Source organism: Bacteroides muris (ex Afrizal et al. 2022), assembly GCF_004793475.1.
Taxonomy (GTDB): domain Bacteria; phylum Bacteroidota; class Bacteroidia; order Bacteroidales; family Bacteroidaceae; genus Bacteroides; species Bacteroides muris.
The window spans coordinates 1-49,748 of sequence record NZ_SRYZ01000028.1 but is presented as its reverse complement, the minus strand read 5'-3'; the positions used below and the strand labels follow the sequence as shown (position 1 = coordinate 49,748).

Here is a 49,748-nt window from a genome sequence, read left to right as displayed (position 1 = left end):
CATAACGACCAATGCCGTGAACTTGTCGGAAAGGACTATGCCCTGATTACCGTCCCCAAAAATGTGCCAAAGTTCAGTTTAGGGCATAAAAAAAGGAGTACCGCTGTACTCCAACCTTTGTTAACCTTAAATCTAATACTATGAAAAACACATTGCAAATGTACGTTTTTTGGGGATATTGACAAACTTTCCAAGAAAAAAAGCATGTTTCATAACACATTTTAATAAGATAAATACTCGTTTTCACGTCCTTTTTCACTTTTTTTGCTTCAAAGTAGAAAAGAAGGTATAACATCACGTAAAAAAATAAGCAAGTTCTTTCCATTATACTCCCAGTTTGCATTATCTTTGCACTAACACGAAGATAAGCCACACCTTAGCATAAAAAATAAATGAGTTCATTTTATTCTGCATTCGGTTTGCACTATCTTTGTAGTGAGATTAACAAGAACTTATATATGCCAGACTATGATTTAATCGCCATATTAGGGCCTACCGCTTCAGGAAAGACTCCATTTGCAGCCGCTTTGGCCGCCAAACTCCATACGGAAATCATCAGTGCCGATTCACGGCAAATCTACCGGGGAATGGACTTGGGCACCGGCAAAGACCTTGCCGACTATACCGTCGATGGAAAACAGATTCCCTATCACCTCATCGACATAGTCGACCCGGGATATAAGTACAATGTTTTCGAGTATCAACGTGATTTCTTGAATGCTTACGAGAGTATTAAACACAAAGGCCGCCTGCCCGTTGTATGTGGAGGAACCGGAATGTATCTCGAATCAGTGCTGAAAGGCTACCGTTTGCTACCTGTACCCGAGAATTCCGAGTTGCGCACCCGTCTAGCAGACAAATCGCTGGAAGAACTGACCGACATACTGAAAGCTTACAAAAGCCTGCACAATAGCACAGACCTGGACACAGCCAAACGTGCCATACGAGCCATCGAAATCGAAGAATATTATGCCCATACCCCAGTAGACGAACGTTCCTTTCCCCAGCTAAACAGCCTCATCATAGGTGTTGACATCGACCGAGAACTACGTCGGAAGAAAATCACCCGCCGCCTACGCCAGCGCCTAGAAGAAGGAATGATAGACGAAGTACGCCGTCTGATAGAGCAAGGCATCCAACCGGATGACCTTATCTATTACGGACTGGAATACAAGTATCTGACACTTTATGTCATCGGCAAGCTAACCTATGAAGAAATGTTCACACAACTGGAAACAGCCATCCACCAATTTGCCAAACGCCAGATGACTTGGTTTCGCGGCATGGAGCGGCGCGGTTTTACCATCCACTGGATGAATGTCCGATGCCCAATGGAAGAAAAGATAGCTTTTGTAAAGAAGAAATTGGAAGAATGATAAAATGAGAAAGTGACCAAGTGATTTAAATCGTAAATAGTCAAATTGTAAATAGAATCATGAGTGCAGAACCCAAAAAGTTGGGAGTGATATACAACCCCAAAGCCGGAACGCGGAAAGTGCAGAAACGGTGGAAAGAAATCAAAGAATACATGGACAGCAAAGGTGTTCCTTACGACTATGTGCAATCCGAAGGGTTCGGTTCGGTAGAACGTCTGGCAGGTATCCTTGCCAACAACGGCTACCGCACCATTGTTGTTGTAGGCGGTGACGGCGCACTGAATGATGTCATTAACGGCATCATGCTTTCCAATGCACCAGACAAGGAAAATATAGCCATTGGCATCATCCCCAATGGCATAGGAAATGACTTTGCCGACTATTGGGAAATGAGTTCGGACTACAAGAAAGCGGTGGATTGCATCATCAACAACCGCCGTCGGAAAATAGACGTGGGTACCTGCTATTATTACGATGGTGAAAAGCATCTGACACGCTACTTTCTCAATGCCATCAACATAGGTTTAGGAGCCCGTATCGTGAAAATCACTGACCAGTGCAGGCGTTTCTGGGGAGTGAAGTTCCTCTCCTACTTCATGGCACTGCTATCCATTATCTTCGAACGGAAGCTGTACCGCATGCATCTCAAGATAAACGGCGAGCACATACGCGGACGCATCATGACTGTCTGCATAGGCAGTGCGTGGGGATACGGACAAGCGCCTAGTGCAGTGCCCTATAATGGCTGGCTGGATGTTTCTGTCATTTACCGTCCCGAATTGCTGCAACTATGGTCGGGATTGTGGATGCTTATCCAAGGGCGGATTCTGAACCACAAGGTAGTGATGCCCTACCGTACGCAAAAAGTAAAAGTGCTGCGTGCGCAAAATGCCTCTGTCGATTTGGACGGACGTATTCTCGATCGTCATTTTCCGCTGGATATCAGCATACTACACGAAGCGATAACATTGATTATACCCAATTAAAAATACTTAATCAGCAACAACTTATGATTGAATTAAAGAATAATCCTGCCGGAAACTTCTTCCTATTAGCAGGCCCTTGCGTCATTGAAGGGGAAGAAATGGCAATGCGTATTGCCGAACGTATCGTGACCATCACAGAAAAACTGCAAATCCCATACGTATTCAAAGGATCGTACCGCAAAGCCAACCGTTCTCGCCTAGATTCCTTTATGGGCATCGGCGACGAAAAGGCCCTGAAAATACTGCAAAAAGTACACACCACCTTCGGAGTACCTACCGTGACCGACATTCATGCAGCCGAAGAAGCCACTACGGCTGCCGAATATGTGGACATTCTGCAAATTCCCGCCTTCCTCTGCCGGCAGACAGACCTACTTGTAGCCGCTGCCAAAACCGGAAAAACCATCAACATCAAGAAAGGGCAGTTCCTCTCTCCGCTTGCCATGCGCTTTGCAGCTGATAAAGTTGTGGAAGCAGGCAATAAAAACGTCATGCTGACGGAACGCGGAACTACTTTCGGTTATCAGGACTTAGTCATTGACTATCGTGGCATCCCCGAAATGCAGACCTTCGGTTTCCCCGTCATTCTGGATGTAACACACTCCCTGCAACAGCCCAACCAAACCAGTGGTGTCACGGGAGGTATGCCGCAACTTATCGAAACCGTAGCCAAAGCCGGTGTCGCCGTAGGAGTAGACGGACTGTTCATCGAAACTCACGAAAATCCCACCGTAGCCAAAAGTGACGGTGCCAACATGCTGAAACTCGACCTGCTGGAAGACCTGCTAACCAAATTAGTCCGCATCCGGGAGGCAGTCAGATAAATTCCATTTATCCGGAATGGAATCCGAAAAAAACAACAAAAGTTGTGATTTATCTAAGGACTGTCCGACAGATAGTTCAAGAACAATTTAAATTTATAATAAGATGAAACATCTATTACGTGGTTTATGGATTGTAGCATTAATTCTTTGCTGCAATTTTCAGCAGGTATTTGCACAGCAAATGCCGCTTATCCCAATCGACAAAAATGTCCGTATCGGAAAGTTGGACAACGGATTGACCTATTATATCCGCAAGAACGGACAACCCGCAAACCGGGCCGACTTTTACATTGCCCAGAAGGTAGGCTCCATTCAGGAAGAAGCCGACCAACGCGGCCTTGCCCACTTTCTGGAACACATGTGTTTCAATGGAACGACCCACTTCCCCGGTGATGCACTGAAACAATATTTGGAACGTATCGGAGTGAAATTCGGTGAGAACTTGAACGCCTATACTTCCGTAGACGAAACCGTATACAACATTTCCAATGTGCCGGTCACTACTCCGGGAGCCATCGACTCCTGCCTGCTGATTCTGCACGACTGGAGTAACGATCTAACTCTGGACTCGAAGGAAATAGACAAGGAACGCGGAGTCATCAACGAAGAATGGCGTACCCGTATGAGCGCCATACAACGTTTCCAGGAAAAGATGCTTCCAGTCATGTTCGAAGGAACGAAGTATGCCACTTGTTTCCCTATCGGAACAATGGAGGTCGTAATGAACTTCAAACCGCAAACTTTGAGAGACTACTATGAAAAGTGGTACCGTCCGGACCTGCAGGGTATTGTGGTAGTTGGCGATATAGATGTGGATGCCATCGAAGCCCAAATCAAGAAAATGTTTTCTGATATTCCCGCCCAACCCAATGCCGCCAAACGTGAGTACTATCCGGTAAACGACAACAAGGAGCCTATCGTATTGGTTTATCAGGACAAAGAACAGTCCAATGTACAAGCTCTCATCTTCAACAAGCACGAAGCCACTCCTGACGAGCAGAAAGGCGACATGGGCTATCTGGTACAGAATTATGCAACCACGCTCATCAACAATATGCTGAATGCGCGTCTGAACGAATTGGTACAGACCGCCAATCCTCCTTATATATATGCCGCCACTTATGACGATGATTTCTTTGTTACCAAAACCAAAGATGCCTTCACCGGTGTCGTTGTCTGCAAGGAAGATGCCATAGAAAACGGAATAGCCACTCTCCTGCGCGAAACAGAACGTGCCCGCCAATTCGGCTTTACGGAAACGGAATACAACCGTGCCCGTGCCGAATATCTGCGCCAACTGGAATCTGCCTATAACGAACGTGACAAACGCAAGAATGAAGAGTACGTGAATGAATACGTCCGCCATTTCCTCGACAACGAACCTATTCCGGGCATTGAGAACGAATACACCATCATCAATCAGATAGCCCCCGCCATTCCGGTTGCCGCACTGAACCAAATGATACAAGCCCTTGTGACAGACAGTAACCAAGTGGTTGCCATCCTCGGACCGGACAAAGAAGGCCTGAAAATGCCGACAAAAGATGCAATCAAGAAAATCCTGAAGGATATTAAAGCTGAAAAGCTGACTGCCTACGTAGACAAGGTATCAGACGAACCTTTGATGGCCGAAGCCCCGAAAGGCGGAAAGATTGTATCCGAACAGACGGACGATACATTCGGCACTACAACGCTGACACTCTCCAACGGAGTCAAAATCATTATCAAGAAAACAGACTTCAAGGCAGACGAAATCCGCATGAAGGGAGTCAGCCTGGGCGGTAGTTCCCTGTTCCCCGACTCGGAAATCATCAACATCAACGGATTGGATGCAGTGAGTGTAGGTGGTCTGGGTAATTTCAGTGCCGTAGACCTGGAAAAAGTCCTGGCCGGCAAAAAAGCCTCTGTCGGCTATGGTATCGGTGACAAGACAGAAACCGTCAATGGCAGCTGTTCACCGAAAGACTTCGAAACAATGATGCAGCTCACTTACTTGACATTCACCGCTCCACGCCGTGACGACGATGCCTTTGCATCCTACAAGAACCGCAACAAAGCTGCCTTGCAGAATATGGAAATGAATCCCCAGGTAGCATTCAGTGATTCTATCTCGGCCAGTATTTACATGCACCATCCCAGAAGAGCCAGAATAAAGGCGGACATGATTGACAAGATGGATTATGACAAGATTCTGTCCATGTATCAAGACCGCTACAAAGACGCCAGCGATTTTACCTTTATCTTTGTAGGAAATGTGAATGTAGAGGAAATGAAACCACTCATCGCCGAGTACCTGGGTGCACTGCCTGCCACCAATCGCAAGTTTACCGAAACATTCAAGGACAATAAAGTCGACATGCGCCAGGGAGTTTACAAGAACGAGTTCATAAGGAAACAGGAAACTGCTAAAGCGTCGAATTTTGTCCTGCTAAACGGTGACTGCAAATACGACCTAAAAAATGACATCCTGCTGGATATGACCAGCCAGATTCTCGACTTGGTTTATACAGCCAAGGTACGTGAAGACGAAGGTGGCACATACGGTGTATATGTAGGCGGCCAGTTAAGCAAGTATCCGAAAGAAAAGGCCCTTCTACAGATTATATTCGAAACCGCCCCGGCAAAAAGAGAAAAGCTGATGCAGATTATCTTTGCAGAACTCGGCAACATCGCCAAAGCAGGTCCGTCGGAAGGAGACCTGAATAAAGTGAAGGAGTTCATGCTGAAGAAACATGCCGAAGACTTGAAGGAGAACAGCTACTGGCTGGGAAGCATTGACGAATACCTGTTCACCGGCATGAATCCGATAAAGGATTACGAACAGATTGTCAACAGCATCACCGTGAAGGACATTCAGAAATTCACCGATGACTTGTTCAAGCAGAAGAATGAGATTGAGGTATCAATGATCAGTCCTGAAACTCCCGACAAAGAATAAGAGAGCCATACACACAGAAGGCTGCGTTGTTCGATGAAAGGCAGCGCAGCCTTTTTCATACCAACTATATATATACAAATACCATGAGTCTTTTCTTAGATTTGCGCAAACACGGAAAACTGGCGGAGAAACGAAATCCGATGTACGAAAAAAGTAAATTCGGAAAATTCTGGATGTACTTCATGTTCGTCTTCTGGGCCGGTTACCTGATATTCTTCGGTACGACCTTTGCATTCGCCTTTGACGGCGGTGCCACAGAAGCCTATCACGTAATGAACTCCGGATTGATATTTGTCCTCGTACTGGATTTCCTTATACGCTTGCCTTTCCAAAAAACGCCCACCCAGGAAGTAAAACCCTACCTGCTGCTTCCCATCAAACGGAACCGTCTTATAGATTTCCTGCTAATCCGTTCCGCACTGGACGGTTTCAACCTGTTCTGGCTGTTTCTGTTTGTTCCGTTTTCCATCATCACCGTCACCAAATTCTATGGAATCAGTGGTGTGCTGACCTATTGCATCGGCATCTGGTTGCTGATGGTATTCAATAACTACTGGTTCCTGCTGTGCCGCACACTGATGGGCGAGCGCATCTGGTGGCTGGCATTACCGGCAGTAGTATACGGTGGCATTGCCGCTGCACTATTCATTCCGGACAACAGTCCACTTTTCGACTGTTTTGTCAATCTGGGAGAAGGGTTCATCACCGGCAATATTCTGTCATTCATCGGTGTGCTGGTCGCCATCGCCCTCATGTGGTTCATCAACCGCACTCTGATGCAGAAACTCATCTACAATGAACTGAACAAAGTGGAAGATACACGGATAAAGCACGTATCCGAATACAAATTCCTCGACCGGTATGGCGAAATAGGCGAATACATGAGGCTGGAGCTCAAGTTATTGCTTCGCAACAAAATTTGCAAGCGTTCGCTCTATTCCATCACCGGCGTAGTAATAATGTTCAGTTGCATCATCAGTTTTTCCGACATCTATGACGGAGGCATGAGAGATTTCTTCGTTCTCTATAACTATATCATCTTCGGTATCATGTTTTTGAGCGGACTGATGAGCTACGAAGGCAACTACATTGACGGACTGATGAGCCGCAAAGAATCCATCTATTCGCTGTTGCGTGCCAAATACATACTGTACAGCATTGCATTGCTCATCCCTACGATTCTGATGATTCCAGGTATGGTTACCGGCAAGGTATCCGTACTCGGTTGCATTGCATGGCTGATATTCATTCCGGGCGCTGTATACTGTTGTCTGTTCCAGTTGGCGGTCTACAACAACAAGACCACCGACCTGAATTCCAAAATGACCAGCCGGCAGAATATAGGTACCGGTCTGCAGAACCTGATTGCAGGAGGCGCCTTCGGCATACCTTTACTTCTGCTTTTTGCACTGAATACCATTCTCGGCAAGGAAGTTACCCCCTGGATACTTATCGGCATCGGCGTGGCATTTATCGCCACTTCCAAATTCTGGCTGATGAATGTATATCACCGACTCATGAAACGCCGCTACAAGAATATGGAAGGCTTCAGGGACAGTAGACAGAAATAGAAATCATTAAACATCAATCGCTAACATGATACACATCAACAATTTGCAAAAGAATTTCGGTACAAAAAAGGCCGTAGATATAGAGAACTACACCATCGGGCAAGGCGATATGCTGGGACTGGTGGGCAACAACGGTGCAGGCAAGACCACCCTCTTCCGCCTTATTCTTGATTTGCTGCGGGCAGACCGTGGCAATGTAACCATCAATGACATTGACGTCAGCAAAAGCGAGGACTGGAAGAGCTTCACGGGAGCCTTCATAGACGACGGCTTCCTGATAGACTACCTCACCCCCGAAGAATACTTCTACTTCATCGGCAAGATGTATGGTCTGAAGAAAGAGGAAGTAGACGAACGCCTGCTTCCCTTCGAACGCTTCATGAACGGCGAAGTGATGGGACAGAAGAAATTCATCCGCAACTATTCTGCCGGAAACAAGCAGAAAATAGGCATCATCTCCGCTATGCTACATCATCCGCAACTGTTGATTCTGGATGAACCGTTCAACTTCCTTGACCCCAGTTCGCAAGCCGTAATCAAACACTTGCTGAAAAGATACAATGAAGAACACGGAGCCACTGTCATCATTTCCAGCCATAACCTGAATCACACTGTGGACGTTTGTCCGCGTATTGCATTGCTGGAAAACGGTGTTATTATCCGCGATATACGGAATGAGGGCAACTCTGCCGAGCAGGAACTGGAAGCTTACTTCAACGTCGGCGTGGAGGAAGAGGCCGTAGTAGAAGAAACGGTAGTAAAAGCAGAAGCTGCCGTAGAAGAAATAACGGAAAAAGAAGAAAAAACAGTAGAAGAAAAAAACGTGGAAGCATGAAAAAATATCTTTCTTATATAGTAACCTTTACCGCAATATTGATAGGTCTAAGTTCCTGCCATACCTCCGCGCCACGGCTGGACTACAAAGCCCTGGCACAGGCATCCGTCCGTTTGGGAGTGGATATTGAACTGCGGGACAACCACAAGCTGTACATCCATGCCTCCGAATGGATAGGCACGCCCTATCGTGCAGGTGGCGACAGCAAACGTGGAACGGACTGCTCCGGACTGGTATCGCAACTGTATAAGAAAGTTTACCACACCCGTCTGTCGAGAAGCACAGACGGGCAACTGAAAGAGAGCAGCAAAATCTCCCGCCGCAACCTGCGTGAGGGAGATTTGGTGTTCTTCACCAGCCGTGCTTCCCGCAAGAAAGTGGCACATGTGGGCATCTACCTCAAAGACGGCAAGTTTATACATGCCAGTACCAGCCGGGGAGTCATAGTCAGCAACCTCCGGGAAAAATATTACACCCAACACTGGCTCTGCGGAGGCAGAATAAAGTAATACAGATTTTTCCCTTCTTGTGATTTTCCTTACTCTATCCCGACTGATAGTCCAGAAACAATTAAAAGAAGAAAACAATGAAGAAACTTTTAGGTATCCTCTTATTCATCAGCATTGCGCTGAGCGCCAATGCACAACTTTTATGGAAAGTATCCGGTAAAGGATTGGAGAAACCATCCTATATTTTCGGTACTTACCATCTCTCTCCACTCAGCATCAAGGACAGCATTGCCGCCATGCCGCAGGCCATGAACGAAACCACCCAAGTCTACGGGGAGGTCGTGATGAGCGAAATGGCGACACCCGCCTTCATGCAAAGCATGCAACAGCAGATGATGATGCCCAAAGACACCACGCTGCAAAGCCTCTTTACTCCCGAACAATACGAAGAAGTGGGCAAAGCCGTCAAAGAAAACATGATGGTGGACATTGCCATGCTGGCACAACTGAAACCGGCTGCCATCAACCAGCAGCTTGTCGTCCTGCTATACATGAAACATACTCCGGGCTTCAACCCGCAAGAACAGCTTGACACTTACTTCCAGCAGCAGGCCGGACAGCAAGGCAAGAAAGTTGGCGGTCTGGAAACAGCCCAGTCACAAATAGACATTCTGTTCAACAGCCAGACGCTGCAACGCCAGGCAAACCTCCTCTACTGCGCCATCAGTGACATTGAGAAAGGCATCGACCAAAGCAAACGCCTGATTGCCGCTTATGAAAAGCAAGATCTGGATGCCATGCTGCAACTGATGGAAGAGCGCGACGGCAATTCATGCGACCCGCTGCCCGGAGAGACGGAAGCATTGCTGGACAACCGCAACAAGGCATGGGTTGAAAAGATGCCTGCCATCATGACAGAAACCCCTACCCTTTTCGTAGTCGGCGCCGGACACCTGCCCGGAGACAACGGAGTGTTGAACCTTCTGAAGCAACAAGGATACACCGTAGAAGCCATGAAATAAATCCGCTAACAATTCTCTCTAACAACTTTTAATGGCAAGCCATACAAAGCGTGACGGTCAAATACCATCACGCTTTGTTTACATACATACTTTACTGCCCTCACCATATCGTACTTCCCGAAGAATATACAACTTTTGCACCAAGGTCTTGGCAGTTATAGCGATAATGGTCATTTTTGACTTAATAAGAACGCAAGAAGCGAAAGTTATTATCCCTGCTACTCGGAATCTGGAGTTAGTGAGCATGCTGCCCATGCCGGTGTCATTGCATGCACTCTGCAAAGTTACTGCAAACGGTCTGCAGTGACACTGCAAACTACTTTGCAGTAGCGCTGCAACAGCTTTGCAGTGGCGCTGCATCAGCTTTGCAGTGACGCTGCAACGGCTTTGCAGTAGCACTGCAAAAAGCATGCAGCAGCTTTGCAGTGATATTACACTAAGTATAAAACAGTTACGCGAGACGCTTTTCAGCAATACCAAGCGCCTGCCCACTGCTTGGTACTTATAAAATACTTGTGCGCTTCGTGAACTCCAGAATCTCGCGGATATAGCCAAAGGCAAGCCCCACTACCGTATCGGCTGCACCGTAGCATACAGCTACACGTTCTCCATCCTGCAATGCCGCACAAGGGAGCACCATGTTGGGAACATCACCTTGCAACTCATAAGGAGCAGCAGGCGCAAGCAGATACTCACGGGTGCGGTAGAGCAACCTGGCAGGATTGCCCTTATCCAGAATAGCCGATTCCATGGAGTAACGAAAACCGCTGCACTTACTAAAAAAGTATCTTTTTTATCATTAATCCTTTTAAAAAAAAGTTCCCCCGAAAACAAGTCAATATATCATTTTGCTCAATATTACTAACGAAGTAAATATCTATTCTCACCCGATTCAAGAAAGCCATCCCTAACACAGATAGCAAATAACAAAATGATATCTCAACTTATTTCCGAAGCAACCCTTTTCTTACAATATTATTACTACTCTTTACTTCTTCAGCTCATTCGAGAAAGAATAAGGATAGTCTTCCGGCTGCGTACCTCTCTTCATATTAGGCCGGCTGCCCATATCAAACCTCAAGGTACCGCCATTCAGCAAATCGCCATGCTTCAGGTAGTTCCTGGAATAATCCACACCGTTCACCGTGAGAGACTCGATATACATGTTCTCCTGTGAATTATCCGGAGCGTCAATAGTAAGGGACCTGCCGTTCTCGAAACGGAGTGTGGCCTTCCGGAACAGAGGAGCACCCAGCACATATTCGTCCGTACCCGAATAGACCGGATAAAAACCGAGTGCGGAAAAGACATACCACGCGGAAGTCTGGCCGTTGTCCTCGTCACCGCAATAACCGTCGGGACTGGCAGTGTACATGCGGTTCATAACCTGACGAAGCCAATATTGAGCCTTCCAAGGTTCCCCGGTGTAGTTATAAAGGTAAATCATGTGCTGAATGGGGTGGTTGCCATGGGCATAGTTACCCATATTCATCACTGTCATCTCACGGATTTCATGGCTTACTTTCCCGATGAAAAACAGGGCCGACAACAAGTCCAGATACCCCAGTTTGTCGCGCAGCAACTTCAAAGCCTTGTACATGTGGGTCTCCACCGTACGCAATGATACCCCCATCGTATCAGCTATCTCCTTATTCTTCATATCATGCAGATAGCTGAGTTTGAATACCATCCGGCACTTGTCCGGCAATTCATTGATGGCATCTGACAGCTTCCTCCTGAGCTCGGCATCCTCTATCCGTTTCACCACATCATTGCTGTCGGGCTGATAGAACCCAACCCTCTTTTTATGGATTTCGAGCATGACAGCCTCATAGCCACTTACAATGTCCCGGTGCTTCAGAACGTTCAAGGCACGGGCATACGCCGCCCTATACAGAAAAGCTTGGATTTGCCCCCACCTTTATAGTATCTTTCCGCTTCCACAATTCCACAAAAACATCCCGTACCACATCTTCCGCATCCTCTTCTCCCACAATGCGTGTGGCGTAGAACAGCAGGTTAGAGTAATACCTGCGGAAAAGGGATTTATATGTCAAGTCGAAATGTTCATCCATATTTTAGCCGGTTATCGGGAGCGGTACCATGCCTGACCTGGCTTATCCCCCATTTCAAATTCGAAAACACTTCCATCCATAATCTGTTCATGCGTAATATAACTTTTACTATAGCTCTTACCGTTGAGTTTTACAGATTGGATGTAGCAGTTTTCCTTGCTCACCGCCGGTGCCAGTACCGTAAAAGTCTTTCCACCGGGCAGGTGCATCTTCATTTCCGGATATAGGGGAGTACCGATTTCATATTTTCCGCCAACCGGGTCTACCGGATAAAATCCCATCGCGCTGAACACATACCATGCAGACATCTGTCCGCAATCCTCGTTGCCACACAAACCGGCAGGAGTGTTCAAATAGAGTTCATGCATCACCCGGGCTGCATATTTTTGGGTTTTCCAAGGTTGGTCCACAGCATTGAACAGATAGACGACGTGATGGCTGGGCTCATTTCCATGCGCATACTGGCCAATCATCCCAGTGCTAAAAATAGGCAGCTCATCATCTGAAGAAGGATTGTAAGTAAACATGCTGTCCAATTTCTGGGCAAACCGTTCCTTGCCTCCGGTCAAAGCTATCAGACCGTCAATATCCTGCTGCACAGACCAGAAGTACTGCCAGCCGTTGCTCTCGCATATGTGCGGAGTATAGTCGTCCGGCGAGAAGTTCTGAATAAACTCTCCCTTGTCATCACGGGGCTGCATGAAAGAACTTACCGGATTATAGACATTCCGGTAATTACGGGAACGCTTATAAAACTCGTCCGCAACCTCCTTATCGCCCAGCTTCTCTGCCATACGGGCTATGCAATAGTCATCGTATGCATATTCCAAAGTCTTGGAAAGTGACCAGTTTTCCGAATTATACCAATCCGTCACATTATAAGGAACATAGCCATATTTCTTATACAGCCCGATGCCACGATAGGAATCGATATTGGCAGTAGCCACACAAGCCTCCAGGGCCTTTTTCGCATCAAAATCCCCAATACCCTTCAGATAAGCGTCTACAATGACCGGCACAGAGTGGTATCCTATCATCATATCGGTCTCACCTCCCTGGAAGTTCCATACGGGAAGGCGGCCGTTCTGTTCGAAGAAAGCGAGGAAGGACTTCACCATATCGTTCACCCGCTCCGGCTCAATAAAGGTATAGAGAGGATGAGCCGCACGGTAAGTATCCCACAAGGAGAAAGTACCGTAATTTGTCCAGCCCTCTGCCCGGTGCACTCGCTTGTCTGGACCGTAATAGGCACCATCCACATCACTGTAAATGGTAGGAGCAATCATCGAATGATACAAAGCCGTATAGAACTTGACTTTCTCATCGCGGTCATCGCATTTTATTTCTATCCGGGACAAATGTTCGTTCCAATCATCCTGCACAGCAGCCAGGTATTTGTCGAAATCATCATCGGGTACTTCGGCTGCCAGATTACGTGCCGCCCCTTCCATACTCACACCGGAAATGGCAGTACTGACAAGAATCTGCTCCCCTTCCTTAGTCCGGAAGTCAAATCGTGCAATGACGGATGTCCCTATCCGCTTGCCTTCTTTCTCTATGGCAGCCGTATCGAGCTGCATCGCAGCAAACGGTTTGGAGAAACGTGTACGGAAGTAGAGGCGCTGGTCGCGTGCCCAACCGTCAGAGTAACGGTAACCTTGCACCGTTACCGAATCGACAGCTTCTATGTGAGAATCATTGGTAAAATCCCAATTCATAGCTTTCCTCAAGTTCAGGAAAACGGCAGCATCGGCTTTTGGGAAAGTATACCGCTGAATGCCACAACGCTCGGTGGCCGTCAACTCTACATTTATATTATAATCTTTCAGACGCACCTGATAATATCCGGCGCTTGCCGATTCTTCCGAATGAGAGAACAAAGAGTGAATGCCGAGCGGAGCTTCCGCCTCCTTATAAGGCAATGTCACCGGCATAAAAGAGATGTCATACAAGTCACCAGCGCCGGTTCCGGAGAGATGGGTATGGCTGAAGCCTGCAATGGTACTGTCCGGATAAAAATATCCGGAAATACGGTCCCAGCCCGGCAGTCCGTTGTCAGGACTGAGCTGCACCATGCCAAACGGCGCCTGGGCACCCGGATAGGTGTTTCCGGTAAAATCCGTACCGATAAAGGGATTCACGAACTTTGTATAAGACACACTTTTCACGTCCGACACTTGCGGGGTACATGCCCCAAAGAGTGAAAAGACTACAACCCAACAATAAGACTTTATTAAATTCATAACATTATAGAGTTAACATGTATAGTGTAACAACCCAACCGAAGAAAACACTTACACATCTTGCAACTTTTAAACAGAACTCACGCAAACAAAAATAATACAAATTTCCGATTAATCCTCTTTTTAATTTTACAAAAATATACTTTACACTATCTTTGCCACAAAAAGTCACAATGAATTACACGACCTATCTTTTCGACTTTGACTATACGCTTGCTGATTCTTCCCGCGGAATCGTCACTTGTTTCCGCAACGTACTGACCCGTCACGGATATACAGAGGTGACGGATGATGACATCAAACGTACTATCGGCAAGACTCTGGAAGCCTCTTTTTCCATCCTCACCGGTATGACAGATGCCGGACAACTGGCAGGATTCAAGGCGGAATACCGAAAAGAGGCCGACACGCATATGACTGTCAATACGATGCTTTTTCCGGAAACCAAGTCCGTACTGACTGCGCTGAAGGACTCCGGCGCCCGCATCGGAATCATCTCGACCAAATACCGATTCCGCATCAAGGAACTCCTCGACCAGCATTTTCCCGCAGACTTTATGGAGATTATCGTGGGTGGTGAAGACGTGAAAGCCGCCAAGCCATCCCCCGAAGGGCTGCTCCTTGCCATTAAACGACTGCATGTCAGCAAAGCCGAGACCCTCTATATAGGCGACAGCACGATAGATGCAGAAACAGCCCAAGCAGCCGGAATAGACTTTGCCGGGATTACCCACGGAGTAACCACTGTCAAAGAGCTGGAGAAGTACCCCCACCGGAAAATAATGAGCACTTTGGAAGAGCTGCCGACAGTACAAGAGAAACATTCCTCATATTCAAGATTGAAAAACTCCTCCTGCCGGTAACGCAACCTGCACCCGCTTGAATTGCGGCACCACCTATACCGGCAACTACTGCAACCGTTGCGGACAAAGCCGCAACACTCCACGCTACCGGTTGAGTAACACTCTCAAAAACATTGCCGGAGGCTTATTCAATATAGACAACGTTTTTGGGCGTACCCTTCTCTTGCATTATTGTGCTTCCATATCTTTCACCTTTTTCTGAAACGCCCTATCCATCGGCATTTCCGGTGAAACTTCTTTTCCCTTCGGAGAGTGGCGGTGAACACCTTCTCCGGCATGTTTGTCAGACTCCGGTGCCTATCGCGACAGACTCCGGTGTCTGTCAGATTAAACACAAGTGTCTGTCAGATTAGACACAAGAGTCTGTCAACTTGCCATATACAGTTGTCAACTTCAGGATGCTCAAGTAAAGGTTTACACTCTCCAAACTCCTTCTAGCTACCTCAAATTAAAGAGCCATGTATACAAAAAAATAAAAAAGCAAAAGAACATTTGCCCGATTAGAATAAAAAGAGTACTTTTGTGCCCGATTATTCCGCACCGGGTTCGACCAAGTGCTTTCTAAGTGATTAGAGACCACCCGACGGAGCTAACTTATACATTATATATAAGAAATGTACGCAATTGTAGAAATCAACGGCCAGCAATTCAAAGCAGAAGCTGGCAAGAAACTGTTTGTACACCACATCCAGAATGCAGAAAACGGTACAACAGTAGAGTTTGACAAAGTTCTTTTGGTAGACAAAGACGGCAACATTACCGTAGGTGCTCCCACCGTAGAAGGCGCAAAGGTTGTTTGCCAAGTCGTATCAAACATGGTAAAAGGCGATAAAGTTCTCGTTTTCCACAAGAAAAGAAGAAAAGGTTATCGCAAGTTGAACGGTCACCGTCAACAATTCACAGAGTTAACAATCACAGAAGTAGTAGCTTAATCAATTAAAACAGTAAGAAGAAATGGCACATAAAAAAGGTGTCGGTAGTTCTAAGAACGGCCGCGAATCACAGAGTAAGAGATTAGGCGTTAAGATATTTGGTGGCGAAACTTGCAAGGCAGGTAACATCATCGTTCGTCAAAGAGGTACTGAATTCCATCCGGGTGACAACATCGGTATGGGAAAAGACCACACTCTTTTCGCTTTAGTAGATGGAACTGTAAAGTTCAAAGTGGGCAAGGAAGACAGACGTTCAGTTTCTGTTATCCCCGCAGAAAATGCAGAAGCATAAGTTTCACAGACAAGAAATAAAAGAAAGGCTGGATTCTTCAATGAGTTCAGCCTTTCTTTATTATAATACAACATGCTTCAAACGAGTTGCATAGCAATAAATATAGAAAAAATATTAAAAAATAGAATAAGATATTTTTTTCCGCGACATTTGTGAAAAACAGGTAGTATGAAAACCCAATTGACCTATATAATCATATTTGTCCTTTCAATAGGATTGATTCTATCGGTCAAATCCGATTTCCAACTTCATTATACCCTAAAAAGTAGCATACAAAAACAAACAGAAAAAGAAATCGAACTAAATTCTATCTTGTGGGCAATAAGAGCCTGTTTAAATTTTCTTCAATAATAATCTTATAGTGGCTAATTTGACCATTTCCTCTGCCGAATCGAATGTTAGTTCATAGTTTCGGCAGAGCCTTCTATTGTAATCCATCCATGAGAATGTTCTTTCCACAATCCATCTCTTTTGAATGGGTCTGAATCACTGTTCCTTGTACGCGCTGATAACAACCTGAATGACATATCCGAATTTCTTTCTTATGTTATCGACAAGTTCTCCTCGGTAACCTCCATCGACAAGGATGTTTTTTACACTGGAGCACATCTCCTTAAGAACCCTCATCAGCAAATAAGCGGCTTTACTGTCATGCACATTAGCTATGGTGACCATAACGGCAATAAGAAAGCCATGCTTTGACCACGTTTCACACGTACATGCCCACGTAATTTCTCTAACAACAAGTCAAAATCCAATTGAGAGGCCCATTTGCGATAGTAGTAATAGACCAACTGCCACTTGGGAAAGTCAAGAGGAAGCATCCGCCATTGACAACCTGTCTTTACCAGGTAAAATATAGCGTTCCAAATCAATCGCAAATCATATTTTCGCTTTCTTTCTTGCAGGTTCAATACTTTTGTTATATATTGCCACTCGGTTTCCGTTAAATCTGTCTGATACATCTTTTTTTAAGTTTGGTCGCTTCAAAGAAAGAAATAATCTGGCGGATACGGAAACCTCTTTAGAAAAAGGTTTCAGGCATTTTTAAACAGGCTCTTAGAGATATTTTCTTCCCAGTCAAAGAAGTGCCCGAATTTACCTTTATGCATTTTCAAACAAATACAAAAAAAAATATTCTAATGATTGTTTAACCTTTTAAATTGTAAATGCCATGAAAAGAAAAGTTATTATTTTAGCTATTACCAGTTTGGTTATTATCATTTCTAATTTATTTTTTTAATCAAATAGCAAATCAATATTAATCAACGTGAGTTCGATATAAATTAAAACATAGTTAGTTGTCCGTCTTTGACAAAACAAACGTCAATGGCGGGCTTCTTTTCAAAGAAGCAGTATGCAGCTATGGCAGAGAGCGAGTTGGCAATGAAGTTATTGAAGGAGCGGTGTCTGGAGTGTTCTATCTGGGCGATGTTCTTCAACTCGTCATTGACCGTTTCAATCAAAGCGCGTTTTCTCAGCAGAATTTTGTCTGCTACGCTCATCAGGGAGTTCTTCATGTTGTTCTTCACTTTGGTTATCAAGTGTATGCCATTAAGAAATAGGTTCTCGAACAGGGCTTGCCCGATATACCCCTTGTCCGCACAGAGTTTTCCTTTTATATTCTTCAGGAACTTTGTCTGTTTCAGCGGTTCACGGTCATCCACATTTCCCGGCGTGAACATGAAATTGAGGATTTCACCCTTATCGTTGATAATCAGGTGAAGCTTAAACCCGAAGAACCATCCCATGGAGCATTTTCCACGTTCAGCGAGACCCTTAAAAGTCTTGTGAATCAATATGCGTTGGTTCCGGCATACACGCAGCGGGGTGGAATCCACAAAGCTGATACCGGTACAAGTGCCCAACAGGACTTCCTTGATGAAAATGGTCAGCTGCAGCAGGACTTCCTTTTCCAGTTCCACAAAACGGTTATAGGACACACGTTTGGGAAAGAGATGCGCCAGATGCTTGCATACATATTCTTTGTAGTAATGCTTGAAACATCTGAAGCCTCCTGAGTGGAACAGGATTAGGATGACCATGATTTCCGCATCACTCATCCGATTCGGCTTGTTCCGATGCTTATGATTCTTGTCTTCAACCATATATTTTTCCTGCGTTTTGGCAAATTCCTTGCAAAAATCATCTGCCATACAAAAAATCTCCGTAACTTTAGCCTCTGAGAACATAGTGATAATCGCTTAAATGTTATAATTGGATACTATAAATTTAATGATTTTATCGCTATGTTCCTAATTTTCAAACTGATAATTTCAATCTTTATATCGAACTCACGTTAATCACCGACTTTGATTTACTAAATATTGAAGCCTTAGCCCAAAATGAGAGTGAAGGTGACAATCAATGGTATCAACCTGAGACCCGAAGGTGTAAACTAGAATTAGGTGGAGGATGGTTTGAAAGTAGTGTAGAAAGAGTTTGCGTATTTTGCGTAGTACCATATTCTTGTACCTCAGTAGCATGTGGTGGAGTCTTTTAATAAAAAATAACTATTATGAAACAACTATATTATATCACAACTTTCCTACTTATTTTCTGTTCTTGCCAAAACAAGAACAGAAGTAACGAATCCTTATTTCAAGCAGAGAATATATCCACCGAAGGACTACAAACCATAACGGTGGAAGTAGAAGACTATGATTTCGAGTACTTAGGAAAATACCTCAAGGCCGCTTCTTATGTTCAACTGGCCGCCGAACCTTTAATTGGCGCCATCAAGGAAGTGCAGATAAAAAACGAAAAAATATATGTGCTTGATGCATTTTCCAGAATTGTTTGTTATGACATGCAAGGCAATGTCATCTTTAAGATAGATGCAGTAGGGGCCGGACCGGGAGAATATGTACGTATCAGCGCTTTTGCAATAAACGAGCAAAGCAGAGAACTGGTTATTTACGACAACCCGAAGACGACACTGCTATATTATAACTCCGATAATGGGAAACATATTAAAACAGAGAAGTTTCCCAAGCCCAATCCCGGTGCAATGGCTTCATCGGATGGAGTTTATTATTACGATAATCAGTTTCACAGTAATTACCCCAACGACAGTACACTGCACTATTCCCTATTATTATCAAAAAACGGCACTGATATTGTTCAACGCTATTTTGCACACAATCAAGCAGAAGCCGAATATCATTTCAGTGCCACACCACAGCCGTTCAGTTACAATGATTCCGTACTATACTATTGCAGAAACTTCGATAACATAGTCTACAAACTAAGCCCGAATGGTTTAAAGGCCGTTTACGAGATAAAGATTCCCAATCCATTGCCATTCTCGAAGATTGAAGAAAAAGCAAATGAGATGGGACTCATGAAATCAGCCTACTCTTTGGGAATAGAATGTATATACAAGTGCGAAAATTTGCTTTATTTCCAGTTTTATAAAGGCGGCTATCTGCAAGTTGTCCTCTATGACCTATCCCGGAAAAAGCAGATATATTGTGGAAAAAGACTGGCGGACAAAGCAGGAAGAGAAGTTCCCTTTTACCGATTAATCAACGGAGTGTACAAAAACCGATTCTGGGGGTATATAACCCCGGAAACCATCGAGTGGGCTTTAGCCAATGAACCAGACAAAGATTATCCTGAAATATTCCGCAGCTACAATCCCGATTCCGGCAATCCGATTATCGCATTCTATGAAGTTGTGAAATGACAGGAAGATAAAACCACGCAAATAGCAGGCAATACAAAAAATAAGCAACTATCTTTTTGTATTGCCTGCTATTTGCGTTATCTTTGCCCTCAAAATCAGAGTATTTAAATTGTATATAAGAATATGCTTACCATCAAACAGATTACAGAAAACACCGACGCGGTTCTCCGCGGACTGGAAAAGAAGCACTTCAAGAATGCAAAAGAAACCATTGCACAAGTGCTGGACTTCAATAACAAAAGAAAAGCCAACCAAACCCTCTTAGATAAAAACCTGGCGGAAGCCAACTCACTCTCCAAATCCATCGGACAACTGATGAAGGAGGGTAAGCGAGAAGAAGCGGAAGCCGCCAAGAGCCGTGTGGCCGAACTGAAAGAGGCCAACAAAGAATTGCAGGCCAATATGGAGCAGGCTGCCAATGATTTGCAGACTTTGCTTTACACCATTCCCAACGTTCCCTACGATAGCGTGCCCGAAGGAGTAGGCGCCGACGACAATGTGGTGGAGAAAATGGGAGGCATGGAAACCGAACTTCCCAAAGATGCCCTGCCCCACTGGGAACTGGCCAAGAAATATGACCTGATTGATTTCGACTTGGGCGTTAAGATTACAGGCGCGGGATTCCCTGTATATAAAGGTAAAGGCGCACAATTGCAACGCGCCCTCATCAACTTCTTCCTGGACGAAGCACGCAAATCGGGCTATACGGAAATTATGCCGCCGACAGTGGTGAACGCTGCTTCCGGCTATGGTACAGGGCAACTACCCGATAAAGAAGGACAAATGTACCATTGCGAAGTGGACGACTTATATCTGATTCCTACAGCCGAAGTTCCGGTAACAAACATCTACCGCGATGTGATTCTGGACGAAAAGCAGTTGCCCGTCAAGAATTGCGCTTATACCCAATGCTTCCGTCGCGAAGCCGGCTCATACGGAAAAGATGTACGCGGCCTGAACCGTCTGCACGAATTCTCCAAAGTAGAGCTGGTGCGCATTGACAAGCCCGAACATTCCAAGCAGTCTCATCAGGAAATGCTGGACCATGTGGAAGGATTGCTCCAGAAGCTGGAACTGCCCTACCGCATTCTTCGTCTTTGTGGCGGTGACATGAGTTTTACAGCTGCCCTCTGCTTCGACTTCGAAGTGTATTCCGAAGCACAAAAACGTTGGCTGGAAGTAAGTTCCGTCTCCAATTTTGACACTTATCAAGCCAACCGTCTGAAATGCCGCTACCGCACGGCAGAAAAGAAAACAGAGCTTTGCCATACGCTGAACGGTTCTGCACTGGCTCTGCCACGTATCGTTGCCGCCTTGCTGGAAAACAATCAGACTCCGGAAGGAATCCGCATTCCGAAAGCATTGGTACCGTATACCGGATTCGAGATAATTGACTAAAAGCCGCATCTTTTGTGCTATAAAAAGAGAATAGCACGCAGATGACAAATAAGGCAGATGACCACAGATAATTGTTGCTATAAATAATTAATCTGTGGTCATCTGCCTTATCTGTGTCATCTGCGTGCCATCCCCTCAACTCCCTCACCTCCATCATTTTTTCCATCCCCCTTTCTTTGTTATTAACAAATAACCCTTATCTTTGCAAAATCTATCAATCTGACAGTAATTACGTAATTATACCAACAAAATCATTAGATAATGAATAAAATCATTAGCAAAAAACATTTTTCAGAAAAGGTATTCAAATTAGTCATTGAAGCACCGCTAATTGCTAAGTCACGTAAGGCAGGACATTTTGTCATTGTGCGCGTAGGCGAAAAAGGCGAACGTATGCCGCTTACCATTGCAGAAGCCGACCCGGTAAAGGGAACCATCACTCTGGTGGTTCAGGAAGTCGGACTCTCCTCTACCCGTCTTTGCGAACTGAATGAAGGCGATTACATTACGGATGTTGTCGGTCCGTTGGGACAAGCCACCCACATTGACAACTTCGGAACCGTGGTTTGTGCCGGAGGCGGTGTAGGCGTAGCTCCCATGCTCCCCATCGTACAGGCGCTGAAAGCTGCCGGCAACCGTGTCATTACCGTACTGGCAGGTCGTACCAAAGAACTTATTATCCTTGAAAAGGAGATGCGCGAAAGTTCCGATGAAGTCATCATCATGACCGACGACGGCTCCTACGGACGCAAAGGTCTGGTGACGGAAGGTGTGGAAGAAGTCATCAAACGCGAGAAAGTGGATAAATGCTTCTGCATCGGCCCTGCCATCATGATGAAGTTTGTTTGTTTGCTGACAAAGAAATATGAAATACCCACCGACGTATCGCTGAACACAATTATGGTGGACGGCACGGGCATGTGTGGAGCCTGCCGCATCACGATAGGCGGAAAAACGAAGTTCGTATGCGTAGATGGCCCCGAGTTCGACGGACATCAAGTGGATTTCGACGAGATGCTGAAGCGTATGGGCGCTTTCAAAAGTATCGAACGCGAAGAAATGCACAAGCTGGAAGAACCGCAAACCTGCCAGGCCACCGGTGAGAACAAAGAAGACGAGAAAAGCCGTAACGCTGCCTGGCGCCAGGAACTGCGCAAATCCATGAAGGCCAAAGAACGCACGGCAATTCCGCGTGTGGAGATGAACGAACTCGATGCAGAATACCGCTCACACAGCCGCAAAGAGGAAGTCAATCAAGGGTTAACGAAAGAACAAGCGCTGACAGAGGCCAAACGTTGCTTGGACTGCGCCAACCCCGGATGTACGGAAGGTTGTCCCGTAGGCATCGACATCCCCCGCTTCATCAAGAACATCGAGCGCGGCGAATTCCTCGAAGCTGCCAAGACCCTGAAAGAAACCAGTGCACTGCCCGCAGTCTGCGGTCGCGTCTGTCCGCAGGAGAAGCAGTGCGAATCCAAATGTATCCATCTGAAGATGAACGAGAAGCCGGTAGCTATCGGCTATCTGGAACGTTTTGCCGCCGACTACGAACGGGAAAGCGGACAAATCTCCATACCGGAAATCAAGGAAAAGAACGGTATCAAAGTTGCCGTCATCGGTTCGGGACCTGCAGGTCTGTCGTTTGCCGGAGATATGGCAAAGTATGGCTATGACGTGACCGTTTTCGAAGCACTGCACGAGATCGGCGGTGTATTGAAATACGGCATTCCGGAGTTCCGCCTGCCCAACAAGGTGGTGGATGTGGAAATTGACAACCTTGCCAAAATGGGAGTGGAATTCGTCAAAGACTGTATCATCGGCAAGACGCTCAGCGTGGAACAATTGGAAGAAGAAGGCTTCAAGGGCATATTCGTAGCTTCGGGTGCAGGACTGCCCAACTTTATGAATATCCCCGGCGAGAACTCCATCAATATCCTCTCGTCCAATGAATACCTGACCCGTGTCAACCTGATGGATGCGGCAAGTGAAGATTCCGATACACCGGTTCCTTTCGGTAAATGCGTAGCCGTGATAGGTGGCGGCAATACTGCCATGGACTCTGTGCGTACTGCACGCCGCCTCGGTGCAGAGCGCGCCCTGATTATCTACCGCCGCTCGGAAGAAGAAATGCCGGCACGTATCGAGGAGGTGAAGCATGCCAAGGAAGAAGGCGTAGAGTTCCTGACCCTCCACAACCCGATTGAATACATCGCCGACGAACAAGGAAAAGTAAAACAAGTGGTGCTTCAGAAGATGGAGTTGGGTGAACCGGATGCCAGCGGACGTCGTAGTCCCGTACCCATCCCCGGAGCCACGGAAACCATCGACATCGACCTTGCCATCGTCAGCGTAGGTGTATCTCCCAACCCGATTGTCCCAAGCTCCATCAAGGGATTGGAATTGGGCCGGAAGGGAACGATTGCCGTCAATGATAATATGCAGTCGTCCATCCCGACCATCTTTGCCGGAGGCGACATTGTCCGCGGAGGTGCTACCGTAATCCTTGCCATGGGAGACGGACGAAAGGCAGCAGCAGCGATGAACGAACAGCTAAAAAAATAAGAATCTGTCATGAAAGGTGGAGACATACGAACTCCACCTTTTTTATTCTACTACAACCTCTCCCTCTGCTTTCCCCTTCTAACATACAATTTAATATTTCAAGAAAATGAAACGTATTCATCTATCCCTCCTTCTCTGCCTGGCTTCCCTATTGGCAAGCGCCCAAGAGCCCCTAAACGGGGATTCCCTTGCTTCAGACTTTCGGTATCTGGTAAAAGAACTGGCAAATACCTATATGGAACAAACCTTATTCCGGCTACCCTATACCGGTATGCAAGGCTCTATCTCCAACTCCATACAAATATGCTTTCCGGGCAAAGACCGGTGTGCCCACACACTTTATCCGGACCTGATGCCCACCTATCAGGATTACCAAAGATATAATTTCGATGTCCAAACTGAGATTCTGTATTTACTCGACAAGACTAAATCGGCTCCTCATTCTCATACGAACCCTGCGGAGAAGTATCAGAAGTAAAAACAAAGCCCCATTTACAGATAAATTGCAAACGAGGCTTTATTTCTATATTTCAATAAAGAGACTACTTCACTACCTTGTTCGTTGCCGGGTCGGGGAAAATCACCGTCGGCTTGAACGACTTGGCTTCTTCAAAGTCCATCAGCGCGTAGGACATGATAATAACAATGTCATCAGGTTGCACCTTGCGGGCTGCCGCACCGTTCAGGCAAATTTTGCCAGAACCACGCTCGCCCTTAATAATGTAGGTTTCAAAACGCTCACCGTTATTATTGTCGGCTATATACACCTTCTCGCCGGCAATCATGTTGGCGGCATCCATCAAATCTTCATCGATCGTGATGCTTCCCATATAGTTCAGGTTCGCTTCCGTGACGCGGGCACAATGGATTTTCGACTTCAACACTTCAATCATCATATCTTTATAAATTACGAATTACTAATCATAAATTACAAGGCAGCAGGCTCTTTGTACTTGATATTATCAATCAGACGGACTTCCCCGCAGAACACTGTGATGCAACCCACAGCATAAGAAGTTTCCTCCCAATCGGCAATCTTCTGTAAGGTATTGCCATCCACCAGTTCAAAGTATTCCAAACGCAATCCGGGGGCGGCTGCGATGGTGTCTTCCACAAACTTCTGTGTCTCAGCTACCGTGTGTGAGGCTGCAAAGGTACGACTTTCAAATAAAGTCTGCGAAATTTTCAGTGCATTTTTGCGTTCTTCGGCAGACAAACGGGCATTGCGACTGCTCAGAGCCAACCCGTCTTCCTCACGCACAATCGGACACCCTACAATTTCCAAAGGATACTTCATCTGGCGGACCATCTCGCGGATAATGGCCAACTGCTGGAAATCTTTCTCGCCAAAGTAGGCACAATCCGGCTTCACCGCATCAAACAGCTTGCTCACAATCTGGCAGACACCGTTAAAATGCCCCGGACGGAATGCCCCTTCCATCACTGTGTCCAGCGGCGCATAGCTGAAACGGCGGGTATCCGGTTCCGGATACATCTCCTCCACCGAAGGTGCAAAGACAAATGTAGCTCCACACGCTTCCAGCAGACGGCAGTCAGCCTCCGGCGTACGGGGATATTTCACTAAATCATTCTTGTCATTAAACTGAGTCGGATTTACAAAAACGCTTACTACGGCAGCGTCATTTTCTGCCACACAACGTTTCACCAATGAGGCATGACCGGCATGCAAAGCACCCATCGTAGGCACCAGACCTACCTTCTTTCCTTGGGCTCTCAAAGCCGAAAGTCCGGCCTGCAAGTCCTTGATAGTATGTACTATTTCCATTTTAATTGGTTATATGATAACTTGGTTGTTCGCAAAAAGCGGTGCAAAATAAACCATTATTTAGCATATAAAGAAGAAATATCGCAAATTAATGCAAAACCCAATACACTTTTCAGCCAAGTTCCAAGCATTTTAATCGCTGAAAAACAAACAGTTAACAATTCATAAGGAATTATAGACAGGCTACGTTTGCTTTATTGCCCGCTTTTTTTTATATCTTTGCAAAATAATTGAGAACATTGTTATTATGACAAAGGCGAACAAGGTTTTATTTATAACCCAAGAAATTACTCCTTACGTTTCAGAATCCGAAATGTCCCTCGTAGGCAGAAACCTACCTCAGGCTATTCAAGAAAAAGGCAGAGAAATCAGAACGTTTATGCCCAAATGGGGAAATATCAACGAACGCAGAAACCAGCTGCATGAAGTGATACGACTCTCTGGCATGAACCTCATCATTGACGATACCGACCACCCGCTCATCATCAAGGTTGCCTCTATCCAGTCTGCACGTATGCAAGTGTACTTCATCGACAATGACGACTACTTCCAAAACCGCTTGCAGGCAATGGATGAAAACGGTGAAGAGTATGAAGACAATGATGCCCGCGCCATCTTCTATGCCCGCGGTGTACTGGAGACAGTGAAGAAACTGCGCTGGTGTCCTGACATCATCCACTGCCACGGCTGGATGACCGCTTTGGCGCCTCTGTATATCAAGAAAGCTTACAAAGACGAACCTTCCTTCAGAGATGCCAAGGTCGTATTCTCTCTTTATGAAGATGACTTCAAGCAACCTTTCCACGCAGACTTCCCCAACAAGCTGTTGCTGAAAGGCATCACCAAGAAAGATATTGCCGGATTGAAGGAACCTATTGACTACGCTTCACTTTGCAAACTGGCTGCGGACTTCTCCGACGGCATTATCCAGCAAAGCAAGCATGTCGATGAGGAAGTGATGAACTATGCCCGCGAATCCGGAAAACCGGTATTGGAATATCAATCTCCCGAAAACTTTACTGAAGCCTGCAACGACTTCTACGACAAAGTATGGGAAACAAAATAAAAATAAAATTGATTTAGACAATAAAGCTATGAAAGTAAGATATCTGGGAACATTGCTTTTGGCAGTCCTGACTTTCTTTGGATGCGATGACAACACCGGTACATTAGGTTTGGGCATGTTACCCGATTCTGACCGCATGTCAGCGCATACTACAACTTTTGATGTAATAACACATTCATTTGCCGTTGATTCCGTATTTGCCAAGACGAGTACCGGATATATAGGCAAGTTTTCCGATCCGGAATTCGGTTATTACGAAACAAGTTTCCTCACGGAATTGAACTGCACGGAGAACTTCTCCCTTCCTGAAGTGTATAAGGAAACTGAATGGGACAGCGAAGGAAATCCGACAAAAGCCACCGGTACAATGGCAGGAGACTCGGTAGTTTCAATACAATTGGCTGTCTATTATTCCAGTTGGTTCGGCGACTCCCTGAACGCATGCCGGATGAGTATCTATGAACTGGACAAGAAGCTGGACAAGAACCGCTATACCAACATCAATCCGGAGGAGTACTACAACAAGTACGATGACAAATCCCTGCTCGGACGCAAGGCCTATTCAGCTTTCGACACATCTGTTCCGGACTCTGTAAGATTTGAAAAAGACAATAACGGTTATTATACTTTCTATCCCAATGTAACATTCCCGCTGGATAAAAAGACCTTTGGCGAAGACAGGATACTAAAGGTTTATCGGGCAAATCCTGAATACTTCAAGGATTCGGATACCTTCATAGATAAGGTCTTTAAAGGAGTATACGTAAAGAGCGATTTGGGAGATGGAACTATCCTTTATGTAGACTACGTAGCTTTGGAAATGGAACTTTGTACACACTACACAAACGATACAACCGGTGTAGCTCTCAAAAAGAAAGACGGAACCGACTCCTTGAGATATATAACCAATACTATATTTGCTTCTACCAAAGAAGTTATCCAGGCAAACCAGTTCTTGAATTCCGATTTGATAAAGGAAAAGGCCCAAAAAGAGACGGGACACACTTACATCAAATCTCCTGCCGGTATCTTCACCGAAGCTATCATGCCATACGATTCAATATACAACAAACTGTCCAATGACACCCTGAATGCCGTGAAGTTGACTTTCACGAATTACAATATAAACAGCGACTACGAATATAGCATGAGTGCCCCCAATGACGTGCTGTTGATACGTAAGCAGGACTTGAAGAGCTTCTTTGAAGACAACAAAGTCAGGGATAATATCACCTCATTTACAACAACCCACAATGCATTTGCCACCAATCAATACGTATTCAGCAACATAGCCCGGTTGGTTACCACTTGCATCAACGAAAAACAAGCTGCCAAGAAAGCCGCCAAAGATAAAGCCGGCAGTTCTTGGAATGAGACAGAGTGGGAGAAAACTTGGAACAAAAAAAATGAAGACTGGGATAAGGTATTGCTGATTCCGGTTTCCATTACCTATGACAACAGTACAAACAGTAGTGGCAACAAAACCATGACCGGTGTCCAGCATGATCTCAAGCCGGGATATGCCAAACTGAAAGGAGGTCCGGAAGAAGAAAACGGTAAAGTAAAATCTCCATTGAAGATAGAAGTAACATACACCAGTTTCAACAAGTAACTGACAGATATTCCATAAAAAAGCCTTCCGTTCATTGTAGAACGGAAGGCTTTTTTTATGATTGATGGGACAAGCTGCCGATATTATTCAACAGCCTTTTTAGTTGTTTTCTTAGCAGCAGGCTTTTTGGCAGAGGCCTTGGCCTTTGCCGGTTTTTCAGCGGCAGATTTAGCTGTAGCCTTGCTCTCTTTCTTTTCCGCAGCCTTTATCTTCTCCAGTTTGGTCTGCGCTTTCGCCAATTCCTTGTGAAGTTCCTCTATCTCGGTACCTTGGTTCTGGATGGTGGTCAGCAATGCATTCAGTTCTTCATTATCTATATCCACCGGATAGAGAGAATCTACACGTTTGATAAAGTCACCAAGAATATTCATATAATTGGTGAAAGCATCGAAAGGAGATTCATAAATGCCACGGTTCAAACCGACACCGCTTTGCTTGGTAGTCATGAAACGGAAGTTGTTACTTGCCTGCAGATAATCCCAGTCTTGCTTGATACGGCGGTCATCACAGAGATGGACACGTTCGGCAACACTATACAGCTTGTTGAATGCTTCACGCTGCATCACATTACCCAGCCAGCAGCTGGTATCTCTTTCTTCGTCCACCCAAGACATCGGGTATGGAACGTCCAACTGGGAAACAGATTTCAGTTTGGTAACGATTTCCGTCGGTGTAGAGAAAGTAATTCCCTTTTCTTTAGCACAATACGGCAATGCCTTCAGGAATTCCAGAATATTGGAAGACAACGGCTGTGCCATACCCAGAGCAGAAAGTTCCATAAAGATATTGATAACCTGCTCTTCTTGCGGCAAAGCATCAATCCAACTGATATATTTGTCGGCAAACAAAGGATACTCGCTCCACTCAGAGTTGGAGAAACGCAGGCTGATGTCGTCAGACAACTTAAAGTCACGCAACAGCAACTTCAAGTTAGGATTCATAGAACAGTGATATACATAGTGCGGACTCTTCCACCCCAGCACATGCTTGGCTCCTTCCGTCAGCATACCCTTGAATCCCAGAGCTGCCACCATCGCACCAATCTCGTCATTATAAATCAGGCTGGAATTACGGAATACCTTCGGCGCCTTACCGAACATTTGCTTCATCTTGGCACTCTGCCGCATCACTTCTTCCTTGAAACAATCTTCGTTGGCCAAAGAAGAAAGACCATGAGAATAAGGTTCAGCCAGGAATTCGCAACAGCCCGTTTCGCTGAGCTGACGCAGCAGGTCTATAACAGCCGGCGCATGTATCTCCAATTGCTCCAATGCCACGCCGGAGATGGAGAAAGCCACTTTAAACGCACCTCCGGAATTCTTCACCATTTCAATCAAGGTGTTCAATGCCGGGATATAAGAGCGTTCGGCTACATCATTGATACTGGTTTCATTGGCATAATCATCGTAGTAATAATGATCGGTACCGATATCAAAGAAACGGTAACGTTTCAGATGAATAATTTGATGTATTTCAAAATAAAGACAGATAGTTCTCATTTCTATTATTGTTTTTGTTATTTACCATAGTTTCTTAACACATCCTCGTAGAGGGCGCGGATTCTCAAGCCTACTTTTTCCCACGTAATTCCATCCACTTCCTTCTTGCCCTCTTCCTGCAGATATCGGAAGAGAGCGGGATTGGTGCAGAGGGAATAAATGGCATCTGCCATTGCATGAATGTCCCAATAATCGGTCTTGATGACCTTATCAAGGATTTCACCGCATCCCGACTGTTTGGAAATGATGGAAGGGGTTCCACACTGCATGGCTTCCAATGGAGCGATACCGAAAGGCTCGGAAACGGAAGGCATAACGAATACATCACTGTTCTTGTAAACCTCATATACCTGCTTTCCCTTCATGAAGCCCGGGAAATGAAAGCGGTCGGCAATACCCCGTTCGGCTGCCAGATTAATCATAGCATTCATCATATCGCCCGAACCGGCCATTACGAAACGAATGTTACGCGCACGTTTCAACACGAGTGCAGCAGCTTCCACAAAGTATTCGGGCCCCTTCTGCATCGTGATACGTCCCAAGAAGGTAACCACCTTCTCCTTGGTATGTTCGGGACGAGGTATATCCTGATATTCCTGCGAAAGCGGATATACAGCATTGTGCATTGCAAACACTTTGTTAGGGTTCTGGTGATACTGCTCAATCACCGTGCGGCGGGTCAGCTCGGACACACACATGATGCAGTCGGCATAATCCATACCGTTCTTCTCCATAGAATAGACGGTAGGATTGACTTTTCCACGCGAGCGGTCAAAGTCCGTAGCATGGACATGGATGCAAAGCGGCTTTCCGCTCACCATTTTGGCATGTACTCCGGCAGGATACGTCAGCCAGTCATGGGCATGGATAATATCAAATTCCTGCTGGCGAGCCACTACTCCGGCAATCACCGAGAAATTGTTTATCTCTTCGTGCAGGTTGCCGGGATAACCGCCGGCAAAATCCATGCAGCCTATGTCATTGACGTGCATATAAGAGAAATCCGAATAGATATGGTCGCGGAAAGAATAATAATCTTCCGGTGTCATGTTGCGCGTCAGCCTCGACTTCAAATAATTGTAATCGACATCACGCCACACGATGGGCACCTGGTTCATGCCCACTATCTTCAAGAAATCCTCTTCTTCACCCGTCGGCTTGGGCATGCAGAAAGTAGTTTCCACATCACCCTGCAAACTTAATCCCTTAGTTATTCCATAAGAAGCAACCGCAAGACCACCATATATTTTGGGAGGGAATTCCCATCCAAACATTAAAACTTTCATCTTCGTTCCTCCTTTTATAAATTATATTTAGACAATAACTTCAAGATACGCAGGATTTCTGCCGTATTCATGGCAAATGACACTGCCCCTCTTCCTACAAACGGAGGATTACCATCGAAGAGTTCGGGCAATGCGCCAATACAGTGGGAAGTCATTTCATCTTCCATACCGATAAGGTATCTCTCTACAAACGACACGCCACTCACTTTATAGATGCGCAGATATGCTTCCATGTAGAAACCCATCAGCCACGGCCATGCCGTACCCTGATGATAGGCATAATCCCTTTGCATCTGGGGACCTACATAATTCGGATTGTATCCGCCACTCTTGGGGCTCAGAGTACGCAAGCCCTTCGGAGTCAACAGTTCTTTCGTCACAATATCGAGCACCTGCTTCTTCTGCGACCTATCCAAAGGAGAATAGTCAAAGGCAACGGTAAATATCATGTTGGGGCGTACGCTCCAATCCATCATATAACCATCCACATAGTCGAACAGATAACCATACTCATTGCGGAAAACGTTTACGAAAGACTTTCCGGTTATTTCCGCCTGAGCGTCCAGAGTATCGGCAAGAATTTCATTGCCTCCCTCCCGAACCATATCGGCCACAAAACGCAAGGCATTATACCACAGTGCATTCACTTCCACAATGTAGCCCGTACGCGGAATAACCGGACGGCCATTGGCGGTGGAATTCATCCAGGTAACCGCTTTTTCGGTGCCATTGGTATACAACAGTCCGTTTTCGTGCAGGAAGAGATTGTCGTGCCTGCGTTCACGGATATAGTCAACAATCTCCTCGAGAAGATTACCGTACATCTGCCGGCAATTTTCACGCGAAGTCTCCTTGGCATACTGCTGCAAAGCCCAGACAGCCCACAACAGCACATCCGGATGCTCCATTTCGTATATCTTGTAGGAGGAAGGTTCTCCATTGATAAACTCGCGGATAGCCTTTTCCGCTGTTTTCATCACGTCTTCAAATTCATCCTGCTCGCCTAAGGCCAAAGTAAGACCAGGCAAAGAGATGAACAAGTCACGGGCGCGGCACTTGAACCAGGGATAGCCTGCAAGCACATAATGCTCCTCTCCCTGCTTGTTGTGGAACTGGTGCGCCGAATTTTTCAGACAGTGGTAGAAACTGTCACGCGGAGTGCGGTCGGCCACCTCAGACTCAAACGTCTGCTTCAACTTACGGGGAGAAATCTCGGAGATACCGGCGGAGAAGACCACGCTTTCACCTTTCTTTATATCCACTTCAAAATATCCCGGCACATAAAGGTCTTCGTTGAAGTCATATCCGCGTTCCTGTTCTTTAGAATACTCGATACCACGATACCAGTCAGGCTGAAAGTGGAACTCATTCTTTTTGTTGAGCTGCATGAACAACTCAGGATAACCGGGATACATGCAAGTTTTAATGCCATTCTCCACCAACTGGTAGTCGCGGCTTGCCTGCGCATTTTCGTGCGTGTACTCGCGCACACTGCGGAATGCCAGGAAAGGGCGGAATCTGAGTGTGGTTGCCGAATGGGCATCGACCAAGGTATAACGAATCAGAATCCGATTTTCATGATGTACGAAAATCTTTTCCTTACGAAGGATGACGCCTCCTACACGATAAGTAGTTGTCGGGATGTTTTCACAGTCGAACTCTCGGATGTACTTGTGTCCGTTGGGACTGAAGTGATTTCCTTGATACTTATGTAACCCCAAGTTGAACTCCGCACCGTGCTGAATTACAGTTTCATCCAAAGAAGACAGCAGCACATGGTTTTCATCATCGAGATTGGGGACTGGTATCACCAACAGACCGTGATATTTGCGTGTGTTACAATCTACAATTGTTGTACAATGATAGGCTCCTGATCTATTCGTCCGCAAGATCTCCCTTGGCAAAGATTCTTGCAGATTAATCATCAGGGTCTTGTCAAATCGTAAATAACTCATAGTTGTGCATTATTTAAAGGTTAATTATTTCGGTATATGCGCTACAAGCCATGTAGCGATGCCCAAAAATACGAATTAAAGCTTATAGCCAAAATAAAAAGTCAGTTTTTTTTCGGTTTTCGTCAAATATTCCGTAGTATTGTACAAAAATAGCAATCAACGTACGAAATATGAAGCATGACATACAGAAAATGGCATTGGCAGCGGTTATACCTCTATTCCTGCTATTCATTTTATACATTTTGAAGTTTTTGGAGATAGGCATGGATTGGAACTTCACGCAACTGGGAGTATATCCGATGGAACAGCGGGGCATGTTCGGAATTTTCGCACACCCACTGGTACACAGCAGTTTCAAGCATCTGTTCGCCAATACGATTCCACTTTTTTTCCTGATGTGGTGCCTGTTCTATTTCTACCGCCACATAGCCCCCTACATCTTTTTTGCCATTTGGATAGGATGCGGTACGCTTACCTTTCTTATAGGGAAACCGGGATGGCATATCGGAGCCAGCGGCATCATATACGGACTGGCATTCTTTCTGTTCTTCAGCGGCATACTGCGCAGGCACGTACCGCTCACCGCCATTTCATTGCTGGTAACGTTTCTATATGGCGGCCTGGTATGGAACATGTTCCCTCAGTTTGCCAAGACGACCACTTCCTGGGAAGGGCACCTCAGTGGAGCCATAGCAGGCACGTTGTGTGCCATAGGCTTTATGGGATACGGTCCCCAACGGCCTGACCCGTTTGCCGGAGAGGAAGACGAGGAAGACGATGAGGAAGATAAGGAAGACAATGAGGATGAGGACGATAGGAAGGAAGAGAAAAAGAACGAGGATTCGTCTACAAGGATTGAATAGCACGTTTAAGAAACAATAAAAAAACAAAAAGAGGGGTAAAGAGTTTACAGTACACCTTGATAATGTCTATTTTTGTTTCAAAACAAGAAGAAAAAGCATTATGAATACAATGTTTGATACATTATTGCAACTGCCACTCTTTCAAGGACTCGCACAAGAAGACTTTACCAATATCCTGGGAAAAGTAAAACTGGACTTTACGAAGCACAAGGCAGGCGAAGTCATTGTGAAAGCAGGCGACACATGCAGTCAACTGATATTTGTATTGAAGGGTGAAGTTTCCTCATACACATCATCTGCGGATGCATCATACAGTTTCACGGAATATTATCAGGCACCCTACGTCATAGAGCCGCAATCTTTGTTCGGAATGAACACCTCCTACGTTTCAACCCACACAGCTCAGACAGAAACCCACACCGTAAGCATCAGCAAGGCTTTCGCCATGAGCGAATTGTTCAGATACGACATATTCCGCCTGAATTACATGAATATCATCAGCAACCGCGCCCAAAGCCTGAACAACCGTCTTTGGGCGAAAACCGCCGACAACCTTGAAAAACGTATCGGCAACTTTATCCTGACACATACCGAACGTCCGTCGGGCAGGAAAATACTGAAAATTAAAATGGAAGAATTGGCCCAGGTAGTCAATGATACCCGCATGGGAGTATCGAGAGCGTTGAACAGCATGCAGGAGAAAGGCCTGCTCGAACTGCGCAGAGGCGAGATAATGATTCCCGACGCGGAAAAGCTCTTATAGCCACCTGAGCCGGGGTTTACTACAGCACCTTGTCTATCGCTTTCTTTATCAAGGTTTCCATCACTTTATATCCTTCCAAAGTGGGGTGTACCCCGTCTTTGGTATACGAGGGGTTCAAGGCGTTATTACCGCCTTCCACTTCTACCATCTCACTGTAATAGTCGACATAAGGAATCTTGTTTTCCCGGGCATACTTCCGGATTCTGGCATTCAACTGCATTATCTTTTGAGGAGCATCCTTGACAGAAGGGTTCCAGCCAAAGGCAGCAGCAGGCAGCACAGAGGTCAAAATCACCTTTATCTTATTGGTCCGTGCCAACTCTACCATAGACACTATATTTCCAAAAGTGTATTCTTCATTATAAGCGCCTGCATTTTCCGCTACGTCATTGGTACCTGCGTTTATCACGACCAGCGCCGGAGCAAGCTTGATGACATCTTCGCGAAAACGGAGCAGAAAATGAGAAGAGGTCTGCCCGCTTATGCCACGGCCCACATAACCGTTGTCCTCAAAGAAAGCGGCATCGTTTGCCACCCATCCTTCCGTGATGGAGTTTCCCATAAAAACCACCCGGTTCTTTTGCTTTCCCTTTCGCAGCAATTCCTTGTTTGCCTCTGCATAGCGTTTCAAATTTCCCCAATCCTGCTTTTGTGCGTCAGAGGCTACCCAGGGGAAGCACAAAAAGACAGCAATCATACATAAAAGTTTCATCGTTCTATTCATTATTATTCTATTTATAAAAAACGGGAATGTGCCAAAACACCAAAAATATGAAAATCACCCCTGTCACAGATATCTGTAGCAAGGATGATTTTGTTAAAGAGAAGGTTTTGACACACCCTCATCACTATCATTGGTCAATCTCACTCCCACTCTATTGTGCTGGGTGGTTTTGAAGAGATGTCGTATGTGACGCGGTTCACGCCTTTCACCTTATTTATAATGTCGTTGGACACCTTGCCCAAGAATTCATAGGGCAAATGCGCCCAGTCGGCTGTCATGGCATCGGTGGAAGTGACGGCACGCAAGGCCACTGCACGTTCGTAGGTACGTTCGTCGCCCATGACGCCCACACTCTGTACGGGCAGAAGAATGACACCAGCCTGCCACACCTGATGGTAGAGCGATGTCTCGTTGCCGTCGGCATCCTCCACTTTCCAGTCGCGCAAGCCCTGGATGAAAATATCGTCGGCTTCCTGCAAAGTATGCACCTTCTCCGGTGTTATATCCCCCAGGATACGGACAGCCAGTCCCGGACCAGGAAAAGGATGACGGGTAATCAGATGTTCGGGCATTCCCAATTCGCGTCCCACGCGGCGTACTTCGTCCTTGAACAGCCACTGCAACGGCTCGCACAGACGGAGGTTCATCTCCTCGGGCAGACCGCCCACGTTGTGATGGCTCTTGATGGTCTTGCCCGTAATGTTCAGACTCTCGATACGGTCGGGATAAATGGTGCCTTGTGCCAACCAGCGGGCATCGGTTATCTTGTGCGCTTCGGCATCGAAGACTTCGACAAAATCGCGGCCGATGATTTTACGCTTCTGCTCAGGCTCGGTCACTCCCTCCAGATCCTTGAAGAACTTCTCGCTGGCATCCACGCCAATCACGTTCAACCCTAAGCACTCGTAGTCGTTCATCACATTCTTGAACTCATTCTTACGAAGCAGCCCGTGGTCTACGAAGATGCAGGTCAGGTTCTTGCCGATGGCACGATGCAGCAACACGGCGGCTACCGAAGAATCAACACCGCCACTCAGTCCCAGGATAACGCGGTCGTTGCCAAGCTGCTCCTTCAGTTCGGCCACAGTGGTATCTACAAACGATGCAGCGCTCCAGCTCTGGCTGCAACCGCAAACGTCTACCACAAAGTTACGCAGCATCTGCGTACCATCCTCGCTATGGAATACTTCCGGATGGAACTGCACTCCCCACATGTCTTCACCTTCTGCCTGGTAGGCGGCAATCGCCACCTTATCCGTAGAAGCTATAGGCTTAAAGTTATCGGGAATGGCGGTAATCGTGTCTCCGTGGCTCATCCACACCTGTGTATTCTTCCTTACCCCTTTAAAAAGGACGTTCTCCGAATCGAACGAGCCGAGATGGGCACGCCCATACTCGCGGGTACCGGCTGGTTCCACCCGTCCGCCGTTGCTGTAAGAGATGAACTGTGCACCGTAGCAGATACCCAGGATGGGGTATTTCCCGCGAATCCCGCTCAAATCTACCTTGAATGCACTCTCATCATAAACCGAAAAGGGGCTACCCGAAAGGATAACTCCTTTTACACTCTCATCTCCGTATGGAAACTTGTTGTAAGGCACAATCTCGCAATAGACATTCAATTCGCGCAACCGACGGCCGATGAGCTGCGTGGTTTGCGAACCGAAATCAAGAATAACAATCTTCTCTTGCATATAAATCCGTATAGACTTTAATAAATGATTTGCAAAAGTAGAAAAAAGTAAGGGAATATTTCGTAAAATCTGCGATTTATTTCCCGAACTCCACCAATTCCACGCCTTCACCCAACACACGGCGATAACCGTCCGCTTGTTTGCTCCGCTCGGGAATGAACTGCACACGCACTGCCCGCACCTGCTCTACACTTACCTCTTCGGGGCTGTCCACCCCTTTTCCGGCACAACTCAGTTTGTAGTAGAACGACCCCAGACCGTCCAGATGCACACTGCGCCCGTTTTCGAGATAGAACGCCATCACTTCGGGCATGGCACGGATAACGGCATGCACATCAGCCGGGGTTACCGTGCATTTGCGACTGATGGCTTCGCCCAATTCTTGCGTATTCACAGGATGCTTCAACACACACGCACGAGGAAACCATTTGAATTTTCCCGCTATTTTGGCACGGCTTTTCTTAAAGAACATAATTTTTTCGTTATTTGAGATTCATACAAGCCGGAAGTCAGGCCGGCCATCCCGCAGGAAGAAGATTGATTGAAAGCCTTACAATGCTTTATTAAAAGGCTTTCAATTACATATTAAAAGGCTTTCAATCATCATTCACTCCTATACTCCGCATCTCTCCGTCCAAGAGGCAGGCGCACAGAGCCACAATCACTTCCGTTCTTTCAGCAAGTCACGGATTTCGGTCAGCAGCACCTCTTCCCTGCTCGGTGCTGGAGGAGCCGGAGGAGCGGCAGGTGCCTCTTCTTTCTTCTTTTCAGTCAGCTTGGTCAGCAACTTGATGAACATGAAAATGGAGAAGGCAATGATCAGAAAATCAAAAGTTACCTGAAGGAAGTTACCATAATTCAACGTAACAGCAGCAACCACTTCTTTTCCATCTTCCAAAACAGCCGGTTTCAGCACCCACTTTAAATCCGTAAAGTTGACACCGCCCACCAGCAATCCGATAGGAGGCATAATCACATCTGCCACAATGGAAGAGACGATTTTTCCGAATGCCCCACCGATAATCACGCCGACAGCCATATCTATCACATTGCCCTTCATGGCAAAAGCCTTAAATTCCTGTAAAAACGAACATTTTCCCATCTTTTCAATTATTTAATTATGATTTTGGTTACGAATATAAAAACATTTTCTTACTTTTGCACCGCAAATCTGGAAGAAATGCAATTTATAGACGAAAGTTTATTTTTAAACATTATAAAACCCTTAAAAGTTTAAACAAAATGATTAAAGTAGGTATTAATGGATTCGGACGTATCGGACGTTTCGTTTTCCGCGCTGCAATGAAGAGAAACGATATTCAGATCGTAGGTATCAACGACCTTTGCCCGGTAGATTACTTGGCTTACATGCTGAAGTATGATACTATGCACGGCCAATTCGACGGTACTATCGAAGCAGATGTTGAAAACAGCAAATTGATCGTTAACGGCCAGGCTATCCGCATCACTGCAGAAAGAAACCCGGCTGACTTGAAATGGAACGAAGTAGAGGCAGAATATGTTGTAGAATCTACAGGTTTGTTCCTGAGCAAAGACAAAGCACAAGCTCACATCGAAGCTGGCGCAAAATATGTTGTAATGTCTGCTCCTTCTAAGGATGACACTCCGATGTTCGTTTGCGGTGTTAACGAAAAGACTTACGTTAAGGGTACTCAATTCGTATCTAACGCTTCTTGTACTACCAACTGCTTGGCTCCTATCGCTAAGGTATTGAACGACAAATGGGGTATCACTGACGGTTTGATGACTACCGTTCACTCTACAACTGCTACTCAAAAGACAGTTGACGGTCCTTCTATGAAAGACTGGAGAGGTGGTCGTGCTGCTTCCGGTAACATTATCCCGTCTTCTACCGGTGCTGCCAAGGCTGTAGGTAAAGTTATTCCGGCATTGAACGGCAAGCTGACCGGTATGTCTATGCGTGTTCCGACTTTGGACGTATCTGTAGTTGACTTGACAGTTAACTTGGCTAAGCCCGCTACTTATGCTGAAATCTGCGCTGCCATGAAGGAAGCTTCTGAAGGCGAATTGAAAGGTGTTCTGGGTTACACTGAAGATGCAGTTGTTTCTTCTGACTTCTTGGGTGACACTCGTACTTCTATCTTCGATGCTAAGGCTGGTATCGCTTTGACTGATACTTTCGTTAAGGTTGTATCTTGGTATGATAACGAAATCGGTTATTCTAACAAGGTTCTCGACCTGATTGCTCATATGGCATCGGTTAACTGCTAATATACAGTTAGAAAATAATAAAAAACAGGCGGCTTCTATGAAGTCGCCTGTTTTTTTTGCAACTTTGCAGGAAGTTCGAGCTTTATTGATAAAAGTAATCATGAAAAAACTTATATTCACTTTAATTTCGTTCTGCATCATGACAAGTTGTACAACCGACCAGAAAAATCCTTTTTTCGAGACGTACTCCACACTACACGGGGCCGTTCCGTTCGATAAGATAGAAATCACCCACTTTGAGCCGGCAATCCGCGAAGGCATCCGCAGGCAACAGGCAGAAATCGATGCCATCACCGGCAATCCCGAAGCTCCGACCTTTGCCAACACCATATTGGCATACGAGAAGTCCGGTGATATGCTCCAGCGTGCCGGCACCGTGTTCGGCAACCTGCTTAGCGCGGAGACCAACGACGAATTGCAGGAGCTTGCACGCAAGATGATGCCGCTGATGAGCCAGCACGAAAACAACATCAGCCTGGACGAGAAGCTGTTTGCCCGTATCAAGACCGTCTACGAACAGCAAGACAAGGAAGGGCTGAACTCCGAACAGAAGAAACTGCTGGAGAACATCTACAACGGGTTTGTGCGCAGCGGTGCCAACCTCAAGGGCGAGGCAAAAGACAAATACCGCGCCTTGAGCCAGGAGCTCAGCCTGCTCACCTTGCAATTCAGCGAGAATGCGCTGAAGGAGACGAACGACTACCAACTGGTGATTACGGACTCCACCCAACTTTCCGGCCTGCCGGAAAGCGCCATAGAAGCCGCTGCAGAGACAGCCGGAGAAAAAGGCGTCGAAGGCTGGGTATTCACCTTGCAGGCTCCCAGCTATGGCCCTTTCCTGACGTATGCGGACAACCGTGACCTGCGTCATGAGCTGTATATGGCCTATAATACGAAATGTACGCACAACAATGCCAGCAACAACCTGGAAATCGTAAAAAAACTGGCCAATGTCCGTATGGAGATTGCCCAACTCTTAGGGTATGACAACTTTGCCGAATACAACCTACAGGAGCGCATGGCACAGAACAGTGAGTCCGTGTATAAGCTGCTGGACCAACTGCTGGAGGCTTACACGCCTACCGCCAAACAAGAATATGCCGAGGTGCAAGCCCTGGCACGCCAGACGGAAGGAGAAGACTTCGCTCTGATGCCGTGGGACTGGGCGTACTATTCTCATAAACTGAAAGACCGGAAGTTCAATATTGACGATGAGCTGCTCCGCCCTTACTTTGAGCTGAACAATGTGAAGAAAGGCGTATTCGGTCTTGCCACCAAGCTGTACGGCATCACCTTTAAGAAGAATCCGGATATTCCCGTCTATCATAAGGATGTGGATGCTTACGAGGTATTCGACAAAGACGGGAAATTCCTAGCCGTGTTCTATGCCGACTTCCACCCCCGGGCAGGCAAGCGCTCGGGAGCCTGGATGACCAGCTACAAGGAACAGTGGATTGACGAAAAAACCGGCGAGAACAGCCGTCCCCACATATCCATCGTGATGAACTTCACCAAACCGACACAGGGCAAGCCTGCTTTGCTGACCTTCGACGAAGTAGAAACCTTCCTGCACGAATTTGGACACAGCCTGCATGGTATGTTTGCCAATTCCACCTACGGAAGCCTGAGCGGAACCAACGTATATTGGGACTTTGTAGAACTCCCCTCCCAATTCATGGAGAACTTCGCCATCGAAAAGGAATTCCTCCATACGTTTGCCCGCCATTATCAGACCGGAGAACTGATACCGGACGAACTGGTACAGCGCATCGTGGATTCATCCAACTTCAATGCGGCGTACGCCTGCCTCCGCCAGGTAAGTTTCGGCTTGCTCGATATGGCCTGGTACACACGCAATACCCCGTTTGAAGGTGACGTGAAAGCCTATGAAAAGAAGGCTTGGGAAAAAGCACAGATTCTGCCTTCTGTGGCAGAAGCCTGCATGAGCACACAATTCTCCCATATCTTTGCCGGAGGATATTCTGCCGGATATTATAGTTACAAGTGGGCAGAGGTGCTGGATGCAGATGCTTTCTCGCTATTCAAGCAGACGGGCATCTTCAACCCGGAGACCGCCGCCTCCTTCCGCGAGAATATCCTTTCCAAAGGCGGAACGGAGCATCCGATGGCTCTCTATAAACGCTTCCGTGGACAAGAGCCTACAATCGACGCATTATTAATCAGAAATGGAATAAAGAAATGAAAAAACTTATAAGGAACATCAGTTGTATGCTGCTCGTGCTTTCGTTGCTTCCCCTGCTAAGCAGTTGCGACAACGAGGACGATGTTATCGGGATATTCACAGGGAAGACGTGGAAGCTCAGCCGGCTCACCAATAAGGACAGTAACAGACAGTTCTATTCAGGTTTATGGCAGGATGAAAAGGCCGAGAGAAAAAGCAGAGAAGCACTTAAGACAGAAGGCAACTTCACTCTAAACTTTGAAGGTACCGAACTGGATGGAGAATTGATGGGCACCAGCGTCAACGGACAAGGCATCAACTCAAGCGTCAACGGAACCTGGAGTGCCGATGGAAAATCGCAATCATTGAACTTCAACCTAAAAATCAGCGGCTCTGCAGAGAGCGATGCACTGGCCAAGGCATTCATCTCCGGACTGCAAAACGTGTACAAGTATGAAGGGGATGCCAATTCACTGACCCTCTATTTTAAAGACGGACCGACAACCAGAATCATGGGATTCACCCCGCAACAATAAAACATAAATATAATGGACGATTCTACAAAAGACAAACAAGAAGCATTGGACAAGCGTTATATACGTATGGCAAGCATTTGGGCTGAAAATTCGTATTGCAAACGCCGCCAGGTCGGTGCACTGATTGTAAAAGACAAGATGATTATCTCTGACGGCTACAACGGTACCCCTTCCGGCTTTGAGAATGTGTGTGAAGAGGAGAACAACGTAACCAAACCATACGTGCTCCATGCCGAAGCAAACGCCATAACCAAAATAGCCCGTTCGAACAACAGTAGTAACGGTGCTACCATGTACGTCACTGCCTCCCCCTGCATAGAATGCGCCAAACTGATTATCCAAGCAGGCATCAAGCGAGTGGTCTACTCCGAAAAATACCGCCTGGAGGATGGTGTCGAACTTTTGAAACGAGCAGGCATCGAGGTGGTGTTTATTTCAATGGATAATGGAAAGTTAAAATCGGAGGCTGCTTGTGCATCCGAACAGTAAATTGTAAATAGTCTAATAGTAAATAAACATCATGAGTACAAAAAACACATCCCGCTTTATGCCGCTTATCATCGCAATCAGTGTAGTAGCGGGAATTCTTATCGGAACGTTTTACGCCAGGCATTTTGCCGGTAACAAACTGGGAATCATCAATAGCTCGTCCAACAAGCTGAATGCTTTGCTGCGTGTTATTGACGACCAGTATGTGGATACCGTCAACATGACCGATCTGGTAGAAAAGGCCATGCCGCAGATATTGGCGGAACTTGACCCCCACTCCACCTACATCCCCGCACAGAAACTGGAAGAGGTCAATTCCGAACTTGAAGGCAGTTTCAGCGGTATAGGTATCCAGTTCACCATTCAAGAAGACACGATACACGTGAACAGCGTGATTCCCGGCGGACCGTCCGAGAAAGTGGGTCTGATGGCAGGCGACCGCATTGTGATGGTCAACGACAGCCTATTTGCAGGCAAAGGCCTGACAAATGAAAAGGCCATGCGCAATCTGAAAGGTCCGAAAGGCAGTCAGGTGAAGTTGGGTGTCAAGCGTGCCACGGAAAAGGAATTGCTCGAATTCACCATTACACGCGGCGACATCCCGCAAAACACCATTGATGCAGCCTATATGGTCGACGATGACTACGGATATATACAAATCAGCAAATTCGGACGTACCACGCATGTAGAACTGTTGAATGCAATAGCACAACTGAGTCATGAGAAGTGCAAAGGACTGATTATCGACCTGCGCGACAATACCGGAGGCTACATGGAAGCAGCCACGCGCATGGTGAACGAATTCTTGCCGGAAGGAAAATTGATAGTATATACCCATGGCCGCAAATACCCCCGCATGGAGGAATATGCCAACGGCACCGGCAGTTGCCAAAAACTGCCGCTGGTAGTATTGGTAAACGAAAGTTCTGCTTCGGCCAGCGAAATCTTTGCAGGCGCCATTCAGGACAATGACCGCGGAACCATTGTAGGACGCCGTTCCTTCGGCAAAGGACTCGTACAGCAGCCCATCGACTTCAGTGACGGTTCCGCCATCCGCCTGACCATTGCCCGCTATTACACTCCATCGGGCCGTTGCATCCAGCGTCCTTACGAAAACGGCAAGGACAGCAAATACGAAATGGACTGGATTACCCGTTACGAACACGGCGAATTCTTCTCCAAAGACAGTATCAAACTGGACGAAAAACTGCGTTACTCTACCGGCTTAGGTAGACCCGTATACGGAGGAGGAGGCATTATGCCAGACGTATTCGTTCCGCAAGACACTACCGGAGTATCTTCTTACCTGATAGAAGTAAGCAACAAGGGACTGATTCTGCAATTCAGCTTCCAGTATACCGATCGTAACCGCACGAAATTGAGTGAATACAACAATGAAGTGGATTTGTTGAAGTACCTTCGCCACCAAGGTGTTGTGGAACAGTTTGTACGTTTTGCAGACTCCAAGGGAGTAAAGCGACGCAACCTGCTTATCCACAAGTCCTACAAGCTACTGGAAAGGAGCATTTACGGCAACATTATCTACAACATACTGGGGAGGGAGCAATACATCCGCTACATCAACCAGAGCGATGCTACCGTCAAGAAGGCACTAGATATTCTGGAACGTGGAGAGGCATTCCCAAAAGCCCCGGAAGCAACACCAATCATAGAGGATAAAAAAGATGATGGAAAAGAAAGAAGAACTGCGCAGGCAGATAGCTTTGTTGAAGACCCGACACAGCTCTTCCGCTATGCGTCAGTCTGCTGAAATACTTGCCGCCCTCGAGGCACACCCTGCTTTCAGGGCGGCAAAAACCGTACTGCTTTACCACTCTCTCAAAGACGAAGTGGATACACACGAATTTATCCGGAAGTGGAACCGCAAAAAGCGGATACTGCTTCCGGTAGTTGCAGGTGACGGCCTGGAACTGCGACTGTACACCGGACCTGAGGACTTGAAACCCGGTGCATACGGCATCAAAGAACCGACCGGCAAGTTATTTACCGACTATGCAGACATTGACTTCATTGTGGTTCCCGGCGTGGCATTCGACCGTAACGGCAACCGTCTTGGGCGCGGTAAAGGTTACTACGACCGGCTTCTGCCCCACATCCCATCAGCCTACAAAGCCGGCATCTGTTTCCCGTTTCAACTCGTAGAAGAAGTTCCTGCAGAACCATTTGACATACGCATGGATGAAATAATAACGCAATGAAAACCAATTATCATACACACACCACACGCTGCATGCATGCCACCGGAGATGACGAAGACTATGTGCTCAGTGCCATCAAAGGCGGTTACCGGATACTCGGTTTCTCAGACCATACTCCTTGGAAATACCGTACCGACTACGTAGCCGACATGCGGATGCTCCCCGAAGAGCTTCCCGGCTACGTGGAGAGCCTCAAGATGCTCCGTGGAAAATACCACGACCGGATAGACATCAGGATAGGACTTGAATGTGAATACTTCCCCCAACATATCCATTGGCTGAAAGAACAAATCAAGAAGTACCGGCTGGACTATATCATCTTCGGAAACCATCACTACCACACCGATGAAAAATTTCCCTATTTCGGCCATCATACGGACAGCCGCGATATGCTCGACCTTTACGAAGAAAGCGCCATCGAAGGTATGGAAAGCGAATTATTCTCTTGTCTTGCCCATCCGGACTTGTTCATGCGCTCCTATCCGAAGTTCGACCACCATTGCTCTACCATCAGCCGGCACATCTGCCGTACTGCTGCACGCCTGAATGTCCCGCTGGAATACAATATAGGCTATGTAGCCTACAATGAAGCGCACGGTTTATCCACATACCCATGCCCGGAGTTCTGGCGAATCGCTGCCAATGAAGGCTGTACAGCCATCATCGGACTGGATGCGCATGACAACAAGGATTTGGAAACTCCGGTGTATTATGACCGGGCAGTCCGGGAATTGAAGGAACTGAAGATTGAAAGAATAGATGAGCTGAGGATGCTGACAGACCGGTGATAATTTATCTGAATATGATATTTGTTATGACCTGCGCCCCCACATGACGGTTCAAGTTGCGCACCAACAACTCACGCCCCATCATCAGTTCCTGGCGCAGGGCAGCAGAAGCGAGGTGCACATAAAGCACCTGGTTCTTTATATAAAGTTCGCGGGTGTAGGAAGCAATGGTAGGCCCCAGCACTTCGGGCCACGCACTGATAAGCCGCCGTTCATTCAGCGGAGACTCCAGACTTTCCTGCCTGAGGTAATGACGGATAAGTTCACCTATCTGTTCGGCATTATTGCGCTTCATGCCTCTTCCTCCTTCATCTCGGCAACCGTTCCCTGCTCCACACGGAACATCTTATAATCACTGCCCACTTTATGCAGAATACAGTCCAGATGTTCACGGTTGGTATCTGTTATAAAAATCTGTCCAAAACTGTCGCTTGCCACCAACTTGATGATTTGCTCCACACGCGAGGCATCCAGCTTGTCAAAAATATCGTCCAGCAACAACAAGGGAACAGTAGTCCCGGTACGTTTCAGGAAATCAAACTGTGCCAGCTTCAACGCCACAAGATAAGTCTTGTTCTGTCCCTGCGACCCTTCACGCTTGATAGGGAAATCCCCCAAAAGCATATTCAGTTCGTCCTTGTGCACACCGCGCAACGAATAACCCATAATCCGGTCGCGTACACGGCTTTCCTTCAGCACTTCCAGCAAAGAGACATCGCGGGCATGGGAATCATAACTCAATCCCACCTTCTCTCTATCCTGCGAAATGAATGAATAGAAAGACTGGAAAATAGGAATAAACTCACGGATAAAGGCCTCACGTTTGCGGAACACCACTTCGCCGGCTTGCGCCATCATCTCCTCCCAAACCAAAAAGAGTTCTTCTTCCACCGGCTGTTCACTCTTCAGCAAGGTATTCCGCTGCACCAGGGCTTTATTGTATCGTATCAAAGCTTCCAGATACTCTTTGTCGTACTGTGAGATGACTACATCCATAAAACGTCGGCGCTCATCACTACCTCCTGCTATCAACCCCGCATCGGCAGGAGAGACCATGACCAAAGGCAGAAAACCTATATGATCCGACAAACGCGTATACTCTTTCTTGTTGCGCTTAAACTGCTTCTTCTGTCGTCTCTTCATGCCACAGTATATTTCCTCAGGGGGTCCGCCGGCAGCCTCATAAAATCCTTGAATAACAAAGAAGTCGGCATCATGGCGGATATTCTGGGAATCAATGGGATTACCGGCACTTTTACAGAAAGACAAAAAATATACCGCATCCAGCAGATTCGTTTTCCCCATACCGTTCTGTCCGAAAAAACAGTTCAACTTGGGCGAGAATGAAAGCTCTGCCTGCTCCAAGTTCTTATAATTGAGTATAGATATACGCTTCAGTATCATTATAACAACGATGAGTTCGGTTACAAAGATAATACAAAACCGAAAGCAGTACAAAATAAGCCTGCTTATTTTTAATACAGAGGTGAAGCCCGGCTCATTGAAAAGTAGAAATAATTCCAGTGTTTTCTGATACAAAACAAAAAAAGATGCCGCTAAATTTCGTTGATAGCTATAAAAAACTTACTTTTGCGGGTCGAAATAGATAAATAAGAATAATAACAAAAAGATTATATAAAAATGGCAGAACAAAAAAAGACGAATGAAGCCTTAAACGTGGAGGATGCACTGACACAATCGGAGGCCTTTTTCATTAAAAACAAAAAAGCAATCATCGGCGCTGTAGCAGCAGTAATCATCATCATTGCCGGTGTAGTGATGTACAAGAACCTTTATGCAGACCCCCGTGAAGAAAAAGCACAAGCAGCCCTATTTAAAGGACAAGAATACTTTGAGGCAGACGCTTATGCACAAGCACTGAACGGCGACAGCATCGGTTTTGCTGGATTTACAAAAGTTGCAGACGAATACAGCGGCACAAAAGCAGCCAATCTTGCAAAAGCCTATATGGGTCTCTGCTATGCACACCTCGGCAAATATGACGAGGCAGTGAAAGCATTGGACAGCTTTGACGGAGATGACCAAATGGTTGCTCCTGCCATGAAAGGTGCCATGGGTAACTGCTATGCGCAGCTCGGTCAACTGGACAAAGCCGCTTCTATGCTGCTGAAAGCCGCCAACGAAGCTGACAACAACTCACTCAGCCCCATCTACCTACTGCAAGCCGGAGAAATCTTGGTAAAGCAAGGTAAGTATGACGATGCAATCCAGGCGTATACCACTATCAAGGATAAATACTTCCGTTCATACCAGGCAATGGATATCGACAAGTATATCGAACAAGCCAAACTGTTGAAGAAGTAATATACCTTATTATAAAGACATCTTAGGCACGGATTACACGGAAAACACGGAAAATAGCCGTGAATCCGTGTAGTCCGTGCCTCTTTCTTCTCCCCTCTCTCTTCTATCTTCAATTATTAGTTTTTAATTCTTAATTCCTTATTTATGGCAACAGCTTATCACAATCTTTCAGACTACGATTTCAGTTCTGTACCCAGCGCGGAAAAAATGAAATTCGGCATCGTTGTATCCGAGTGGAATTATAATATTACCGGTGCTCTCCTAAAAGGTGCTATAGACACCTTAAAAAGACATGGAGCCAAAGATGAAAATATCCTGGTAAAAACAGTACCTGGCAGTTTTGAACTGACTTTCGGTGCCAACCAACTTATCGAATACAGTGAAGTCGATGCAGTTATTGCAATTGGTTGTGTAATCAGAGGAGATACTCCACATTTTGATTATGTTTGCATGGGTGCTACCCAAGGAATCACCCAATTAAACGCAAGTGGCGATGTACCAGTAATTTACGGATTAATTACCACCAATACAATGGAGCAAGCAGAGGATCGCGCCGGTGGTAAGCTGGGCAATAAAGGAGACGAATGTGCAATTTCTGCAATAAAAATGATAGATTTTGCTTGGAGTTTACAAAAATAGTCGTATCTTTGCACCGCAATTGAGAAACAAACCTACTCAATGAGAGAATTGAAATAGAATCTTAAGTGCAAAGGGGCAAATACCAGAGTGGCCAAATGGGGCAGACTGTAAATCTGCTGGCTTACGCCTTCGGTGGTTCGAATCCATCTTTGCCCACAAAAATTGCGGAAGTAGCTCAGTTGATAGAGCATTAGCCTTCCAAGCTGAGGGTCGCGGGTTTGAGCCCCGTCTTCCGCTCTTAAGAGAATCCTGAAAGTCAAGCAATTGGCATTCAGGATTTCTTCTTTTAATGCTGACTGATTAAGGCGAATACAGGAAGCTGCATATATGTCAACAACACTTTATCCGGTTATGGATATGCGGAATTTACACGTCCAAAGAAAAAGAATGGAGCAGCCCGAAAACCCTGTGGACATGTTAATAATTAACTAATCATATTTGTGAGTACGCAAACAAGTACATATATTTACAGAATAAAAAGGAGGATTTATGAGAACAGCCAATTACACAGATTTAAGAGCCAACCTAAAAGGTTATATTGACTCGGTTTTTGGCGATAACTAAATATATAAAACATATCCTATTGTAAATCAAAGATATTAAATCGATTAATTAGCTATTAAGTCACAAATTGGCAACAAAAGTTTGAGGTAATTTTACTTTTGTGATTTTAGCAGGAGGCGTTTCTTATATAGGTTCATCAAATCGGTTGAGACTATATTACGGCGGTATCGGCATTTTTTAGTAATTTAGCGGAGTGAATCTCTTTGAATATGGATAGAATGATAGACGATTTCTTCATACCCGACAATGAGGTCAGGCTCCCGGAGGAGCTTGACTACAGCCGTGTGTCGGAATATGTGAGGTCGGCTGAGGCGTTCTCCCGCTCGACTTATCAGAGCGTCTATATCATTGACTATTTCAGGCAGAATTTCTTGTATGTGTCGCCCAATCCGATGTGTAACCATTCTATTTTCCGCCTTGACACGCATCGCAACCCAGCATATCTTTGCGC

General features: G+C 46.2%; 42 protein-coding genes, 2 tRNA genes and 6 pseudogenes. 32 read left to right on the top strand and 18 right to left on the bottom strand.

What is annotated here, in order from left to right; all coding sequences use genetic code 11:
* The first annotated feature begins 458 nt into the window (after positions 1 to 458).
* The 8 genes from miaA (at position 459) to E5355_RS12500 (ending at position 10,001) form a co-directional block, all read left to right on the top strand.
* Entirely contained in the window at positions 459 to 1,376 is a 918-nt protein-coding gene (gene miaA, locus E5355_RS12535; protein WP_136010609.1) for a tRNA (adenosine(37)-N6)-dimethylallyltransferase MiaA, read from the top strand.
* Positions 1,377 to 1,435: 59 nt separating this feature from the next.
* Positions 1,436 to 2,362 (top strand): diacylglycerol/lipid kinase family protein, encoded by a 927-nt coding sequence (locus E5355_RS12530; protein ID WP_136010608.1) that lies wholly within the window; start codon positions 1,436 to 1,438, stop codon positions 2,360 to 2,362.
* Between the two features lie 23 nt (positions 2,363 to 2,385).
* The gene (kdsA, locus tag E5355_RS12525; RefSeq protein ID WP_136010607.1) at positions 2,386 to 3,186 is read left to right on the top strand and encodes a 3-deoxy-8-phosphooctulonate synthase; all 801 of its coding nucleotides are present in this window, start codon (positions 2,386 to 2,388) and stop codon (positions 3,184 to 3,186) included.
* A gap of 103 nt (positions 3,187 to 3,289) precedes the next feature.
* A complete protein-coding gene (locus tag E5355_RS12520) occupies positions 3,290 to 6,124 on the top strand; it encodes a M16 family metallopeptidase (RefSeq protein WP_136010606.1) in 2,835 nt (944 codons plus the stop codon).
* 83 nt (positions 6,125 to 6,207) lie between these two features.
* Positions 6,208 to 7,695: a DUF5687 family protein gene (locus E5355_RS12515; protein WP_136010605.1), complete on the top strand. Its 1,488-nt coding sequence runs from the start codon at positions 6,208 to 6,210 to the stop codon at positions 7,693 to 7,695.
* Between the two features lie 25 nt (positions 7,696 to 7,720).
* Positions 7,721 to 8,530, top strand: coding sequence for an ABC transporter ATP-binding protein (locus E5355_RS12510; protein ID WP_136010604.1), 810 nt, complete (start codon positions 7,721 to 7,723; stop codon positions 8,528 to 8,530).
* Entirely contained in the window at positions 8,527 to 9,039 is a 513-nt protein-coding gene (locus tag E5355_RS12505; protein ID WP_136010603.1) for a C40 family peptidase, read from the top strand. Before E5355_RS12510 ends, E5355_RS12505 begins: the two co-directional genes overlap by 4 nt.
* Positions 9,040 to 9,116: 77 nt before the next feature.
* Positions 9,117 to 10,001, top strand: coding sequence for a TraB/GumN family protein (locus tag E5355_RS12500; RefSeq protein WP_136010602.1), 885 nt, complete (start codon positions 9,117 to 9,119; stop codon positions 9,999 to 10,001).
* Positions 10,002 to 10,503: 502 nt separating this feature from the next.
* Here the strand turns inward: E5355_RS12500 and E5355_RS12495 are convergent.
* From E5355_RS12495 to E5355_RS12485, 4 genes and pseudogenes are all read right to left on the bottom strand, one after another.
* Positions 10,504 to 10,773 (bottom strand): annotated as a pseudogene (locus E5355_RS12495) (glycosidase); the annotation flags it as partial.
* Positions 10,774 to 10,989: 216 nt separating this feature from the next.
* Positions 10,990 to 11,529, bottom strand: a pseudogene (locus tag E5355_RS19680) (glycoside hydrolase domain-containing protein); the annotation flags it as partial.
* Positions 11,530 to 12,076, bottom strand: a pseudogene (locus E5355_RS19675) (RNA polymerase sigma-70 factor); the annotation flags it as partial.
* Between the two features lie 11 nt (positions 12,077 to 12,087).
* Positions 12,088 to 14,319: a GH92 family glycosyl hydrolase gene (locus E5355_RS12485; protein WP_136010601.1), complete on the bottom strand. Its 2,232-nt coding sequence runs from the start codon at positions 14,317 to 14,319 to the stop codon at positions 12,088 to 12,090.
* A 173-nt stretch (positions 14,320 to 14,492) separates the two neighbouring features.
* On the opposite strand from E5355_RS12485, the pseudogene E5355_RS12480 reads away from it, so the two are divergent.
* From E5355_RS12480 to rpmA, 3 genes and pseudogenes are all read left to right on the top strand, one after another.
* A pseudogene (locus E5355_RS12480) lies at positions 14,493 to 15,345 on the top strand (HAD family hydrolase); the annotation flags it as partial.
* 451 nt (positions 15,346 to 15,796) lie between these two features.
* The gene (rplU, locus tag E5355_RS12475; protein ID WP_136010599.1) at positions 15,797 to 16,114 is read left to right on the top strand and encodes a 50S ribosomal protein L21; all 318 of its coding nucleotides are present in this window, start codon (positions 15,797 to 15,799) and stop codon (positions 16,112 to 16,114) included.
* Between the two features lie 22 nt (positions 16,115 to 16,136).
* Complete coding sequence (rpmA, locus tag E5355_RS12470) at positions 16,137 to 16,406, top strand: 50S ribosomal protein L27 (RefSeq protein ID WP_136010598.1); 270 nt, start codon at positions 16,137 to 16,139, stop codon at positions 16,404 to 16,406.
* Positions 16,407 to 16,892: 486 nt separating this feature from the next.
* Here rpmA and E5355_RS19925 read toward each other — a convergent pair whose 3' ends face one another.
* The 3 genes from E5355_RS19925 to E5355_RS12460 form a co-directional block, all read right to left on the bottom strand.
* Positions 16,893 to 17,081, bottom strand: coding sequence for a hypothetical protein (locus E5355_RS19925; RefSeq protein WP_246866948.1), 189 nt, complete (start codon positions 17,079 to 17,081; stop codon positions 16,893 to 16,895).
* Complete coding sequence (locus E5355_RS19920; protein WP_246866947.1) at positions 17,069 to 17,371, bottom strand: transposase; 303 nt, start codon at positions 17,369 to 17,371, stop codon at positions 17,069 to 17,071. Before E5355_RS19920 ends, E5355_RS19925 begins: the two co-directional genes overlap by 13 nt.
* 321 nt (positions 17,372 to 17,692) lie before the next feature.
* Positions 17,693 to 18,598, bottom strand: a complete 906-nt coding sequence (locus E5355_RS12460) for an IS982 family transposase (protein ID WP_136010597.1) — start codon at positions 18,596 to 18,598, stop codon at positions 17,693 to 17,695.
* 326 nt (positions 18,599 to 18,924) lie between these two features.
* On the opposite strand from E5355_RS12460, the gene E5355_RS12455 reads away from it, so the two are divergent.
* The 4 genes from E5355_RS12455 (at position 18,925) to E5355_RS12440 (ending at position 24,532) form a co-directional block, all read left to right on the top strand.
* Positions 18,925 to 20,094, top strand: coding sequence for a 6-bladed beta-propeller (locus E5355_RS12455; protein WP_246866946.1), 1,170 nt, complete (start codon positions 18,925 to 18,927; stop codon positions 20,092 to 20,094).
* A gap of 123 nt (positions 20,095 to 20,217) precedes the next feature.
* Positions 20,218 to 21,492, top strand: a complete 1,275-nt coding sequence (serS, locus tag E5355_RS12450; protein WP_136010595.1) for a serine--tRNA ligase — start codon at positions 20,218 to 20,220, stop codon at positions 21,490 to 21,492.
* A gap of 261 nt (positions 21,493 to 21,753) precedes the next feature.
* Positions 21,754 to 24,054 carry a bifunctional dihydroorotate dehydrogenase B NAD binding subunit/NADPH-dependent glutamate synthase gene (locus E5355_RS12445; RefSeq protein ID WP_136010594.1) on the top strand — a complete coding sequence of 767 codons (2,301 nt, stop codon included), beginning with the start codon at positions 21,754 to 21,756 and terminating at the stop codon, positions 24,052 to 24,054.
* Between the two features lie 106 nt (positions 24,055 to 24,160).
* Positions 24,161 to 24,532, top strand: a complete 372-nt coding sequence (locus tag E5355_RS12440) for a hypothetical protein (protein ID WP_246866945.1) — start codon at positions 24,161 to 24,163, stop codon at positions 24,530 to 24,532.
* Positions 24,533 to 24,596: 64 nt separating this feature from the next.
* On the opposite strand, the gene panD is transcribed toward E5355_RS12440, so the two are convergent.
* Complete coding sequence (gene panD, locus E5355_RS12435; RefSeq protein ID WP_005823568.1) at positions 24,597 to 24,950, bottom strand: aspartate 1-decarboxylase; 354 nt, start codon at positions 24,948 to 24,950, stop codon at positions 24,597 to 24,599.
* 32 nt (positions 24,951 to 24,982) lie between these two features.
* Positions 24,983 to 25,840: a pantoate--beta-alanine ligase gene (gene panC / locus E5355_RS12430; protein WP_136010593.1), complete on the bottom strand. Its 858-nt coding sequence runs from the start codon at positions 25,838 to 25,840 to the stop codon at positions 24,983 to 24,985.
* 247 nt (positions 25,841 to 26,087) lie between these two features.
* Here panC and E5355_RS12425 point away from each other — a divergent pair, with 247 nt between their 5' ends.
* Positions 26,088 to 26,906 (top strand): glycogen/starch synthase, encoded by an 819-nt coding sequence (locus tag E5355_RS12425; protein ID WP_136010592.1) that lies wholly within the window; start codon positions 26,088 to 26,090, stop codon positions 26,904 to 26,906.
* 28 nt (positions 26,907 to 26,934) lie between these two features.
* A complete protein-coding gene (locus tag E5355_RS12420; RefSeq protein ID WP_136010591.1) occupies positions 26,935 to 28,518 on the top strand; it encodes a DUF4270 domain-containing protein in 1,584 nt (527 codons plus the stop codon).
* 83 nt (positions 28,519 to 28,601) lie between these two features.
* Here E5355_RS12420 and E5355_RS12415 read toward each other — a convergent pair whose 3' ends face one another.
* Genes E5355_RS12415 through E5355_RS12405 form a run of 3 tightly spaced genes read right to left on the bottom strand, consistent with a single transcriptional unit; the run spans position 28,602 to position 33,258 of the window.
* Positions 28,602 to 30,017, bottom strand: a complete 1,416-nt coding sequence (locus E5355_RS12415; RefSeq protein WP_136010590.1) for a glycoside hydrolase family 57 protein — start codon at positions 30,015 to 30,017, stop codon at positions 28,602 to 28,604.
* A gap of 17 nt (positions 30,018 to 30,034) precedes the next feature.
* Positions 30,035 to 31,303 carry a glycosyltransferase family 4 protein gene (locus tag E5355_RS12410; protein ID WP_136010589.1) on the bottom strand — a complete coding sequence of 423 codons (1,269 nt, stop codon included), beginning with the start codon at positions 31,301 to 31,303 and terminating at the stop codon, positions 30,035 to 30,037.
* 14 nt (positions 31,304 to 31,317) lie between these two features.
* Positions 31,318 to 33,258: a glycogen debranching enzyme N-terminal domain-containing protein gene (locus E5355_RS12405; protein ID WP_136010588.1), complete on the bottom strand. Its 1,941-nt coding sequence runs from the start codon at positions 33,256 to 33,258 to the stop codon at positions 31,318 to 31,320.
* Positions 33,259 to 33,428: 170 nt separating this feature from the next.
* Between E5355_RS12405 and E5355_RS12400 the strand changes: the two genes are divergently transcribed.
* Together E5355_RS12400 and E5355_RS12395 are read left to right on the top strand one after the other, a co-directional pair.
* The gene (locus tag E5355_RS12400) at positions 33,429 to 34,121 is read left to right on the top strand and encodes a rhomboid family intramembrane serine protease (RefSeq protein WP_136010587.1); all 693 of its coding nucleotides are present in this window, start codon (positions 33,429 to 33,431) and stop codon (positions 34,119 to 34,121) included.
* A gap of 100 nt (positions 34,122 to 34,221) precedes the next feature.
* Positions 34,222 to 34,884, top strand: coding sequence for a Crp/Fnr family transcriptional regulator (locus tag E5355_RS12395; protein WP_136010586.1), 663 nt, complete (start codon positions 34,222 to 34,224; stop codon positions 34,882 to 34,884).
* 19 nt (positions 34,885 to 34,903) lie between these two features.
* On the opposite strand, the gene E5355_RS12390 is transcribed toward E5355_RS12395, so the two are convergent.
* From E5355_RS12390 to mscL, 4 genes are all read right to left on the bottom strand, one after another.
* Positions 34,904 to 35,596, bottom strand: a complete 693-nt coding sequence (locus E5355_RS12390; protein ID WP_136010585.1) for an SGNH/GDSL hydrolase family protein — start codon at positions 35,594 to 35,596, stop codon at positions 34,904 to 34,906.
* A gap of 152 nt (positions 35,597 to 35,748) precedes the next feature.
* The gene (gene guaA / locus E5355_RS12385) at positions 35,749 to 37,302 is read right to left on the bottom strand and encodes a glutamine-hydrolyzing GMP synthase (RefSeq protein WP_136010584.1); all 1,554 of its coding nucleotides are present in this window, start codon (positions 37,300 to 37,302) and stop codon (positions 35,749 to 35,751) included.
* 76 nt (positions 37,303 to 37,378) lie between these two features.
* On the bottom strand, positions 37,379 to 37,774 hold the full coding sequence (locus E5355_RS12380) for an HU family DNA-binding protein (protein WP_136010583.1): 396 nt from the start codon (positions 37,772 to 37,774) through the stop codon (positions 37,379 to 37,381).
* Positions 37,775 to 37,963: 189 nt separating this feature from the next.
* The gene (mscL, locus tag E5355_RS12375) at positions 37,964 to 38,404 is read right to left on the bottom strand and encodes a large-conductance mechanosensitive channel protein MscL (RefSeq protein ID WP_136010582.1); all 441 of its coding nucleotides are present in this window, start codon (positions 38,402 to 38,404) and stop codon (positions 37,964 to 37,966) included.
* A gap of 140 nt (positions 38,405 to 38,544) precedes the next feature.
* Here mscL and gap point away from each other — a divergent pair, with 140 nt between their 5' ends.
* From gap to E5355_RS12340, 7 genes are all read left to right on the top strand, one after another.
* Positions 38,545 to 39,555 carry a type I glyceraldehyde-3-phosphate dehydrogenase gene (gene gap / locus E5355_RS12370; RefSeq protein ID WP_005835458.1) on the top strand — a complete coding sequence of 337 codons (1,011 nt, stop codon included), beginning with the start codon at positions 38,545 to 38,547 and terminating at the stop codon, positions 39,553 to 39,555.
* Positions 39,556 to 39,655: 100 nt separating this feature from the next.
* Positions 39,656 to 41,758, top strand: coding sequence for a M3 family metallopeptidase (locus E5355_RS12365; protein WP_370282197.1), 2,103 nt, complete (start codon positions 39,656 to 39,658; stop codon positions 41,756 to 41,758).
* The gene (locus E5355_RS12360) at positions 41,755 to 42,273 is read left to right on the top strand and encodes a DUF4847 family protein (protein ID WP_136010581.1); all 519 of its coding nucleotides are present in this window, start codon (positions 41,755 to 41,757) and stop codon (positions 42,271 to 42,273) included. The genes E5355_RS12365 and E5355_RS12360 overlap by 4 nt, the downstream gene beginning before the upstream one ends.
* A gap of 12 nt (positions 42,274 to 42,285) precedes the next feature.
* Positions 42,286 to 42,762, top strand: coding sequence for a deoxycytidylate deaminase (locus tag E5355_RS12355; RefSeq protein ID WP_136010580.1), 477 nt, complete (start codon positions 42,286 to 42,288; stop codon positions 42,760 to 42,762).
* A gap of 31 nt (positions 42,763 to 42,793) precedes the next feature.
* The gene (locus tag E5355_RS12350; protein ID WP_136010579.1) at positions 42,794 to 44,533 is read left to right on the top strand and encodes a S41 family peptidase; all 1,740 of its coding nucleotides are present in this window, start codon (positions 42,794 to 42,796) and stop codon (positions 44,531 to 44,533) included.
* Positions 44,451 to 44,981, top strand: coding sequence for a 5-formyltetrahydrofolate cyclo-ligase (locus E5355_RS12345; protein WP_136010610.1), 531 nt, complete (start codon positions 44,451 to 44,453; stop codon positions 44,979 to 44,981). The genes E5355_RS12350 and E5355_RS12345 overlap by 83 nt, the downstream gene beginning before the upstream one ends.
* Positions 44,978 to 45,769: a histidinol-phosphatase gene (locus E5355_RS12340; protein ID WP_136010578.1), complete on the top strand. Its 792-nt coding sequence runs from the start codon at positions 44,978 to 44,980 to the stop codon at positions 45,767 to 45,769. Before E5355_RS12345 ends, E5355_RS12340 begins: the two co-directional genes overlap by 4 nt.
* 4 nt (positions 45,770 to 45,773) lie before the next feature.
* On the opposite strand, the gene E5355_RS12335 is transcribed toward E5355_RS12340, so the two are convergent.
* Positions 45,774 to 46,064: a DUF721 domain-containing protein gene (locus E5355_RS12335; protein WP_136010577.1), complete on the bottom strand. Its 291-nt coding sequence runs from the start codon at positions 46,062 to 46,064 to the stop codon at positions 45,774 to 45,776.
* Positions 46,061 to 47,173: a DNA replication/repair protein RecF gene (gene recF, locus E5355_RS12330; protein WP_136010576.1), complete on the bottom strand. Its 1,113-nt coding sequence runs from the start codon at positions 47,171 to 47,173 to the stop codon at positions 46,061 to 46,063. Before recF ends, E5355_RS12335 begins: the two co-directional genes overlap by 4 nt.
* 237 nt (positions 47,174 to 47,410) lie before the next feature.
* On the opposite strand from recF, the gene E5355_RS12325 reads away from it, so the two are divergent.
* From E5355_RS12325 to E5355_RS12305, 6 genes and pseudogenes are all read left to right on the top strand, one after another.
* Complete coding sequence (locus E5355_RS12325; RefSeq protein ID WP_136010575.1) at positions 47,411 to 48,094, top strand: tetratricopeptide repeat protein; 684 nt, start codon at positions 47,411 to 47,413, stop codon at positions 48,092 to 48,094.
* A gap of 144 nt (positions 48,095 to 48,238) precedes the next feature.
* Positions 48,239 to 48,733 (top strand): 6,7-dimethyl-8-ribityllumazine synthase, encoded by a 495-nt coding sequence (gene ribH, locus E5355_RS12320; RefSeq protein ID WP_136010574.1) that lies wholly within the window; start codon positions 48,239 to 48,241, stop codon positions 48,731 to 48,733.
* Between the two features lie 73 nt (positions 48,734 to 48,806).
* Positions 48,807 to 48,889 (top strand) — tRNA-Tyr (locus tag E5355_RS12315).
* An 8-nt stretch (positions 48,890 to 48,897) separates the two neighbouring features.
* Positions 48,898 to 48,970, top strand: a tRNA-Gly gene (locus tag E5355_RS12310).
* Positions 48,971 to 49,222: 252 nt separating this feature from the next.
* Positions 49,223 to 49,291: pseudogene (locus tag E5355_RS20380) on the top strand (prevent-host-death protein); the annotation flags it as partial.
* A 215-nt stretch (positions 49,292 to 49,506) separates the two neighbouring features.
* Positions 49,507 to 49,748, top strand: a pseudogene (locus E5355_RS12305) (hypothetical protein); the annotation flags it as partial.

Excerpts from the sequence above, each read along its gene's own strand:
- miaA (WP_136010609.1), top strand. The coding sequence starts at position 459 with ATGCCAGACTATGATTTAATCGCCATATTAGGGCCTACCGCTTCAGGA.
- E5355_RS12530 (WP_136010608.1), top strand. The coding sequence starts at position 1,436 with ATGAGTGCAGAACCCAAAAAGTTGGGAGTGATATACAACCCCAAAGCC.
- kdsA (WP_136010607.1), top strand. The coding sequence starts at position 2,386 with ATGATTGAATTAAAGAATAATCCTGCCGGAAACTTCTTCCTATTAGCA.
- E5355_RS12520 (WP_136010606.1), top strand. The coding sequence starts at position 3,290 with ATGAAACATCTATTACGTGGTTTATGGATTGTAGCATTAATTCTTTGC.
- E5355_RS12515 (WP_136010605.1), top strand. The coding sequence starts at position 6,208 with ATGAGTCTTTTCTTAGATTTGCGCAAACACGGAAAACTGGCGGAGAAA.
- E5355_RS12510 (WP_136010604.1), top strand. The coding sequence starts at position 7,721 with ATGATACACATCAACAATTTGCAAAAGAATTTCGGTACAAAAAAGGCC.
- E5355_RS12505 (WP_136010603.1), top strand. The coding sequence starts at position 8,527 with ATGAAAAAATATCTTTCTTATATAGTAACCTTTACCGCAATATTGATA.
- E5355_RS12500 (WP_136010602.1), top strand. The coding sequence starts at position 9,117 with ATGAAGAAACTTTTAGGTATCCTCTTATTCATCAGCATTGCGCTGAGC.
- E5355_RS12485 (WP_136010601.1), bottom strand. The coding sequence starts at position 14,319 with ATGAATTTAATAAAGTCTTATTGTTGGGTTGTAGTCTTTTCACTCTTT.
- rplU (WP_136010599.1), top strand. The coding sequence starts at position 15,797 with ATGTACGCAATTGTAGAAATCAACGGCCAGCAATTCAAAGCAGAAGCT.
- rpmA (WP_136010598.1), top strand. The coding sequence starts at position 16,137 with ATGGCACATAAAAAAGGTGTCGGTAGTTCTAAGAACGGCCGCGAATCA.
- E5355_RS19925 (WP_246866948.1), bottom strand. The coding sequence starts at position 17,081 with ATGGTCACCATAGCTAATGTGCATGACAGTAAAGCCGCTTATTTGCTG.
- E5355_RS19920 (WP_246866947.1), bottom strand. The coding sequence starts at position 17,371 with ATGTATCAGACAGATTTAACGGAAACCGAGTGGCAATATATAACAAAA.
- E5355_RS12460 (WP_136010597.1), bottom strand. The coding sequence starts at position 18,598 with ATGTTCTCAGAGGCTAAAGTTACGGAGATTTTTTGTATGGCAGATGAT.
- E5355_RS12455 (WP_246866946.1), top strand. The coding sequence starts at position 18,925 with ATGAAACAACTATATTATATCACAACTTTCCTACTTATTTTCTGTTCT.
- serS (WP_136010595.1), top strand. The coding sequence starts at position 20,218 with ATGCTTACCATCAAACAGATTACAGAAAACACCGACGCGGTTCTCCGC.
- E5355_RS12445 (WP_136010594.1), top strand. The coding sequence starts at position 21,754 with ATGAATAAAATCATTAGCAAAAAACATTTTTCAGAAAAGGTATTCAAA.
- E5355_RS12440 (WP_246866945.1), top strand. The coding sequence starts at position 24,161 with ATGAAACGTATTCATCTATCCCTCCTTCTCTGCCTGGCTTCCCTATTG.
- panD (WP_005823568.1), bottom strand. The coding sequence starts at position 24,950 with ATGATGATTGAAGTGTTGAAGTCGAAAATCCATTGTGCCCGCGTCACG.
- panC (WP_136010593.1), bottom strand. The coding sequence starts at position 25,840 with ATGGAAATAGTACATACTATCAAGGACTTGCAGGCCGGACTTTCGGCT.
- E5355_RS12425 (WP_136010592.1), top strand. The coding sequence starts at position 26,088 with ATGACAAAGGCGAACAAGGTTTTATTTATAACCCAAGAAATTACTCCT.
- E5355_RS12420 (WP_136010591.1), top strand. The coding sequence starts at position 26,935 with ATGAAAGTAAGATATCTGGGAACATTGCTTTTGGCAGTCCTGACTTTC.
- E5355_RS12415 (WP_136010590.1), bottom strand. The coding sequence starts at position 30,017 with ATGAGAACTATCTGTCTTTATTTTGAAATACATCAAATTATTCATCTG.
- E5355_RS12410 (WP_136010589.1), bottom strand. The coding sequence starts at position 31,303 with ATGAAAGTTTTAATGTTTGGATGGGAATTCCCTCCCAAAATATATGGT.
- E5355_RS12405 (WP_136010588.1), bottom strand. The coding sequence starts at position 33,258 with ATGAGTTATTTACGATTTGACAAGACCCTGATGATTAATCTGCAAGAA.
- E5355_RS12400 (WP_136010587.1), top strand. The coding sequence starts at position 33,429 with ATGAAGCATGACATACAGAAAATGGCATTGGCAGCGGTTATACCTCTA.
- E5355_RS12395 (WP_136010586.1), top strand. The coding sequence starts at position 34,222 with ATGAATACAATGTTTGATACATTATTGCAACTGCCACTCTTTCAAGGA.
- E5355_RS12390 (WP_136010585.1), bottom strand. The coding sequence starts at position 35,596 with ATGAAACTTTTATGTATGATTGCTGTCTTTTTGTGCTTCCCCTGGGTA.
- guaA (WP_136010584.1), bottom strand. The coding sequence starts at position 37,302 with ATGCAAGAGAAGATTGTTATTCTTGATTTCGGTTCGCAAACCACGCAG.
- E5355_RS12380 (WP_136010583.1), bottom strand. The coding sequence starts at position 37,774 with ATGTTCTTTAAGAAAAGCCGTGCCAAAATAGCGGGAAAATTCAAATGG.
- mscL (WP_136010582.1), bottom strand. The coding sequence starts at position 38,404 with ATGGGAAAATGTTCGTTTTTACAGGAATTTAAGGCTTTTGCCATGAAG.
- gap (WP_005835458.1), top strand. The coding sequence starts at position 38,545 with ATGATTAAAGTAGGTATTAATGGATTCGGACGTATCGGACGTTTCGTT.
- E5355_RS12365 (WP_370282197.1), top strand. The coding sequence starts at position 39,656 with ATGAAAAAACTTATATTCACTTTAATTTCGTTCTGCATCATGACAAGT.
- E5355_RS12360 (WP_136010581.1), top strand. The coding sequence starts at position 41,755 with ATGAAAAAACTTATAAGGAACATCAGTTGTATGCTGCTCGTGCTTTCG.
- E5355_RS12355 (WP_136010580.1), top strand. The coding sequence starts at position 42,286 with ATGGACGATTCTACAAAAGACAAACAAGAAGCATTGGACAAGCGTTAT.
- E5355_RS12350 (WP_136010579.1), top strand. The coding sequence starts at position 42,794 with ATGAGTACAAAAAACACATCCCGCTTTATGCCGCTTATCATCGCAATC.
- E5355_RS12345 (WP_136010610.1), top strand. The coding sequence starts at position 44,451 with ATGGAAAAGAAAGAAGAACTGCGCAGGCAGATAGCTTTGTTGAAGACC.
- E5355_RS12340 (WP_136010578.1), top strand. The coding sequence starts at position 44,978 with ATGAAAACCAATTATCATACACACACCACACGCTGCATGCATGCCACC.
- E5355_RS12335 (WP_136010577.1), bottom strand. The coding sequence starts at position 46,064 with ATGAAGCGCAATAATGCCGAACAGATAGGTGAACTTATCCGTCATTAC.
- recF (WP_136010576.1), bottom strand. The coding sequence starts at position 47,173 with ATGATACTGAAGCGTATATCTATACTCAATTATAAGAACTTGGAGCAG.
- E5355_RS12325 (WP_136010575.1), top strand. The coding sequence starts at position 47,411 with ATGGCAGAACAAAAAAAGACGAATGAAGCCTTAAACGTGGAGGATGCA.
- ribH (WP_136010574.1), top strand. The coding sequence starts at position 48,239 with ATGGCAACAGCTTATCACAATCTTTCAGACTACGATTTCAGTTCTGTA.